Raw genomic sequence first — 56129 nt, 5'->3', positions numbered from 1 at the left:
CGGGTGGCCGCGCCGCCCCACGGGCGTTGGACTGTCAGTGGCGCCTGTGATGCTGGGGCCATGGACGAACTGATGAGGCGCCGTGTCTACGGCGCCGACCATGAGGACCCCGATCCGGGGCCACAGCCGGGACACGTCTACGTCGAGCTGGTGGGCGGCCCGCTGGACGGACTGCTCCTGGACGTGACCGGCTGGCCCGGGGAGCGCTTGGCCGTAGGGGCCGCGCTCGGCACCGAGCTCGGGAAGTTCGGTGCTGGAGGTCGCGCCGTGTACGGTCCGGTGGCGGACGATCCCAGCCGCTGGGCCTGGGAGGCGGACAGCCCCTGAGCGAGGCATCCGCGGGGGAGGGGAGACCGGCACGTGTCCCCTGACCAGTACGTGCTGGACGGGCGGAGTGACCGGCCGTCACCCCGAGCGCGGCGAACGGCGCGTGCCGCTGCCGCGAGAAGGGCTGACCGCCGTCCGGCTCGACGACTCGCGTGTTCCGCCGACGGGGCTCCTTCCGGTGGGCCTCAGGTCCGGCCGGCACCCGGCCCGGACCCTCTCGCGGCCCGACGAGAGAGGCATGGCGCCCGGGAACGGGGAAGGATCGGTACTTTCGCCGGTCTTCCGGCCCAGGTGGTGACGCCCGGGGAGACCCTCCCTAACGTGCTCGACCGACAGGATTCCGGATCCAGGAGGTGGCACAGGGATGAAGCACTTGATGCGCCGCGCGGTCGGCGCGGCAGCGGGACTGCTGGCCGTCGCGTTACTTGCCCCGCTCCCCGCGGCGCAAGCGGGCGCCAGGGCCGAGGGCGGGACCGGGCCGTACCCGGCCGGCTACGAAACCGTCGCCGGACTGCCGGACCATACGGTCTACCGGCCCGACACCCTGCCGGTGGACGAGAAGCTGCCCGTCGTGGCATGGGGTAACGGCGCGTGCCGTGCCGACGGCACCTGGTTCGAGAACATCCTCACCGAGTTCGCCTCGCACGGCTTTCTCGTCATCGCCAACGGCGTACCCGGAGGCTCCGGCCGGACCTCGGCCGACATGCTCATCGAAGCGGTCGACTGGGCCGTCGAGGAGAACAGCGACCCGGACAGCGAGTTGAGGGGCAGGATCGACACCTCCGAGATCGCCGTCATGGGCCAGTCGTGCGGCGGACTGGAGACCATGGAGGTGGCCGACGACCCGCGCATCGACACGACGGTGATGTGGAACAGCGGTCTGATGAGCAGGCTCGACAAACGGATCCGACTGCCCCGTCTGCACGCACCCGTCGCCTACTTCACAGGCGGCCCCGAGGACATCGCCTACGAGAACGCCGCGGACGACTGGAACCGGCTGCCCGCCGGCCTGCCCGCCTTCTCCGGCAACCTGGATGTCGGACACTACGGCACCTATGCGGAGCCGAACGGCGGCGAGTTCGGGAGGGTGGGCGTGAACTGGCTGAAGTGGCAGCTCAAGGGTGACACCGACGCGCGGAGCGAGTTCGTGGGTCCCGACTGCGGGATGTGCTCCACGGAATGGGACGTGCTGCAGAAGAACCTGTCCTGACCGAGGACCGCTTCGGCCGCGGCGGGGCCCCGCCCCCGCTGCGGCCGGTGCGTCGGGCGACGGAGCGCGCCTCCTCGCACCGCCCCTCCCGGCATCGCGCCGACGATGAGACGTGATCGACAGCACGGCCATGGGGCCGCCCGGCAGGCCCTGGGCAGGAGTCGCGCCACGCTGAGGGGGCGGGTGACGGTGGAATCGGCGGAACCGCGGGTGCGGCCACGGTGGTGACCACAACGACCGGCGCGGCGCCGCCGCGAGGCGATTGCGCGGCGTTCACCGGATCGCGCGGACCGCGGCCCGGATGGCGTCGGGCTAGTCGAGCAGGTCCGTGCTGTCCGCCCACTGGTCGACACCTCCCACCAGCGGCAGAGCCTGAAGGTCCGGGTCCGTCACGGTGAGCGCGAGCGCGTGCGCGAAGCGCTCGGCATGCAGGACCAGAAAGGGACGCGCGTGGTAGGGCCGGCGGCCGGGGTCCACCGGAGCGATGAGACCGGACGAGTTCTGCAGCGACGCGACGGCCTCGTACGCGGCGCACAGATGCGCCTCCCGCGCCGGATACTCCGTCGCGGCCAGCGCACCACGGAGCATGGGGCCGAGTGTCCCGGCCACCGGCAGCCCGCCGAACGAACTGCCGAGCCACTTGCCGTAGGGCGCGTACCTGCGTTCCAGCAGGTGGCACAGGTGCATCAGACTCCGCACCAGGCGGGCGGTCACCACCATCGAGCCGATGTCGTCACCGGCTTCCGCGCAGCGCCCCACGAACGCCTCCTCCTGCGCGATGCGCTGCCACTGGCAGGCCAGCAGATAGCGCCATACCTGCTCCGGATACCAGGCCAGCCTGCGTCTCACCTCGGTGAGGGTTCCAAGGCCGTCGTGGAAGACAGCTCCGCCCGTGGTCTCGGCGAGCCGCTGCTGCGGCAGCGCGAGCCAGTCGCGGGCGCCCGGCTCCGCGTCGGCCGAGGGCAGCCCGAGCCGCGAGGCCAGCCATCCGTCGACGTCGTGCAGGTCCACGCGGTGATCGACCGGGCCGTCGGTCACCCGCATGTGCCCGACGGGATCGAGAGGATCGCCGCTCCCCTGGAAATGGGTGGGCCAGCCCCGTACCGCCTTCGGGAGCCGTTCGGAGAGCAAGCGGCGGATCTCCACGCCGTGCTCGGCCTTGTCCGCGGCTGTCAGGAAGAGCTCCAGCCGCGGTCCCCAGTCGTGGTCGGCGGACCTCGGTGAGTCGAACCCCAGCACTTCGGATCCGCTGCCGACCCGGCCCGCCGCGTACGGCAGGTCCGGGAAGGCGTCTCGCAGGAGTGGCCCCACTTCCTCCTCGTACAGGATTCCGGAGAGTTCGAGTCCAGGGACGAACTTGGCGTCGGAGATCGTCATTCCGCAACTGTGCTGCCCCCCACCCGCCTGGTGCCAGCGGTTATTCCCCCGTGTCAGGCAGCCGGCCGCACCGTGCGCGACGGCCGTTCGTAGGGGCGCCGAACAAGGATGGCGTCACCCAGGTCTGAGCCAGGAATGCAGGGGCACATGTGTTCCATCAACCAAAGGAGCAACATCATGCTGGGAATTGCTGCCGCCGTAGTCTTCTTCATCGCTTTTCTGATCAACGCCGCCGACATCGCGACGAACGACGTCTTCGCCTCCACGAACGTCATGCTGATCGGCCTGGTCCTGCTGGCCCTGCACGTCGCGGGAATCGCGAACGGACGGCGCGTCGGCCGTCGGTGACCGTCGTCCGGTCGCGACCGGCGCGGCCGACCACCCGGAGACCGGGTGCGTCGGCCTTCCGTCCGGCGGGACCGGCCGGCGAGCACAGCTGCGGCGGCCCGACGCCGGCCGGGTCCGCGCGCAGCCGACGAGTTCGCCGATCGGTCCCGGGTCCGTCCGGTCACCCGTCTCCGGCTGTGCCCCGCAACGTGGGTGAACCGCGCCGTCCCGCGTGGAACCGCCGTTCCCCACCCAGGAAGCCGGACCGCGTACGCTGGACGGACTGTTCCCGGACAATGGGCGCATGCGCATCCGCCAGGTGAACATCGACGAGCTGCCGCTCCTCCGGGACATCGAGAGAGCCGCCGGTCTGTGCTTCCGTGACATCGGCATGCCCGAGATCGCCGATGACGAACCGCCCCCTGTCGAAGAACTGGCGCGCTATCAGAAGGCGGGACTGGCCTGGGCCGCCGTCGATGCGGCGGACGCCCCCGGGGCCTACCTCATCGCTGAACACGTCGACGGGAACCTTCACGTCGAGCAGGTGTCGGTACACCCCGACCACGCACGCCGCGGGACGGGGCGCGCGTTGCTTGGGCGCCTCGCGGATCACGCCGTGGCCGCGGGCGTGCCCGCTCTGACGCTCACGACATTCACCGACGTCCCCTGGAACGCGCCCTATTACCTGCGCTGCGGATTCCGCGTGCTCGACGACACGGAGCTCGGGCCGGGCCTGACCGAGATCCGCCGGCGGGAAGCCGCTCACGGGCTCGACCGGTGGCGACGGGTCCGCATGCGCAGAGACCTGCGCGGCCCCGTCTAGCTCCGTACTTCGCGGGTGGCAGCGAAAGGTGGATCCGGCGCCACCGCGCAGTTGTCCGGCCCCGCGGCTATCGGCGGCCATCTTGTCCACGCTCGCTGCGCCGCAGTGCGCGACGTTGCTTTCCTGGCAGGGTGGCGGCCAACTCGCCCACCAGGGAGACGTCGTGGCAATCGCCGTCTTGGCTGCCCCGGCACCACCACACCGGTGGGCCGGCCGCGTCCGTTTCGCCCTGATACCAATCGTCAGTGGTCCCTGCGGGACGAGGGTGCATTCCGACCTTGTGTTCCGAGCAGATCGGCCAGACCCGCCAGAGCAACTCCATGATGGTCGACTGCGCCGCATCTGCGACCACAGCCAGGACCGTCGTCGCATCGTCCGGCTCTGGCGGGTCGCCCTCCTCCAGGTCGCACGCATTCACCGAATTGCCGTGCCAACGGCCGTCGGGCATCGCCACGTAGACCTGACCCCTGTCGATTCCGCTCGGGGGCAAAGGCCGCCGAGGCGGGTCAACCATCAGTATCAGTGCTTCTTGATCCGGCAGGGTCGCCATCAGGTCGCGATTGACCACAGCGAGGGCGGCCTCCAGCTTCGGCCATTGACCGGGCTCGGCCGGCATGGGCTCGGGGAGATGCTGCCAGTCATGACCAGGACCGATGCTGAAATGCGAGGAGTAGTTCACCAGGGCATCGTCTCAGTCACCCCGACGCGCCTGTTGTTCTGCACAAAGATGGGGGTGACGGCCAGGGGGCCTTTGAAGTCGCCGTATCTGCGCTCGGCCACACCCTGGCCTGTGTGGCGGCGTAGCACTTCGCTGGGATCGGCCTGCTCAGGGGTGAGAGTGGTCAACAGCGCGTACCAGCCGTCGACGGCAGCCTCGGCCTGGAGCGCGTCCTGATCGAAGTGCCAGTACATCTAGGGCGTGTGTCGGAAGTGCTCCTCCGGGGCTCCCACGGAACATGGTCTCTGTCGTGTGATTCTGTTGTCATGACTGATCACCGCGAGGTTGCCATCGTCCGCTGGCCAGGCCAGACTCCTCCGACCGAGGACGGCCTGGCCGCCTTGCTGGCGGCCTACCATCTGCGGACTGAGGCTGAGAAGGGGGAACCGGTTGCCCATGTGGACGGGTTGCGGGATCGCTACCGAGCAGAGATCACCGACCCTCGGACCGCGTTTGCCGGTGACGTCGTGCTGGTGGCTCTCCTGCGGGATGCCGCTGTGGGCTGTTTGGTGCTGACCTCCCCGGCCAACGAGCCATCGGAGATCAAGAGGCTCTGGACCGACACTGAATTCCGTGGGCGGGGCATTGCGTCCGCCTTGCTCGGCGCTGCGCTCGCCCATGCCGCGGAGAACGGCGTGGACACCGTCCGGCTCTCAGTGTGGGAATGGCGGACCGGGGCCATTGCCCTGTACGAACGACTCGGCTTCACCGTCACCGACTCATGGGATGAGCGGGATCAATTGGTGTGCATGCAACGCGCTGTCTGAGTGGTCACAGCCATTCGTTGGTGGCCGCGAGGAGAACGGTTGCCTCGTAGCGGACCGCGAGCTTGTCGTATCTCGTAGCGACGGCACGGTGCCTCTTGAGGCGGTTGATCCCGCACTCGACCGCATGACGCTCGCGGTAGTCGACCGGGTCGAAGTGCGGCGGCCGGCCACCGCGGGAGCCGAGCTTTCGGCGGTTGCGCGCCTGGTCGGCCTTGTCCGGGATGGTGCAGCGGATCCCGCGGCGGCGTAGATTGGCCCGGTTCTTGCGGGAGGCGTACGCCTTGTCGGCGCGGACCCGATCGGGTCGGACGCGTGGCCGGCCTGGTCCGATGCGGGGCACGCGGACCTTCTCCAGCACCGGCTCGAACTGCGGCGAATCGCCGCGCTGGCCGGCCGTGATCACGATCGACAGGGGCTTTTGGCCCTGCTCGACGGCCAGGTGCAGCTTGGTCGTGAAACCGCCGGGCGAGCGTCCCAGCCCGTGATCACCGGGCTCGGCGAAGACGCCGCCCGGCGGTTCCTTCTGCAGGTCGCCCTGCTTACGGGCTCCGGCCGCATGCTGATGAGTGCGACACACCGTGGAGTCGACGCTCAGGTCCCACCTGGTCGCACCCTTCGCGTCGGCCATGGACTGAAGCCGGGTGAGGATGCGGTGCCAGGCGCCGTCCCGCTGCCATCGGCGAAACAGGTCGTCGATCCGGCCCCACGGCCCGTACTCGACGGGCACGTCCCGCCACGGCACACCGGTCCGGACTCGGAAGCGTATGCCGTCGATCAGCTGTCGCCGGGACCAGACGGGCGGCCTCCCCGCCCGCGTGCCCTTCGGCAACAACGGCTCCAGCACCGCCCGCTGTTCATCCGTGAGATCACCCCGCCCCATGAACCATGACCATTCACGGCTCAAGATCTACTTTCGATACACGGCCTAGCCGGGCCCGCACCGCGTCACCCCGGGTCACTCGCCCGCGCGCGCCGGAACGTCCACGGCCTCGGTCCTCGACGAGCCGTGGTGGCCGGGTCCCCGTGGACACGGGACCATGGTCCAGGGGTTGCCGGCCCGGTCGCGCGTCTGCCGGTCGGCATCGCCGTGTCCGCGCCCGTCCGAGGTGGGCGGAGGCCGTCGGGGCCGGGACGCGACGCCGCGCGGCCGGGGAGCCCGGTGCGGGCCTGTTCGGCCTGTGCGGGAGACGGTCTCCGCCCAGCCGGGTCACCGGATCGAGTGAAAGAGGGACATGGCAGCGTACGAGATCAAGACCGCCGGGGTCCGTGAGATGACGACGTTCCTGGAGTGGGCCGGCGACGAACAGTGGAACCCGGGGAAACTGGACCACCTTCCCTTCCACGCCGCCGACCCGTACGGATTCCTCCTGGGCCGGCTGGACGGCGAACCCGTCACCTCCGTCTCCGCCGTACGGTACGGAGACGATTTCGGATTCATCGGCTTCTACATCGCACGCCCCCCGGTTCGCGGCCAGGGCTACGGGATCCAGGCGTGGCAGGCGGCCATGAAGCGACTGGACGGCCGGAACGTGGGCCTCGACGGTGTCGTGGAACAACAGGACAACTACCGCAGGTCGGGGTTCCGCACCGCCTGGAATCATGTGCGGTACGAGGGAGTGCCGGCAGGGGAGCGGCCTCCGCCGGACATCACCGTGGCCGACGCCGGATCTCTTCCCTTCGGTGAACTGGCGTCCTTCGACCGCCGCTTCTTCCCCGCACGGCGTGATGCCTTCCTCTCGCTGTGGGTGGGAGCGCCCGGCCACACGGCCCTCGTGGCGATTCGGGACGGTGCGCTGTGCGGTTTCGGGGTGGTGCGGCCGGCGCGTTCGGGAGCGCGCGTCGGCCCTCTCTATGCTGCGTCGGACGATGTCGCTCTCGCTCTGCTGAACGGCCTTTCGGCATCCCTGGACGGAGCCTCTGTAGCGCTCGACGTGCCCGACGTGAACGTACCCGCGGTCAGGCTGATGGAGCACCTGGGACTCGAGCCGACCTTCGAGTGCGCCCGGATGTACACCCAGGGCGTTCCCGAGACCGACAGGGCAGGTGTCTTCGCCGCGACCACCATCGAACTCGGATAGGGCGTCGGATACCGCCGTAGCCGACGGCACGAGCCGGGGGCCGGCCACGTGTGTGCCCAGCCCCCGGGAGCGCGCCGGCGGGACCTGAGGGTGCTGCTGCGGCTCTGCTCTACACCCGGTCCGCGAACACCCCGGCCAGCTCACGCCATTCGGCCCGCGGCAGACCGCCACCGCCCTCTTCGGCGGTGAGGACCTGGAGGGCGACGTGGTCGGCGCCGGCGTCGAGGTATTCCTGAGTCCGGGCAGCGATGTCCTCGGCGCCCCCCATGGCGAAGAGGGCGTCGAGCAGCCGTACGCTCCCGCCGCCGTGGAAGTCGCTCTCCGTGAAGCCCAGGCGCAGCAGATTGCCTGTGTAGTTGGGCAGTTGGAGGTACGTCGACAGCATGTTCCGTGCCGTGGTGCGGGCACGGTCCGGATCCGGGTCGAGCACCACCGACAGCTCCGGGGCGAGCAGGGCGTCGGGACCGAGTGCCGTGCGCGCCTCCGCGGTGTGCTCAGCGGTCACGAGATAGGGATGGGCGCCGAGCGCCCGGTCCGTCGCGAGCTTCAGCATCTTCGGGCCGAGGGCCGCCAGGACCCGGTGGCCGGACCCCACGGGCGGGGTCGCGGCGTCGAGCGCGTCGAGGTAGGCGACCATCGAGCTGTACGGCTTCGTGTACTGCGGAACCATCGGCCCGTGGCTGACGCCCAGCCCGAGGACGAACCGACCGCGCGCGCTCGCGTCGATCGCGGCGATCCGCGCCGCCACCGCCTCGGCGGAGTGGTCCCAGATGCTCAGGATGCCGGTGGCCACGGTGATCGTGCGGGTGGCCGCGACGACAGCGGCGGCGTCCTCCGGCGAAGGGCTGCCCCCGATCCAGAGGGCGCCGAACCGAAGCTCCTCCAGCTCGGCGAGCGCTTCGACCAGTTCCTCGCGGCCCGCGTCGTCCCTCCGCGATGCGTGCAGGGCACCGCTCCAGATGCCGACCCGTCCGAATGTCTCACGCGTCTCAGAAGTCATGGTGGCGTCAACAGCACCTCGTGACCGCTATTCCCGGACCACTGGGAGGTTCATCCCATCGGGGGCATTGTCCATGGGCGGCGGACCGGACACGGGGTTCGTTCCCGGCGGCCAACCCGGTGCGCGATGCCCAGGTGCGGCCGGCCAGCGGTGTCAGTGGTCCAGCACCGCGGCCACTTCGTGCGCCATGACGCGGTATCCGGCGTCGTTGGGGTGCAGTGCGTCCTCGTCCGCGTACGCGGGGTCGATGCGGTCCGGGTCGGTCGGGTCGGCGAGTGCCCGGTCGAAGTCGACGTACGCGTCGAACTCGCCTGCGTGGCGGATCCAGTCGTTGACCTCGTCGCTGACCCGTGCGGAGTGCGGTCCCCAGTGGTCGGAGCCCTTGAGCGGCAGCAGGGTCGCGCCGACGGCCTCGAGCCCCTTGCTGTGAGCGGCGCGGATCAGCGCACGGTATCCGGCTATGAGCCGGCGGGACGACACGGTCGGGGCCGGCTTGTACGTGGCAGGCGGGTTGGGCCCTTTGGCGGCTTCGCTGAACCCGATGTCGTTGACCCCCTGGAGGATGACGACCGTGGAGGCGCCCGGCTGGTCCAGCACGTCCCGCCCGAAGCGTGCGGTCGCTCGTTCACCGAACCAGGCCGAGTCGTTGAGTACGAGGTTGCCGCCGATGCCCTGGTTGACGACGGGCCGCTCGGTCAGCTCGGCCAGGACGTCGGAGTAGCGCCGGTCGGTGTTGGGTGTGGAGCCGAAGCCGTCGGTGATGGAGTCCCCGAAGACCACGATGCCGTCCTCGGCGCCCGAGTCCTTCGTGCGCCCGCCGGTTTCCGTGGCAGGGATCGCGGGCGGTGGCCCGCCTACTTCGACGCCGGAGAGGTAGTACCAGGACTGGGTTCTGCTCCTGTACGCGCCTCCTGTCGTATCGGCCCTGTGGTCGCCGTTCGCGCGGTAGGTGTCGGTCCAACCCTGCGAGTGGAAGGTTGCCGGGCCGGTGGTCCCCGCGAGGTAGAGCGTGACCGTGAGGGACTCCAGACGCTTCGGGCGCAGTGCGGTCGCGTCGCTGCGGAGCCCGCCGTGAGCCGGGACCTCGGCCGATGCCCTGCCGCCGAAGGTGAGTCGGCGTACCGACCCCGGCTCGACGGCCGCGCCCTGCGCGGTGCGGGCGACCGTCGCGCCGGTGATCTTCAACGGCGAGGTGCCGTACGCGTTGGAGAGCCGGATCCTGACCAGGCCGCCGCCCTTGGTGACGCGGACCACCTGACGTACGGACTGGTGGGAGAAGCCCTCCTGGGACCAGTTGGGCGTGAAGCCTGTGCTGGGCATCTGCGGTGAGGCGCCCCAGGCTGTGGTCCAGACGACGGGGGTTGCCTCGACGACGGGTGCTGCCTCGCCCGGGCGGGCCGGGATGCCCACGGTGAGGAGCCCGGCGACGAGCGGTGCGGCGATGCGGCGTACGGAGAAGATGCCCACGACTACCCCTAATGGATTTGGAGTTCCGTTAAGTTCGAGCACACCGTAACAGTGATGGAGGTAGTAATGGAACCATAGGCCCATTTGCGTGAGTCGGGGGAGTGTCTGTCTCCGGCCTGCCCGGAGGGCGGAATCTGGTGGGGCCACGGGTTGTGGACGGGGCGCCCCACCCTCGACGGTGTCGTCGGAGCGCAAGGCGAAGCGCCGTGGGCACCGAGGAGTGCGTGACCGCGCTCCTCGGTGCCGGCTTGGTCCGCTCCTTCAGTCGCCGAGGATCCGCTCCCACGGCAGCCCGTCCCGCCAGCTCCCGTCGAGGAAGATCGAGGAGTGGGCGACGCCGTACGGGCTGAGCCCGTTGCGGCGCAGCACCCGTTGCGAGGGCAGATTCACCAGATTGGTCGATGCCTCGACGCGGTGCAGTCCCCGTTCCTCCGTCATCAGCGCCCGGCGAGGGCCGCGGCGCTCGTGGATGACCCGGCCCGGGATGTCAGGTGGCGCGTCCGCTCAACTCCCGGCCGCGCGCCCGGATGCCGAGGTCAGGCGCCGGCCGGCCCCTCGGTGCTCTCCCGCAGGACCAGCCGGTGGGGCACCACGCGGTCCTGTGGCGACAGGACCGCGGCCGCGGGCTCGCCGCCGCCCGTGGACGCACCCGTCGCCTCGTCGATGCGGCGCTGGAGGAGCTGGACGGCGGTCCTCGCCACCGCGGCCTTGTCCGGTGCCACCGTGCTGAGTGTCGGAACGCTGAACCGGCCGCCCTCCACGTCGTCGAAGCCCATCACGGCGACGCTCCCGGGGACGAGGACGCCGTGCTCGTGGAGCGTACGCAACGCGCCGAGCGCCAGCTGGTCGTTGAAGCACAGGAGCGCGTCGGGCCGTACCCCGCGGCGCAGTGCGGCCGCGACCGCTTCGGCGCCGTCGGACATCCGGAAGGAGTCGACGGGCAGCAGCGCGGAAGGGTCGTACGGGATGCCCGCCTCCGACAGGGCCGCGCGATAGCCGCGGGTCCGGGCCTCGGCGGTACCCAGGCCTGTGGCGTCGCGTCCGCCGACCGCGAGGATCCGGCGACGGCCGAGGGCGATGAGGTGCTCGGTGGCCTCGCGGGCCGCCTTCTCGTTGTCGATGGCGACATGGTCGGCGCCCTCCTCCAGCAACTCCCCGATGAGGACGGTCGGTGGAGCGCCCGGATGCCCGCGCAGGTCGTCGGCGGTGAGGGCGAGCGGGCTGAGGATGATCCCGTCGACGAAGTCCGAGCCGAAGCCTGCCAGCGCGGCCAACTCGTGTTCACGGTCGGCGCCGGACTGGTGGATCAGCACCGTCAGGGAACACCGCCCGGCCTCGCGGATCACATGACGGGCGAGCTCGGCGAAGTAGGGGACGTCGAGCTCGGGCACGACGAGGGCGATGATGCCGGTGCGGCCCTTGCGCAGATGGCGGCCCGCCAGGTTGACCCGGTACCCGAGGTGCGCGATGGACTCCTGGACCACCCTCCGGGTGCGCTCGGAGACATGGGTGTAGTCGTTGATCACGTTGGACACCGTCTTCTCGGACACGCCCGCGTGCCGGGCGACGTCCTTGATCCTGGGCCGTGCCACCGCACCCCTCCTTCCCTCGTGCGCCGCCGAGTCTATGTCCGGCCTTACGGCGCGGACGCACCAGCCCGCCCGGCGCCCCTCGGCGGACGTACTTCCGCGCAGAGGTGCGTACCGAACCCTTTACAGCGAATGTACATCGATGTAAAAACATGCCACCGCACTGTTTCAGCCAGCGCGCCAACCATCTGCCGTGCGCGGTGGACCCGCTCGAACCCGGGGTCCACCGCCGGTCCGGCATGAGCGTCCGGCCGTCGAAAGGTCCGCGATGAGTTCTTCGTTCCCCGCCCGCCCGGCACGCCGTCTCCGGGCACCGGGTCCGGCACACGGTGTCAGCCGCCGCGGGATCCTGCGTTCCGGTCTGGCCGGTGCCGGTGCGCTGGCCGCCGCAGGTTCACTCGCCGGCTGCGCCTCGCCCGCCTCGGCCTCCGGCGCGTCCGAACTGAGCGTCTGGGACCTCTTCCAGGGCGGTGACGGCATGCTGATGGACGAGATGATCGAAGCCGTCTCCGCGGGCCCGGACGGCTTCGCCGTCGAGCGCACCATCCTCGACTGGGGACCGTCCTACTACACCAAGCTCGCGATGTCGGCCGCCGGCGGCCGGGCCTCGGACGTCGCCGTGCTGCACCTCTCCCGGCTGGCGGGCTACGCCCCAGGAGGCATGCTGGACCCCTTCGACCTCGGCCTTCTCGCCGAGTTCGGGGTGACGGAGAAGGACTTCACCCCCGCGGTGTGGTCGCGGACCCAGCACGCCGGGACCGTGTACGCGATCCCCCTCGACGTCCATCCCTTCATCGTCTTCTACGACCACGAGGCGGCGGACAAGGCCGGGCTCCTCGACCCGGCGGGCGAGCTGGCACCGATGGGATCGCCCCAGGCCCTGCTGGACGCGGGCAAGGCGCTCGCCGACGCCACCGGGGAGTCGGGCATCCTCTTCGGGCACGTCACCGACACGGCACAGAACTGGCGGCAGTTCGCGGCCTTCTACGCGCAGACCGGCGCGTCCTTCACCCTCCCGGACGGAGGGCCTCCCCGAATCGACGTCGACGCGGCGGTACGGGTCGTGGACTTCATGAAGCGGCTCTTCGACGGGAGGACCAACCCCAACAACCTCGACTACAACGGTGCGCTGGCCAACTTCGTCGGTGGCCGCGGCGGCATGGTCATGCTCGGCGAGTGGGAGCTGCCGACGCTGAAGAAGTCCGGCATCCCCCTGGGCGCCGCACCGTTCCCCCAGGTCTTCGAGCGGCCGGCCGTCTACACGGACTCCCACAGCTTCGTGCTCCCGCACCAGAAGAACCCTGACCCGGCCAGGCGGCGCGAGGCCCACCGCTACATCGCGCAGATCATCAAGCAGAGCCTCACCTGGGCGAGCGCGGGTCACATCCCCGCCTACCAGCCGGTGCTCGCCGAACCCGGGTACACCGCGCTGGACCCGCAGTCGTCCTACGCGGACGCGGGCGAGGTCGCCGTGCTCGACCCCCCGAACTGGTTCGTCGGCGCCGGTTCCAACTTCCAGAACCGGATGTGCCAGCCGCTCCAGGCGGCCCTCCTGGGCAACACCTCCGCCGAGAAGGCGGTGCGCCAGATGGTCCGTGAAGCGGACACGCTGCTCCGGCAGCCCAACCCGGTGGCCTGACCGAGAGCCGAAGGAGTCATCCCATGACCACCACCGCACCCACAGGCGCCGACGTGCCGGCCGGTGTGCCTTTCCCCGCGACCGGCGGCCCCCGCCCAACCGGTCGGGGAGTCCGCCGCCGGCCGGGCAGCGGACTGCTCTTCGTCCTGCCCTTCCTGGTCGTCTTCGCGCTCTTCCTCGTCTGGCCTGTCGTCCACGGCCTCTGGATGAGTTTCACCGACACCTCGCTCGCCATCCGCGACACCACGTTCGTCGGCTTCGACAACTACGCCGAGGCCTTCGGCGACCCTGACGTGTGGAGCAGTCTCGGCAACACCGCCGTGTTCACCGCCATCTCCTGCGTGCCCCTCGTGCTGGTGGCCCTCGCGATGGCGCTCCTGGTGCACAGCGGCCTGGCCGGCCAGTGGGTCTGGCGGCTGGCCTTCTTCGCGCCGTATCTGCTGCCCGTGACCGTCGTGACGCTGATCTGGACCTGGCTCTACCAGCCCGACCTGGGCCTGGGCAACCAGCTCCTCACCACGCTGGGCCTCGAACCCGTCGGCTGGCTCTCCGACGAGGCCGTCACCATGTGGGCCGTCGCGGCCCTCACCGTCTGGTGGACGGTCGGCTTCAACTTCCTGCTGTACCTCTCCGCCCTGCAGTCCCTGCCCGCGACCTACGACGAGGCCGCGGCACTCGACGGCGCCGGCGCGTGGCGCCGCCTGTGGTCGGTCACCCTGCCGCAACTGCGAAGGACGACCGCGCTGGTCGCCATGCTCCAGGTCCTCGCCTCACTCAAGGTGTTCGACCAGATCTACATCCTCACCAAAGGCGGGCCCAACGGCTCCACCCGCCCGATCCTCGAGTACGTCTACGACGTCGGGTTCACCGGTTACCGGCTGGGCTACGCCTCGGCCGTCTCCTACCTCTTCTTCGCGCTCGTGATCATCGTCTCCGTCGCGCAGCTCCGCTTCTTCCGCAGGGAGGACTGACCATGTCCGCCACCGCCACCGCACCCCGCAGACGCCCCCGGTCACCGCGCGAGGCAGCCGGCTCCCCGCTGCTCCTGGGACACGGCCGGACACCCCGCGTCCTGGCCGGGACCGCACTGGCCGTCCTGGCGGCGATCTGGCTGCTGCCCTTCGTCTGGGCCGTCGCCACATCCCTCCAGAGCGAGGAGGACGCGATCACACCCGGGCTGTCCCCGCTGAAGGGAGCGCTCACCCTCGGGTCGTACGAGCAGATCCTCGAACGCGGCAACGTGGTGCTGTGGGCGTTCAACAGCTTCCTCGTGGCAGGGCTCGTCACGCTGATCACCGTCGTCGTCTCCACCCTCGCCGCCTACGGCCTGGCGCGAGGGACCTTCCGCGGCCGGCGCGTCGTCCTCGCCGTCACCGTCGCCGCCATCATGGTCCCGCCGCAGCTGCTGGTGGTCCCGCTGTTCAAGCAGATGCTCCTCTTCGACCTCGTGGACACCTACGCCGCGGTGATCCTGCCCCAGGTGGTCGCACCGATGATGGTGTTCATCCTCAAGCGGTTCTTCGAGAGCATCCCGCGGGAACTGGAGGACGCCGCCCGGATCGACGGGGCGTCCGAACTGCGGGTGTTCGTGTCGATCGTGCTGCCCCTCTCCAGGCCCATCGTCGCGGCCGTGGCGATCTTCGTCTTCATCGGCGCGTGGAACAACTTCATGTGGCCCTTCATCGTCACCAACGACCCCGCACTCATGACGCTGCCGGTCGGACTGGCCACCGTCAAGGACGCCTTCGGCGTCCAGTACGCGCAGTCCATGGCCTCGGCCCTGCTGGCGGCGCTCCCGCTGATCGTGGTGTTCCTCCTCTTCCAGAGGCGCATCGTCAACTCGGTCGCGACCACGGGTCTCGGCGGTTCCTGACCCCGCCGGGACCCCGCACCATCCCGCACCACCCCCGTACCACCCGGGAGCGGCCTTCCGGCCGCCCCGCCGACCGACTGGAGCACGTGTGTCCACTCACTCCGTACCGCGTCCGGAGTACCCCCGGCCGCAGTTCGTCCGCCGCGACTGGATCAACCTGAACGGCCCGTGGCAGTTCGAGACCGACCGGGGGGACAGCGGGCTGGAACGCGGCCTCCTCGCGCGTGAGCTGGACCGGGAGATCCTCGTACCCTTCCCGCCCGAGTCCGAGCTCTCCGGCATCGGGGAGACGGACTTCCTGGAGGCCGTCTGGTACCGGCGGACCCTCTCCCTGCCGGCCTCCTGGGCCGGGCGCCGCGTGCTGCTGCACTTCGGTGCCGTCGACCACGACACGACCGTGTGGGCCGACGGCACCGAAGTCGCGCGCCACCGTGGCGGTTTCACCCCCTTCACCGCAGACCTCGGAGACATCGCGGGTTCCGGCGACGGCGTCGTCGTCACGGTCCGGGCCCGCGACCCCCGCTCCGGCCCGCAGGCACGGGGCAAGCAGGCCGTCCAGTACGCGAACCACGACTGCAACTACACCCGGGTGACGGGAATCTGGCAGACCGTCTGGGCGGAGCCGGTGTCCGAGGTCCACCTCAGGCGTCCCCGGATCACGCCCGATCTCGCCGGATCCGCCTTCCACCTCGAACTCCCGCTCTCCGGCAACCGGCCCGGCCACCTCGTGCGCGCCGTCCTCAGCGACGGCGACGGCGAGGTCAGCCGCGCCGAGGTCCGTGCCGACCTCGACCTCGCACCACGCCTGCACCTGCCCGTGGCCGCCACCAGGCGGCGGGAATGGAGCCCCGAGGACCCCCACCTGTACGACCTGCGGCTCGAACTCCTCGACGCTTCGGGCGAGGTGGTCGACAGCGTGGAGAGCTACGCCGGTCTGCGCTCCGTCGGCCTGCGCGGCAAGGCGGTCACCCTCAACGGGCGCCCCGTCTTCCAGCGCCTCGTTCTCGACCAGGGCTGGTACCCGGACGGGCTGATGACTGCCCCGACCGACGAGGCGCTCGTCCGCGACATCGAGCTCGCCATGGAGGCGGGCTTCAACGGAGCCCGGCTTCACCAGAAGGTCTTCGAGGAGCGCTTCCTCCACCACGCGGACCGCCTGGGCTATCTGGTCTGGGGCGAGTTCGGTGACTGGGGCTGCGAGACCGGCGGTTCCTCCGGCGACAACCAGCAGCCGGACGCCTCGTACGTGGGTCAGTGGCTGGAGGCCGTGGAACGCGACTACTCGCACCCCTCGATCATCGGCTGGTGCCCCCTCAACGAGACGTACCAGAAGCTGCACGACCGCATCACCCAGCTCGACTCCGTCACCCGGGCGATGTTCCTGGCCACCAAGGCCCTGGACACCTCCCGCCCGGTGATCGACGCGTCCGGCTACGCCCACCGGGTCGCCGAGACCGACATCTACGACGCCCACTCCTACGAGCAGGACCCCGCCGCCTTCCGACGGCTCATGGCGGGCCTGGCGAAGGACGACCCCTTCGTCAACACCTACGAGAGCGGCAAGGCCTACTCGCAGCCGTACCGTGGCCAGCCTTACTTCGTCAGCGAGTTCGGCGGGATCTGGTGGGACCCGGAGGCGGCCGCCGCACAGTCGGGCGAGGACCGCACCGCCTCCTGGGGCTACGGCGAACGCGTGCGGGACGAGGACGAGTTCCACGAGCGTTTCGCCGGGCTCACCGGTGTGCTGCTCGAGGACCCCGCCATGTTCGGCTACTGCTACACGCAGCTGACCGACGTCTTCCAGGAACAGAACGGCGTCTACCGCTTCGACCGGGGCTCCAAGCTGGACGTCTCCCGCATCCGCGCGGCCCAGCTGCGCCGGGCGGCGATCGAGGAGGACCAGGGCCCGGCGTAGCGGACCCGCCGGGAGGTCTCCCCGCACCGTGACGGGGAGACCTCCCGGCGCCCTCTTCCGGCCGGCTCAGCGCCGTTCGAGACGCCAGATCTGCGGCTGGAGACCGTTACACGTCCACTGCCGGACATCGCCCCCGGGTTCACGCGACCCGCTCGCCACGTCGAGGCACTGGCCGCTCGACCCGGAGACCAGCCGGTAGTACCCGCGGCCGACGTTCTGGAGCCGCCAGTCCTGCGCCGCCTGTCCGTTGCACGACCACTGGCGGACAGCGGCGCCGGGAACCGCCGAACCGTTCTCGACGTCCAGGCAGTGCCCGCTGTTACGTCCCGTGAGAGTGAAACGGCCCTCCCCGCGCGCCTTCAGGACCCAGTCCTGCGGGCCGAGTCCGTTGCACGTCCACTGCTGGACATCGCCCCCCACCGCACGGGAGTCGCCGGCCACGTCGAGGCAGTGCCCGCTGTTCGCGTTCACCAGACGGTGGACCGCCCCGTCCGTCACCCCCGCCGCGTCACCGCTTCCGGTGGTCCGCCCGGTCGCGAAGTAGGGCCTGCACACGGTGCCGTCCCAGTCCGTGGCGATCTGCAGCACCTGGGTGCCGTCCGCCGACGGCAACAGCGGGGAGCTGTAGTTCTGGCAGTAGTTCACGCCCGGATCGGTGATCTGCACCGGGGACTCGATCTCGTACCACGGGCCCGTCCCGTTCTCCGTGTTGGCGAGGACGGTCCTGCCGCTGCCCGCCGCCGTACTGCCGTCCCGGTTGAGCAGCCTCTGCCCGATCAGCAGGATCCTGCCGTTCGCGCCACCGCCCGGTGACGGGGACCAGGCGATCGTCGGCGCCGCGCGGAAGTACTTGCCGTCGACCGTCTGCGGCCTGAAGCCCAGGTGCGCGGGATCGCCCCAGTTCCACCCGTCCGCGGAGGTCCGGTAGTGGACCACGCACTGGTACTGGCCGCCGGGGTTGCAGATCTCGTAGCTCATGAAGTACGTGGCGTCCGGCAGCTTCCGGACGACCGGCATGCCCGGCCGGTCGGAGACCGGTCCGGCGGCCACGACGTCACGCCGATCCTGCCAGTGGACCCCGTCGTAGCTGCGTACGGCGGACAGTTTCTGGCTGTGCGCGGGATCCGTCTCGTCGGCGTAGTGGCAGACCAGCGCGCCGTCCGCGGCCACGGAGAACTCCGGCTCCCACAGGCCGCCCGTTCCCGTCGCGGTGGCGCAGGACGAGAGGGAGGACCAGGTGCGTCCGATGTCGTTGCTGCGCCAGACACGGAGGGCCATCCGCCGTCCGCTCTCGTCCTGTCCGGCCGAGGACGCCCAGAGCAGGGTGCCCGCGGGCAGGGTGCCGATCTGCCGGGGGAGTTCGAAGAGCGTCGTGCAGCACAGGCCCTGGCCTCCGGCCGACTCCGGGTCCCCGACCCTGCCCACCTCCCGGAACGTCGCTCCCGCGTCGGTGCTCTCGTGGATGGCTCCGATGCCGTTGTTGCCGTCGAAGGTGACGACGCTCGCGAGGACGCGGCCGTTGGCAGCCCCGTTGTGAGCGAGCCGGACGGCACGCGGGTACAGGCCGGTGCCGTCCCGCAGCGGTGTGCCGGACGCCGCGGCGGAGAGGCTTCCCGACGGCGCGGTCACGGCGGCCGCCCGGCCGGCCGAGGCAGGAGCCGTCGGTGCGGTCGGGGAGGCGGCGGACGCGGACCCGGGGAGCGTCAGCGCCAGGAGCCCGGCGGCCACCGCGACACCCCTGGCCCACCGGGCTGCCCGGGCCTCGGGAAGGGCGGTGGACGCGGTCGCCGGGTGCGGCGGGCGGTGAGTGCGGAGTCTGGGTGTGCGCGATCGGAACACGCGGAACTTCCTTCCTCGGGTGCAGCGTGGCGGACCGGCGGTGGGAGTGCCGCGCGGGTCGGAGCCTCACACCGGCGCGCCCCCTGGAGACGGGCGGCAGCGTGCCGTGGACCGTCCGCCGGGAGTTCCGGCCGGAGGCCTGGTGGCGGCGTGGCGGGACGGCGGCCCGCCCGCGGACCGGGTGGAGACCGGTGGGGAGCCGCAGCCGTCGACGCCGGACCGTGCAACAGGACGGGCGGGGCAGGCGCGAACGAGAGAGTTGACATGCTCAGGACTGGTCACGGTGATGTTACGACGCCCTTCCATCGATGTAAATGGTCGGCGTCGAAGCGGCGGCGGTCACCGGGAACGAGGCCGGGATCTCTCGCTGCCCTACGCTGCCGCAGGTGCTCGTGCCGTCCGGCTGCCTTCTCCCGGTGGTGCGCGTGTCGAACGGGCCCCGGGCCGAGCGGGCCGGCCTCCGGTCGCCTGAGCCTCAGCTCCCGCCGTTCCACGACCGCCACAGCGCCGCGTACGGTCCGCCCGCACGGACCAGCTCGTCGTGCGTGCCCAGCTCCACGACGCGCCCGGACTCCATCACGGCGACGCGGTCGGCGTCGTGTGCGGTGTGCAGCCGGTGGGCGATGGAGATGACCGTGCGGTCCGACCGGACGGCCACCATCGCCCGCTCCGCCTGCCGGGCCGTCCTCGGGTCGAGGAGTGACGTGGCCTCGTCCAGGATCAGTGTGTGAGGGTCTGCCAGATGCACCCTGGCCAGCGTGAGTTGCTGCGCCTGGGCGGCCTCCAGCTCGATCCCGCCCGAACCCAGACGGGTGTCAAGGGCCTCCGGCAGTTCCGCCACCCAGTCCGCCTCCACCAGCGCGAGCGCCGCGAGGATCGCCTCGTCGTCGGCCCCGGGCGAGGCCATAGTCATGTTGTCGCGCAGGGTTCCCATGAACACGTGGTGCTGCTGCGTGATGAGGACGACGCGATTGCCCAGTTCGCCGGCTGCGGCCAGGTCGGCGACGGGAACGCCGCCGACGAGGATGCGGCCTGTGTCGGGGGCGTCAACCCCCGCCATCAGCTTGCCGAGGGTGGACTTGCCCGCCCCGGACCGGCCCACGACCGCGAGCCGTTCGCCGGGACGTACCCGCAGCTCCACGTCCTTGAGGACCTCGCGGCCGGGCACGTAGGAGTATCCCGCGCCGCTGACCTCCATGAGGTCGTCCGCAGGGACCCGCACCGGGGCGTCGGAGGTGTGCGAGACCAGCCCTACGCCCTTGACGCGAGCGAACGAGGCGCCGCTGCGCTGGAGTTGTTCGACCCAGAGGAGCATCTGATTGAGCGGGTCGACCAGTTGCCACATGTAAAGGCCGCCCGCCACCACGGTGCCCAGGGGGATCGCTCCGTCGAGGTGGCGGAGACCGCCCACGAGGAGGATGAGTGCCATCGGCAGGGTGTGCGCGAACTCGGTGACCGGGAACAGCACGGTTCGCAGGGAGAGAGTGCGCTTCTGGGCGCGGTACGCCGAGTCGACGGCGCCGTCGAGCGTGTGGTTCCGGTGTGCGCGCAGTCCGTAGGCCTCGACGGTACGGGCACCGTGCGCAGTGGAGTCGAGGATCTCGGAGACCTCGCCGGAGGCTGCTCCCTCGGCGAGGTAGGCCGCACGGGAACGGGCCAGGTACCAGCGGCTCACCCCCCACACGAGCGGAAGCCCCACGACCGAGCAGAGTCCGAGGAGCGGGTCCAGAAGGAAGACCGCCGCGAAGACGAACACCACCTGGACGCCGGCGATGAAGATGTCCGGGGCCGCGTTGCGCAGGGTGGCCGCGACGGTGGAGACGTCCAGGGTGGATCGGGTGACCAGATCGCCCGTACCCACCTCGTCGGCTATCCGCCCCGGCAGCGCGAGACCGCGGTCGATCACCTCCTCGCGGAGCCGGGCCAGCGCGCGCTCGCCGAAGCGGTGGGAGAGACCACGTGCACAGCGCATCAGCACCAACTGGGCGACCGCGAAGCCCAGTACGGTGACGGCGAGCCCGTCGACCCGGGAGACGGACATCTCCCCGGCCTCGACTCCGGTGACGATGAGGCCCAGCAGCCACGGACCGGCGGCTCCGGCCAGCGCGGCGAGACCGGCCAGCAGGACTATCGTGCGGATGGCCCCCCGGTCCTCGTTCAGGAGCTGCCATGCCGCCCGGCGCGCCGTCCTGGCGTCGGCGACCGGCAGGCGCGGGGTCTCATGGGACCGGCTCATCGGGGCTGTCCTTCCACGTGACGGGCCGCGGCCGATTCGCCATGGACGTCGGTGCCGCCGCGGAGGACCAGCGCCGCGTACTCGGGCTGGCGGGCGAGGAGTTCGCCGTGCGTGCCGGTCGCGCGCACCTTCCCGTCCACCAGGTGTACGACCTCGTCGGCCCGGCCGAGCACGAGTGGCGACGAACTGACGACGAGGGTCGTCAGCCCCTGACGGTACTGCGTCACGCGGGCGGCGACGGTCGCCTCGGTGTGCGCGTCCAGCGCGGATGTCGGCTCCACCAGCAGGAGCACCGCCGGATCCGCGAGCAGGGCCCGAGACAGCCGGAGCCGTTGGCGTTGTCCGCCCGAGACGTTGCGGGCCTGGTTCTCCAGGCGGGTGTCGAGCCCGTCGGCCAACTCTTCGACGATGTCCTCCGCGGCGGCTGCGTGCAGAGCCCGCCGGATCTCCTCGTCGGAGCGGTCGGCGCTGCCGCGGACGACCGAGCGCAGTGATCCGGCGAACACATAGGCCTCGTTGTCCGCCAGCAGGATGTGCCGCCTGAGAGCGGTACGGTCCCAGTCGCGCAGCCCGGCCTCCCCCCAGGAGGCGTCGGAGTCGGTGTAGCCGGCCAGCCGTTCCACCACGGCGCGTGTCTCGGAGGGCCGGGCGCCGACCAGGGCCGTCACCTTCCCCGGGACCACCACCAGGCCCGACTCCGGGTCGTGCAACCGGCTGGGGGAGGGTGGTGGGTCGAGACGGGTCCGGTGCTCCTCGGAGGCCGGCGCGAGCGCGAGTATGCCGACCACCCGCTCTGCGGAGACGAGCCCGCGCGGCAGATCGTCGGCGCCTTCGATGAAGAACGACACGGGTGCCAGCAGGGCGGCGACGTATCCGTAGACCGCCACCAGTTCCCCCACGGTGATGGACCCGGCAGCAGCCATCCGCGCACTGATCCAGGTCACGACGGCGAGGAAGACCAGGGGAAGGCACGCGGTGAGCGCCTGGACCCAGCTGGTCATGCCGGCAACACGGTATCCGAGGGGTATCAGGGCCTGGGAACGACTCCGGAACCGTTCGGCGAACATGGTCTTGCCGCCGATCCCGTTGAGGACGCTCAGGCCGGCCACCATGTCGCCCGCGAGAGCGGTCAGGGCACCCTGGTCCTCCCGGTAGCGGCCTTCGGCCCCGTGCAGCTTCCCCAGCAGGGGGCCGACCGTCAACGCGAGGGCCGGGACGCCGAGAAGGACCACCAGAGCGAGAACAGCGGATATCCGGAACAGCAGGACGGCGGTCGTGACGTAGGCGACGGCCGCGCCCACACCGGGACCCGTGATGGTCAGTGTCTGGGCGATCCTGCTGATGTCACCGGCCTGGAGGTGGGCGAGCTCACCCGCGGACACCTGCCGGGGCAGCGCCGATCCCAGCCGGGTGACGTGGCGTGTGACGACCTGCACCGTGCGGTAGGCCGCGTCCACACGAACGAGCGTCATGGTCCGGTGCCGCAGGATCCCGAGGACCGCGATCCCGGCCCCTGCGACGACCACGGCGCAGGTCCAGAGGACCAACGCCCGTGTGTCCCGTGCCCTGAGCCCGTCGTCGACCGTCCTCGACAGCAGGTACGGGGGAAGCATGAGCGCGCACATCCATGTGCTTCCCCACAAGGCGCCGAGGAGCACCCGCCCGCGTTGACAGCGTGTCAGCCACCACAGGTACCGCAGGGGACTCCGGTGGTCCGGCAGCCCCGGGTCCTCATAGGGGACCCGGCGCGTACCGGCGGGCAGATCTGGTCCGTTGGTCATCGCGGTCGTCCTTGCGTGCGTTCGAGGGACAGGACTGGGGGAGTGACGGGTCCTGGAGGCGGCCGGTCGGTCCGCGGGGCGGCTCGCCCGGCTTCCGGGAGTGGCTACGGGCCGGAACCGGCTCACGGAACGGGGCCACGGCCCGGGCGAACGCCGCCTGGTGCCCTGGTCCCCTGGCGCACGAGGTGTCCGGCACCTGCCTCCGGCACCGTTCTCGACTTCGTTCCCTCACGGCCGGCTCGGCAGGAAGACGGGAGCACGTCAGTGGATCTCGGTGCTCTCGCCGTCGATCACGATCACCTGGCCGTCACGGAGCGGCTGGTGAGCCGTCCCGGCGTTCCGGAAGAGCTCGGCGACCCTGGTCAGAACCTCCGTCTCAGGGTGACCGGGGGAGTCGATGTGGGGCAGGACGACGTAGTCGAGGAGCGCGAGGCCGTCCTGACGTGCGGCAGCGCCGTAGGCCGTCATGACTGCTCCGGGATCATCGCACTGTTCAAGTCCGCGCAGGTCAGGCGCCAGGACGCACGCTCCGGCGCTGTATCCGGCATAGACGATCGCGTCCCGCCGCACCAAGTCGATCAGCGCGTGGTCCGCGCCGCTGCGGGCCAGGGCATGGCGGAGGACGAATACGTTGCCTCCGCGGACCCAGACCAGGGGGAACCTGCGCAACGCGTCCGCCACGCGGCCGGGCTGTTCGTCGAAGAAGGCCCGGAGATCCAGTTCGACCGGTCGCAGGCCGAGTGCGGCGAGTGCGTCCGCCTCCCGCCCGAGCGCCGTCTTCCGCTCGTCGTCCGGCAGGGCGTCGAGTGCGTTGACGACCACAGCCACCTCGCCCGTGGTGTCGGGGCCGTCCAGGAGTGACAGCAGCCGGTCGGGGTGATCGCCGATGCGGAATGACGAGAGATACATGCGCATCCGGGAACTCTAGGACCTGCACGACGCGTATGGTGCCGGGCCGTCCGAGGAACGGTTCCGGGATCCGTTCGACGAGGCGATGGACCGGATGGAGCGAGGCGCAGAGGCGTAGGGGCGTGGACAATCCCACCGATCAGGACCCGGAGACGGCGCGCGGGCAGTGGGGTTGCGTGGCCGCCCCCGTCGGCGGCCCGGGCCACGGGCGCGCTCGGGTCAGTTCTTTCCGGGCCGCATGGAGAGCGTGCGACGTCGGCGTGAACTGCGGGGCCGGCCGCTTCGCGCGTCCGCGGGGCGTTGCCAGCGACGGCCGCACTCCGGTGGGGAGCGCTCATCGAGTGCTCGGGGCGCTGGAGCCTCGCACGTTCCGAACGGCTGCACCCGCTGATCTCCGGATCATGTGAGCACCGATCAGGTCGGCACGGTCCGATCCGGCACTGTCCGATCCGGCCGGGAGGTGCGGCACTGGTCCAGCGTTCGTCCTGGACACGGTGCTGATCGGGGGTTCGGCACGTTCGGTGCTCACCAGCGGCAGGCGGTCGCCGACCGAGGGACGGACCGGCGCTGCGATTCGGACCAGGACTGTCCCGCGTCATCGCCACATCTGCCTGGTCCGGCCTGGCGGTTCGTAGGCCCTGCTGCGGCGAGGGAGTCAGGAGCGCATCGCCGCCCGGTCCGACTCGCTGCGCAGGACGCAGAATTCGTTGCCTTCGGGGTCGGCGAGGACGGCCCATCCCGAGCCGTCGGGATCCCGGCGGTCGGCGACCCAGGTGGCACCCAGGCCCAGTAGCCGTTCGACCTCCTCCTCGCGCGAGGTCTCGGGGCGCAGACACAGGTGGAGCCTGTTCTTGGCGATCTTCGGCTCGGGCACTTGGCTGAAGTACAGCATCGGACCTTCAGGCAGCATCACCTGGGTCTCCTCGGTGCCCGGTCCGTCCTCCGGATGCAACGGACAGCCGGTCACCTCGCTCCAGAACCGGGCCAGCTCATAGGCGTCCGTACAATCGATCGACACGTTCTGCAACACCGAGACCATGACGGCGAGCCTGCCCGATCGTCTGCCCGTTCGCCAGCCGTCCGCGCACATTCCGCTTCGGGCCGGGCAGGCGTGAGACGCCATCGCTCTTCTTGGAGTCGTCGGAACGTGATCGGCCGAGGGTCTGCGCTCGCGCCCCTCCCGCGAGGTGAAAATCCTGGAGGCGGCCGTGCGGTGAGGGTGTGGGGGACTCCGAGGGAATCACGAAGGCCGGTTTCCGGCGGCGGTGAGCACCACTGGCCACTGACGCGGTCCGACCGGGAGCAGCGTGCGCCGACCGTTGAGGACCGGTCGCGTGACACCGGCCACCTGATGCCGGCAGAGGCGGATCCGCGTGTACGGGGCCGCGACCACGAATCGTCCGAGTCGGCTCGGACGAGTGTGGCCGTTCGCGGGGATCCGGCGACGCGGCAGACCTGTCGGCCTGACGCCCCGCGCAGCACGTCACCTGGAGGGGCGACGGCTTTCCGCGGTCACGAGGCCAGCATGCCGGCGCGGAGCTTGCCGAGCGTCCGTGTGAGGAGGCGGGACACGTGCATCTGGGATACGCCGAGTTCGGCGCCGATCTGCGCCTGTGTCATCTCCTGGCCGAAGCGCATCTCGATGATGCGGCGCTCGCGGTCGTCGAGTTCACCCATCAACGGAGCCAGGGCGTGCAGGTTCTCCACCGTCTCCATCGCGGAGTCGGGCTCGCCCAGGATGTCGGCGAAGGTACGGGAAGCCGTGCCCGTGGTCTCGCCGGTGCTGGTCGGCAGGTCCAGGGAACCGGCGGTGTAGCCGTTCGAGGCGATGATGCCCTCGATGACCTCGTCCTCGGTGAGGTCCATGTGCTCCGCCAGCTCCTTCGCCGTCGGGTCACGGTCCAGGACCGTGGCGAGCTCGTCCTTCGCCTTGGCCAGATCGACGCGCAGTTCCTGCAGGCGCCGGGGGACGTGGACGGCCCACGTGGTGTCACGGAAGAAGCGCTTGATCTCGCCGACGATGTAGGGGACGGCGAACGTGGCGAACTCGACCTCCCGGGAGAGTTCGAACCGGTCGATGGCCTTGATGAGGCCGATGGTGCCGACCTGGGTGATGTCCTCCATGTCGCCACTGCCACGGTTGCGGAAGCGCCGCGCGGCGAATCTGACCAGGGAGATGTTCATCTCGATGAGAGTGTTGCGCGCGTACTGGTACTCGTGCGTGCCCTCTTCCAGGACCTGCAACCGCTCGAAGAAGAGTGTCGACAGGGCGCGGGCGTCCTTCGGGGACACCTTGCCCGTGTCCTCGATCCAGGGCAGCTCGCCGACACGCTCGGGCGTAGTCCCCGTATCCGACGTCCTGTCAGCCGATATGGTCCCGGCAGTCTGTTCAGCGGTCATTTCGCTCCCACCCTCGTTCGTGCTGAGGCCAATTCATGACGAGCCCCTGCCCTGCCTCGGGTGCCCCATGCGTGATGACCCCGAATTTTCTTGCTGTGTGGAAACAGTTGTCTCCGGACATCGTAGGATGAGCAGCGCCGGCCGCCGACGCGACCTCTTGGGCGCGCCGCGCTGGACCGGGCACAGGCCCCGTACGCTGGAGGCCGACGGCCGGGGCCCTCAGGCGGTCCGGGTCCCGGCTCAGCACGATGAGAAACAGGATCACGTGGACAGATTCGCTGCCGTCGAGCGGGAGCTGCGCAAGGCCGCACCTCATCTGCTCCTCGACGTCGCCACGGCGGCTCTGCGGGAGCAGTACGACGTGGAGAGCGTGGAGTTGCGCCTCGCCGACTACGGCATGACCACACTCCAGGTGGTGTCCGAGGCGCCCCTCGCCGAGCCGGTTCCCGTCCATGCCAGCCCTCAAGGGCGGGCGTTCGGCGCCCAGGAGCCCTACGTGGAGCCCCGGACCGGTCCGGGCCCGGTGACCGCACACCTGCCGGTGACCGTCCGGGGCGACCGGCTCGGTGTCCTCAGCGTCACGGGGCCGGAGGCCGGCTGGTCCACGGAAGGCCTGGCGGAGATGCAGCAGATCTGCGAAGCCCTGGGCCACGAGATCCTGGTCGCCGAACGGGACACCGACCTCTATCTCCTGGCCCGCCGCGCCACACGGCTGACGCTCGCCGCGGAGATGCAGTGGCAGCTGCTGCCCGGCCGCTCCGTGTCCCGCCCCGAATTCTCCTTGGGCGCCCACCTCGAACCGGCGTACGCGATCTTCGGCGACAACTTCGACTGGTCGGTGTCCGCCCATCACCTCACGCTCACCGTCACCAACGGCATGGGCAAGGGGATGGAGGCCGCCCTGTTGACCAATCTCGTCGTCAACGCCCTGCGTAACGCCCGGCGCGCCGGCCTCGACCTTCCAGGCCAGGCCAGCCTCGCCGACCAGGCGGTCTACGCCCAGCACCGTGGCGCACTGCACGCAGCGGTCCTGCTGCTCCGATTCGACCTGGCCACGGGCGAGGTGGAGGCCGTGGACGCGGGATCCCCCCGCATGTGGCGCCTCCGGGGGCGGGGTGTCGAGTCCTTCGACTTCGACGCGCAGCTTCCGCTGGGCATGTTCGAGGAGACGGAGTACGTCGCGGAGCGCCTGCGCGTGGAACCGGGCGACCGGCTGCTCATCGGCAGTGACGGTGTCTACGACAGCGCGTCGGCGGGCGGGGAGCGCTACGGGGAGCGGTCCCTGGCGCGGTCGCTCTCCGCGCACCGCTTGCTGCCGTGCGAGCAGGTGCCGCTGGCTGTGCTGCGAGATCTGCGGGACTACCGGTCCTCCGCGCCGCTGGACGACGACGCTCTGGTGGTCTGCCTGGACTGGTTCGGCCGGCAGCCCTCCACCGGCCGCGTGACGGCGTGACCCCTTCCGGCTGCCGGCCGGGCGGTCGACCGGACGCTATCCGGTCGACCGCAAGGGTCTCGCCCCGCCGCTGTCCTGCCCCGAGGCGGAGTTGCGGAAGGCCCTGAGTCCTTCGAGGAGCGACCGCCGTGCCTTCGCCGGCATGGCGTCGATCGTGGACATCAGCACCTTTTCCCTGCGCATGCGCAGGTCCACGAGGTACGCCTTGCCGTGGCTGGTCAGCCGTAGCTCGAGCTCCCTGCGGCTCACCGGGCTGGGCGCGCGCTCCACCAGGCCCGTGGCCTGCAGGCGGTCGCACAGTCTGCTGACCGAGGGGGAGGCCGACCCCAGGGCCTCGGCGAGCATCCGCAGATTGATGCCCTCCTCCCGGTCCAGCGTGTACAGCACGCGGAGCTGAGAAGGAGAGACGGGGCCGGTCGGGACGGCCTCACGGCCGTGTTCCCAGAGGACTTCGAGGAGTTCGACGAACTCGGATCCCTCGCGGGCCGCATCCCGGGACCGATGGTCGGGTTCGGGGCTCAGGCCCATGTTGATGACACTCCGATCCGGCATCGTCTCACTCGTCCGTCTGGCCACCGGACCGAGCAAGCGAGCCGGGCATCCGATGCGCTCGTATGGAAAGCCAGGACAAAGGTTCCGGGACACGCCCGTGGCCCCGAATATCGTACCCCCGTCCGCAACGGCGTCCGGGTTCACGGCTGCACCCCGGTATGTTTCCCCATGGCAATAGTTGTCATGAGGTACGGTTTCGCAGTCGACATCCGATGCGTGATCTTCCAGCGGTCGCCTTCGCTTCCGCCGCGACGGCGACCGCCCACCGGCCTGGAGTACTGACACCCATGACGCACAGCTCGACCCTCATCCTCACCGTCCGGCATCCGGCGGACTCGATCGCCGTCCTCAACGTCGCCGGTGAGATCGACGTGGACAGTGCCCCTGTCCTGCGGTCCAGGGCCCTGGAACTGATCCGCCAGGGAAGACCTCACCTCGTCCTCGATCTGGCGCCCGTGGAGTTCTGCGACTCCTCCGGCCTCAACGCCATGATCGGCATCCTGCGGTATGCGAAGGACCGGCACGGGTCGCTGTCCGTGGCCGCCGCACCACCCCACCTCACGAGGCTGCTGGACATCACGGGGATCGGCGACCTGATACCCACCGCGCCCAGCACGGCAGAGGCCCTGACTCGCATCGCGTCGCCGCCCGGAGCGCGGGAGACAGGCTCCGAAGCCCCCGAGGCGTAGCCCGGCCGCAGTACCGCCGCCGCACCTGAGGCGCCGGATTCCCGCGCCGGTGGACACACGGCTTCACGGCGGCCACCGGTCCACGGGGCGGGGCCGCCTACGAAGCCGTGCCCTCCCCGTCACCGAAGGGCCAGGCCTCGATATCGCGGTAACGGATCGGTCCGCTGCTGCGGGCGACGTCGCTTCCGACCAGATGCAGACGTTCGGCAGGCCATCGGACACCGGTGAATCCGGCGAACCCGGCGACGATCTCCGCGGCCGAGGACCGGTCGCCCCGCCGGGCGCGGGCCAGCGTCAGGTGGGGACGCAGGGGCCGGTCGACGAAGGTGACCCCGCACGCCCGGACCGCGCCACGGACGTCGGCCGCGAGGGCGTGCAACCCGTCGAGGTCCCCCTCGATCCCGCTCCACAGCACCCGGTCGTCGAAGATCCCGCCGCCGTGCAGCCCCAGGCGGAGGGGCTCGTGGGCCCGCGCGAGACCGGCGAGCGGCGGGCGCAGCAGCGGAACCGTCGAGGTCGGCAGTTCACCGAGGAACGCCAGGGTGATGTGCCAGTCCTCGATGCGGTTCCACCGCATGCGGGGGTGCGTGTCGTACGCGGGGCGCAGCGCCCGGGCGAGTTCCTCCTTCGCGTGGTCGGGCGGGGCGAGGGCGATGAACACGCGAACGGTCGTGGGCCGGATCTGTTCGTTCACACCGGACTTCGTACCATCCGGGTCACCGGGGCGACCGAGCGGGCCCCGCCCCGTCGGGAGCCTGCGCCCCTCACCTCCGGGAGGAGAGCCAGGCCCCGGCGCCGCGACAGGGGGAACGAGCGCGCGGAGAGCGGCGGCGTGGCACCCGTCGCGACTCGGCTCGGGCGGCCGAGGCCGACGTGCGTGAGCGGTCACCTCGCAGGGCATGCGGTCGGCAGGGCTCGCCGCGGCGGGCGGGCGTTCCCGGTGATCAGGAGTGTTCCGGGGGGCTTCTGTGAGAGACCGTTCCGCGGAGATTCACGATCCCCTCACCCGCGGTCCTCGTGCGAGCCCGATCCGGGGGATTGGCTTCCCGGCGTCCAGCTCGATGCAACAGACGAGGCACACATGTCCCTGAGGTACGCAGTCGCCGGCCTGGCCCTTCTCCCCGCGCTCGCCGTTCCCGCGACCGCGCAGGCGGCCACGGCTCCCCACGGCCACGGCCACGGGCACGTCCACCGGTCCGCATTCGACCTCCAGGCCCACCGCGGAGGTCTCGGACTGACCACGGAGGAGTCCCTCGAGGGCTTCGGCAAGGCGATACGCCTGGGGGTCAGCACCCTCGAGCTGGACACCCAGATCACGAAGGACCGGAAAGTGGTCGTCAACCACGACCGGCAGGTCAGTGCTCAGAAGTGCAAGGACACCGGCCCGCTGACGCCCGGCGACCCGATGTACCCGTACGTCGGCAAGTACATCAAGGACCTGACGCTCGCGCAGATCAAAACAATGGACTGCGGCTATCAGCAGCTTCCCGGCTACCCGGAGCAGGAGCAGATCAAGGGCTTCCGCATGGTCGAACTCCGGGACGTCCTCAACCTCGTGCGGGATTACGGAGCCAAGCGGGTCAAGCTGAACATCGAGACGAAGGTGGAGGCGGGAGCACCCGAGCAGACCGCGCCGAGGCAGCTGTTCGTCCGTCGCGTCTTCGAGGAGATCCACCGTTCCGGGATCGAGAAGCAGGTTTCCGTCCAGTCATTCGACTGGGGGGCGCTGAAGGCGATGCACAAGCTCGCACCGACGTACCCTCTGGTGGCGCTCACCAACTACGACTTCCTCCAGGTGGGGAAGGATGGGGCCTCTCCCTGGCTCGGAGGGATCGACGTGGACGACTACGACGGGGACTTCGTCAGGGCCGCCGCTGCCGTTCCCGGCGTGACCGCCCTGTCCCCGAACTACGGATTCCCGCAGAACGGCACGGTCGCGGACCCCGGCTTCCGGTTCTACCCGGACAGGAAGATGATCCACGACGCACACCGCCGTGGGCTGAAGGTCATCCCCTGGACCTGCGACGACCCCGCCACCATCGAGGCGCTCATGGACCTCGGGGTCGACGGGATCATCACCGACTACCCCGACCGGGTGCGGGACATCATGGCCGCCCGCGGCCTGCCTCTGCCCACCTCGTACCCGGCGCCGCGTCACTGAACTGCCTGCGAGCCCCCTGTGTCCTCACGCCGTTTCCCCAGTCCACTCGTCGAGAACGGTGCGGGGGAGCGGGAGCGCGTGTTCAGCCCTGGGAGTTGTCGGCCATGTCGACGGCTGCGAGCCTTTCGCGACGTGTCCGCTCCAACCCCCAGGCACCCAGGGGCCCGAGCGCCTGATTGAGCGTATGTCCGTGCTCGGTCAGCGAGTACTCCACGCGCGGCGGCACCTCGGCGTACACCTTCCGGTGCACGAGACCGTCGGCTTCCATCTCGCGCAGGTGCTGAGTGAGCATCTTCTCGCTCACCCCCGGAAGACCGCGTCGGAGCTCAGCGAAGCGGCGCACGCCGTGGGCATCGAGTTCCCACAGGATCAGCCCCTTCCACTTGCCGCTCACCACATCGAGCGCGGCGTCGATTCCACAGATGTACGGCCCGCGTCTCGGCGCCTCGGCCATCCGATCCCCTTACTAAAAGGTAAGTACCGCAGAAAATAGTGGGTACTTCCGAGATTAGCGGCCCGCTCCGACCATGGAGGGGTGAACGAACAACCGAACCTCACCATCAGGCAGAACAGTCCCGTCACCGTGATCGGCCTCGGCCCGATGGGTCAGGCGATGACACGCACCCTCCTCGCGGCCGGCCACCCGGTCACCGTCTGGAACCGCACCGCCGCCCGGGCCGACGGCGTCGTCACCGACGGAGCGACGCTCGCGGCGACGCCCCGCGAGGCGGTGGAGGCGAGTGACCTCGTGATCCTCAGCCTCACCGACTACCAGGCCATGTACGACGTCCTCGGCAGCGCAACCGCATCGCTCGCCGGGCGCACGGTGGTCAACCTGAGCTCCGACACTCCCGAACGCACACGCGAGGCGGCGGCCTGGGCGGAGAGCCACCACGCCGGCTTCCTCACCGGAGGTGTCATGACCCCCGCGCCGATGGTCGGCACGGAGGCCGCATACGTCTACTACAGCGGACGCCACAAGACGTCGGAGAGCCACCTGGCGGCGCTGGCGCTGCTCGGAACACCCAGGCACCTGGGGGAGGACCCGGGCCTGGCCCAGATGATGTACCAAGCCCAGCTCACGTTGTTCCTCACCACCCTGTCGGCGCTGATGCAGGCAACGGCGATGCTGGGCACCGCGGGCATCCCGGCCGGCGAAGCACTGCCGGAGCTGCTCTCCGCCGCCGACTCCGTCGGCGACATCATGAGGGCCGGCGAGGAGACCCCCGGCGTCGCCCTCGACGCCGGCGAGCATCCCGGCGACCTGAGCACCATCACCATGATGGGCGCGACAGCCGACCACATCGTCGAGACCAGCACGTCCCTCGGCCTCGATCTCGCACTTCCGCTGGCCGTGCAGTCCCACTACCGGCGCGCGATCAAGGACGGACACGGCAGCGACAACTGGACCCGGATCATCGACAGCATCCGCGGACCCCGCTGACCGGCCGCGGAACGCCGGGCGTTCGAGCACCGCTGTCGCTGTCCGCCACACCGGGACAGCGACAGCCCCGCGCCCCCGACGTCCGTCGAGCGCGCCCCGCGCCCCCGACGTCCGTCGAGCCACACGTCGAGGGCGCAGAGGCACGGACCGGCCGCCCGGCCGACGCGGTGTCATCACCGCTGACACGATGTCCCGATGACCTCACCCGTACTTCCCGAACCATGGATGCGCGGGGTCGCCGCCAACCCGGCTGCGCCTCCGGCGGTACTGCTCCGCCTGCTGGCCCCACGGGCACGCACCGCCTGGACCACGCTCTGCGAGCGCCGGGCTCTTCCTCCGGACATCGTCGAAGCGGTGGTCACACACCCCGATCGCACGGTCCGGCGCGGATTCGCCCGAAACCGCCATATGGCTCCTGAGCAACGCGGCCGGCTGGTGAACGACCCCGACTCCGGCGTGCGCGCGGCCCTGGCCTCCGGCCCTCGCCCCCGCACGGGCCGAGTCGTGGCGCTGCCCGACGACGTTCTGGAAACCCTTCTGACCGCGCGGGACGCCCACACGCACGGCCAGTCGTCCACCGCCGACGACATCCGGCAGGAACTTGTCGTCTCCGGTCAGATCCCTCCCGCGTTCCGCCGCAGGATGCTCGGACACCCGAACTCCGAACTGCGCGCGCAGGCGACGCAGCTGTGGCTGGAGCTCACCACGGAGCAGCGCGCTGCGCTCCTGGCCGACCCGGATCCCACGGTGCGCGAGGCGGCCCACAGGTGCAGCCGCACTCTGGACCCCGAGGCGATGGAGGCGGAGCTTCCGGAGCACGCCTGCCACCACCGCTGCCTCCTGCTCGTCAACTACGCGGTCTCCCGCACCGTGGCCGAACGGTGCCTGGCGGACCGGCGTGATCTCGACGCCCTGGCCCGCAACCCCCACATACCCCGGGACATCGTCACCCGCCTGGCGCGCGACCCCGATCCCGAGGTGCGCCGGCACATCGCGGCCAGAGCCGACCTGGATCCGGAGCTGCTGGCCGGCCTGGCCGGGGACCAGGACGGTGCCGTGGCGGCCCGGGCCCTTCAGCAGCCGCTCCCGCGCACCTGGTCGCAGCGCCGGGCCATCGACCGGGTGACCGGCCGTACGGCCGGAGGCGTCGGACCGGTGGAGGAGATGTTCACCGAGCCCGAGACACGCTGGTACGAGGAGTGCGCCCTCTCCCCTCATCCCCTGCTGCGCCGCGTCGCGGCGACCTCTCCCCGGCTGCCCGAGGAGCTGGTGCACCGCCTGGCCGGCGACTCCGACGCCGACGTGCGACACATCCTGGCCTGCAACCACCCGCTCGCGCCGCCCGCCGCCATCCTGGACGCGTTCATCGCCACGCCGGGCCAACGTCCTCACCTGCGGACCCTTTCCCGGCTGCCCCGCACCGGGCTGCACCACCTCCTCGGCCACGAGGACCCCGACGTCCGCGCCCTGGCCGCCGCTGACATCAGCCTTCCCCGGCCGCCCGTCCACCTCCTGTCCGACCCCGAGCCGGGCGTGCGCCGCGCTGCGGCTGCCAGTCCGCTCCTGCCCCAGGTCCTGGTCTCGTCACTCCTCGACGCCCCGGAGCACGCCGAAGGAGCTGCCTCCAACCCGAATCTGTCGGCCGATCAGCTTCACGGCCTGCTCGACCGCAGCGGACTGGGCTGACCCGCGGACCGGCGCACGACCGGCCCGCCGGCTGCGTGGAGACCGTTGCTACCGAACGGTCGTCGCGGGAGGGTTGAGCTTTCGGAAGTAGGTCCAGCTGGTCTCGTTCGGCTCGCTCCACCTCTCCGGAGCGCGGGCGAACTCCGGGTGCCGGCCGGCGATGTAGGCACGGGTGCGATCCGGCACCTCGGCGAACGAGCCGAGTTTGCGGCCCCTGCAGTGGAAGGCCAGTCCGCCGGGCCGCTGCCCTTGGGCCATCCACGGGAGCCAGGGGGACATGCGGGACCACGACATGGTGGCGGGGACACCGGCAGCCGGCCCGGCCAGGTCGGCGCGGTCGGCGAAGAACTGGAAGAGTTCCAGGGCCCTGTACGTGTCGCCGGCCGACTGGACGGGGTACTGAGCCACGGGCAGTGGCGAGGGGTAGGAGAGAGGGATCTCCAGGCTGAAGCAGACCTGACCCCCGAGTTCGGTCGTCGGGATCGGGAAGGGACGCCACTTCTGGTTCGCCGGGTCGTTCCAGACGTGCACCACCGGCAGGTCCTGCCAGCTCTCCAGGATGTCGCGGGTGGTGGGGTCCAGGTAGAAGGCGGCCTCACGGGTGAGGAGTTGGTAGGAGTCCGGACCGGCTTCGGCGTCCTGCACCAGACGGGCGACGTTGACCCCTTCGAAGCCGAAGACCCGCTGGTAGGGCTCGTCGGGGGCCCAGGAGAACACGTCTCCTGACCACCAGAACGTGACGTCGTCGCCGTCGAGCGAGGCGCGGGTGCGCGCGAAGGAACGGAGCAGCTCTGCGGATGTCGTCATACGGAGTACTCTGCGTGGTCGCCGGGGCGGCCGGACGGGAAACACCCCGGCCCGGCCCGAACTGCCCCGTCGTTCCGCATCCAAGGCCCCCGCGCGCACCGGCCTGCCGCACCAGCCGCCTCGGGCCGCGCCCGCAACACGCATACGGAGCCGGTCAGGTGGGGAGGCTCAGCCACGCGACAGGGAGGCGGCGTCCACGTGCTCGAGCGGACCACCCGTGCGCCTGCGCATATCGTGGTGGGGGTGGCCCGGGCTCCCCGGCGCCGCACTTCACGCCGCACGCCTGTGCCATGTCGGCCGCTCGATGTCCGATGACCCATGCCGTACCCGCCCCACCTGGAGTCGTACATGACCACAGCCCAGGACTTGTCGATCATTGCCGCCGCTCCGGACACCGACCCCGGCGTGGAGCCGGGCGATCTTTCGCTCGCGCTGGCGGGAGCGGAACTGATCGACCTCATCGACGCCGGGGCCGTCACCCTCGAAGGCGACCGGCTCGTGCCCGGCGCCGCGCCGCGAACCGAGGACTCCTCGCTGCTCGACGCCGCATCGGCCCTGACCATGCGCCCCCCTCACGAAACCGTGGAGGACTGGTTGTGGCGCCGGGGCCCCGAGCTGGCCGAGCGCTATCGAACCGCCCTCGAGACAGCGGGACTCGCAGCCCCGGCACGGTCTCACCGGCACCCCTTCCGCAGGGATCGCCCGGCGGAGACCGACACCGCCGCGCTTCACCGGGCGAACGACCGCTGGACGGCCGGTGAACCCGTCCTCGCGGCCCTCGCGGCTGCGGCTGGGATCGGGGAGGTTTCGGACGACACGCTCGCCGGTCTGGCGGACGACCAGGGCGCCGTGCTCACCGGCGTCCACCACGCCATCACGCAGCTCGCCGCCGAACGGCAACGCAGATCGATCGAGGGGGCGGCCTTCGACAACATCTGGCGCGGCTACTGACCCGTGCGGGGCGATGACCGGCGGGTCCGACGCCGGCGGGAGGACCGGGCCGCGTTCGCGGTCTCTGTGTTGCCGGGCCGAGCAGGCAGTGGTGGGATGGAATGGTCTCGCGTCGGCCCGCGGGGGAGGGACGCGGCGGACGGGGGGGGCGTCCCCGCGCCACTCCGGTCGGCGCCCGACGGCTGAGCCGGGTCCCGAGGCGGGCCCCACACGGCCACGCCGGCGGGGCTTTCCGCCACACCGGCGCCCCCCTCTCCAGATGCCGGAGACACCCATGGGCACCTATCGAGCCGCGCAGGTCGCTACCGCGAACGGACCCTTCGAGATCGTCGAGCGCCACGTGCCAGAACCAGGACCTGATCACGTACGTCTGTCGGTCGACGCCTGCGGGATCTGTCACAGCGACGACTCCTTCGTCAGCGGCGGCCTGCCCGGAGTGCGGTTTCCGCTGGTCCCGGGACATGAGGTCGCCGGACGCATCGAGGAACTGGGTGAGGGTGCCGAGACCGCTGGCTGGAAGGCGGGGGACCGCGTGACGGTGGGCTGGTTCGGGGGCAGTTGCCGGCACTGCACCGCATGCAGGCAGGGCGACTTCATCGTCTGCGAGAACCTCAAGGTCCCGGGCTGGGCGTACGACGGAGGTTTCGCCGAAACGATGCTCGCGCCTGTCGACGCGCTGGCACGGATCCCCGAGGCCTTTTCGGCTGCGGAGGCGGGCCCCATGGCCTGCGCGGGAGTCACGACCTACAACGGGCTGCGTCGCAGTTCCGCCACACCGGGTGACCGTGTGGCTGTCGTCGGCCTCGGCGGTCTGGGGCACCTCGGCGTGCAGTTCGCGGTGGCCATGGGCTTCGAGACCGTGGCCGTCGCGCGAGGGCCCGAGAAGGCCGGACCAGCCGAAGCGTTCGGGGCGCATCACTACATCGACAGCACGGGACCGGCCCCCGTCGCGGACGCGCTGCGGGCCCTCGGCGGTGTCACGGTGGTCCTGGCCACCGCCGGGGATGCGCAGGCCGTCGCGGCCACGGTCGACGGGCTGACTCACCGGGGCGAACTCGTGGTCATCGGAGTCTCGCCCGAAGCCCTGGGCATCAGCCCGCTCCAGCTGATCCTGCCGGGCAGGAGCGTACGCGGTCATCCGTCCGGAACGGCACAGGACGTGCAGGACACATTGGATTTCAGCGTCCTTCACGACATCCGCCCCACGGTGGAGACCGTGCCTCTGACCGGGGCCGACGAGGCCTACCGGAAGATGCTCTCCGGGGCAGCCCGCTTCCGTATGGTCCTGACCACCAACGGCTGACGACCTGCTCACGGCGTGCACGGGCGCCGACCAGCCTTCAGAGGTGTGTGACAGGCACCGGGCCTGCGCGGCCGCGCCGGACGTGGGCACATCGTGAGGCGCAGCCGGGTATGCGTCGTCGGGTGAGTATGGGGTACGCGAGGTCGGACACGCACCCGCCCTCGCACCGAGACGGGCGCACAAACGACGGGAGTGATGACGGCATGACTGACCGAAGGCCCTCAGGAATCGCCTACAGCGGGGCGGAGGCCAGCCCGCCGCCCATACCCGCCGACATGCCCGACCAGCAGGTCCAGGAGAGCGAGGACGCCCTCGACGTGATCCTCCCGCCGGGCGCCGAACGCTCCGAAGCGGAACCGGACGCCGAGCCCGACGCGAAGGAGCCGGACCCGGATGAAGCGGGTTCAGGCCGCAACGCCGCCCGCAACGCCGGTGTCCATCCGGAGCAGCCCACCCCGGACGAGTCGACGGGGTGACCCGTGGCCAGGGGCGGGACGGGAAGCGCGACGCCCCGCAACGGGCGATCGACCGCGCACCGGCACCGGCGCGGCGCTCCGCAGGCGCTTGGCCCCGCCATGTCTCCAGCAGTGCGTGAAGACTGGTCCGGTGCGAAGAGCGCGAGCCCGCCGTCCGCCCTCTCCAGCTCAGTGAGGTGTGTGGCCGGTGCGCTCGCCGCTCCGGCACCCGGCACCGCCGATGTAGTACGCGTTGAGGTAGTTCGGCCCGGCGCCAGGCAGCTGAGTGGGGCCGGGACTGACGCAGAGATGGAAGTCGTTCGAACTGCCGCCCCCTCTGACGTCCACATGGATCCGCACGGTCGTCTCTCCACAGTGGTTGTAGGCGGCGAACTGAGATTCTCGGACGCTGTACCGGAAGAAGCCGCACTGCGCGGCGGCGCTCGCGCGAGTCTGCTGCACCGCCGGACCAGGGGCGGATCCGGCGAAGGACGGACTCGCGGAAGTCACCATCGTCGTGGCGACGAGGGTGCCTGCCGCCGCCGCGAAAGCGACTCGACAGGCCTGGGTCAGGGAGAGCTTCACGGGCGTTCCTCACGACGAGCCAAGGCTGTGGACGACCAGCAGATGGCCTTGCCCGGCCCTGTGAAGAGGAAACCGCGCGCCACCCACCGGCATGACCAACCCTAACTCCATGCGTATGAACTGTTGCAGAAAGTCACCAGATCGAGTGATCGAGTGACGTGACGCCCTCGCCGGGCGCGTCCGCAACCGGTGTGGTCCGGCAGGAGGGTCGCCCTGAGGGGGAGTACGCATCGCAGCCCCACGATTCCTCAGCGGCCGACAGCCCTCCCCGGCTCCCGCCCCACCGGCCGGGCGTCTGGGACCCCGTAGGGACACCCGTCCGCGCCGACGTCCCTTCCCCAGGGGGCGTAAGTCTGATCGCGTGGGCATCGCGCGCTTCCCACTGCGCCACTTCATGTAGGAAACTCGGACTTCCGACCTCAAGGAGGACCGTGAGCGCTCAGCCCGAAAGTCCGCGGCAGCGCCGCGTTCCTGCCATTCCGCACACCATCAACGCCATCGCCGAGGCCCTGGGAAGCGCGGACAGCGCGCGGTTCAAGGCAGAGGTGCTCGCTGCGGAGGAGTCGGCGGTGCCGGGGGTGATGCGCCGTTGGTGGAAGACCGCCATGCTCGGCCTCGTCCCTGAAGCCGCCCGTAGCCGGGAGAACGCCGAGAGAGGTCGCTCCCTGCTGTCCGTGGATGAGCTCGACGCGCGGATCGATGCTGCGTGAGCTGGAGCGTCCGCACCGAAGAGGCCGTCGCGCAGACGGTTCTGGACATGCCTGTGGACCTTCGGAGGAAGACCGCGAACTTTCTGAGGGCGCTGGCGATCGAAGCCGGAGGCGCCCTTGAACTCGGACGGCGTCCACCGGGCGATCCGATGGACGGCACAGGAGTCCGGCATTCCCTCGAAGTGCCCGGCGAGCCGATCATCATCGAGTACATGATCATGAGAGAGGCCAAGGAGATTCGGATTCCGGTCCTGGTCTGGTTCCACTGACCCGTTCCACGGATCCGGGGCCGCCCGTCGCGTGCGTCGGTGACGTGAGCACTTCGCCCTGGTCGAGGCCGCGCGGTCCGTTCGGTGTCAGCAGGCCGGCCGAGCGTGCCCGGTCAACAGTCCCAGCGCTCACGCCTCAGGTGCGGGCCAGGTGGCCACAAGTGCCTGATGGTCGGGAAAGCGGGCACCGGGGACCATCTCCCGGGTGGTCACACCGTTGAGCCAGCACACCTGCTCAGGCCCGCCGTCGCCGGTGTCGAACAGGCAGCACACACCGCCCACGGCGGCGGTGAGGTCGGTGAACGTCTTCCTGATGTTGGGCGACCGCGCGAACAAGCGGCTCATCGCCGACGTCGCAGGCCAGCAATTCACCAGGGCGTAACCAGGGTGCAGGAACGACTCGAAGCGGATCGTTGCATAGACGTACCCGATCCTGACGCGCCCGTCCGCCTCGGCTTCAGGCCCGTACGTCTCCGCGTACTCGCGCAGTGGGTCGTCGAGGTCGAACATGAGGGACGTGTCGAGCTCGAGCACGCTGTTCGAGGAGCAGTCGACCGGATCGCTCCTGAAGCCGGACGTGAACGGGAGGACGAGCCGTTCACCGCCGGGCATGGTGAGCTCGAGCGGCGGCGTACGAGGGGGCGGCGCCAGCCCGGCCAGAGCGGTCAGCGCCCTGGCGACGTATCGGGGGCGCAGGTAGATGTCGTAGCTGTAGATCAGTCCCACTTCTTCCTCCCGCGCCGACTCGCACGTACCCTTTCACGCCCCACTCAGGTGACGCCCTCCGGTTTTCGGAGAGCCCCGCCGGTCCGGCGCCCCGCAGCTCGGGGATTCCCGTCGCAGGCACCGGCAGCGGGACGAAGGGGTGTGGCCCCCACCGACGGGTGGGGGCCACACCCCGGCTCGGGGCCGCCGACCGCCTCGGAGGGCGGGGCGAGACGGATTCAGCCGCCCTGCTCGGCCCGTGCCATCTCCTGCACGCGGCCCCGGACGAGGAACCATCCGCCGACCAGAGCGGCCGCGATCAGCGGCAGGCACATCACGGTCGTCCGGCCCACTCCGCCGCCCCACCACATCAGGAAGGCCACGCCGACGAGGAACAGCAGCGTGACGATCTGGGTGTACGGGGCCCACGGCAGACGGTAGGCGGGGCGTGTTACCCGGCCGCTCTGTGAGCGGTGCCAGAAGACCAGGGAGCAGAGCATGATCATGCCCCAGGTTCCGAGGATCCCGATCGACGCGAAGTTCAGCACGATCTCGAACGCCTGGCCGGGGACCAGGTAGTTCAGTCCGACACCGAGTACCCCGAATCCCGCGGTCAGCAGAATACCGCCGTAGGGCACCTGCCCCTTGTTCATCAGGCCGGTGAAGCGGGGTGCGGAACCTGACAGGGCCATGGAGCGCAGGATGCGTCCGGTGGAGTAGAGGCCGGAGTTCAGGCTGGACAGCGCGGCCGTCAGTACGACCAGGTTCATCACGCCTGCCGCGCCGGGAACGCCGAGCTTGTCCATGACGGTGACGAACGGGCTCTGGTCCCCGGAGTAGGAGGTGTACGGCAGCAGCAGCGCGAGCAGCACCACCGAGCCGACGTAGAACAGGCCCACACGCCACATGATGGAGTTGATCGCCCGAGGCATGATCTTCTCGGGGTTCTCCGTCTCGCCGGCCGCTACGCCGCACAGCTCGACGGACGCGTAGGCGAACACGACGCCCTGGATCACGAGCAGCATCGGCAGTGTGCCGACGGGAAATACGCCCGTGTCCGAGACGGTGGAAAGACCCGGGGTGTGGCCGTCCACCGGGTGCTGGGTGGCCACGAGGAAGATGCCGATCAGCATGAACGCGACCAGAGCCGCCACCTTGATGATCGCGAACCAGAACTCCATCTCGCCGAAGTACTTCACCGAGATGAGATTCGCCGTGAGCACCACGGCGAGGGCGGTCAAGGCGAGGATCCACTGCGGAACGTCGCTGAACATGCCCCAGAAGTGGGCGTAGGTCGCCGCCGCCGTGATGTCCGCGATCGCGGTGGTCGACCAGTTGAGGAAGTACAGCCAGCCCGCCGCGAATGCGCCCTTCTCGCCCATGAACTCACGGGCGTAGGAGACGAAGGCGCCGGACGACGGGCGGTAGAGGATCAGCTCACCCAGCGCCCGCACGACGAAGAACGCGAAGACACCGCAGACGGCATAGGCGATGGCGAGCGAGGGTCCGGCGTCGGCGAGACGCCCGCCCGCACCCAGGAAGAGGCCGGTGCCGATCGCGCCGCCGATGGCGATCATGTTGATGTGGCGGGACTTGAGGTCCTTGCTGTAGCCGGCATCGCCGGCGTCCACGTGGGGGGAACTCGCCGCCGGCGCGTCGGTCGCCGGCTGACCGGCTGCTGTGATGCTGCCGTCACTCATGGAGGGGGGTCGCCTTTGTGAGGGGAAAATGGTCGGTCCCGACCGGGCCCGTGGGGGAGGGGCCCAGCCATGGCTCGAAGGCGCATGATCAGGAACCCTGCGATTCTGGCAGTGCGCCATGCCTGACGAAAACAAATCTGAGGTATTCCAGAGGTTTCGGCGCAGTAAAGTAGGTGCCCCTCGGTTGGGGATGAGCCGAGTGAGCAGAGGCCGGACAGTGGCAGCCCTTGGCGGCAGCAGGGCACCTCGGCGGGGCGGCGCCGGTCTCGCCTCCGCCGTCACCGGTCTCGCCTCCGCCGTCACCTGTCACCGATCTGCCACAGGCAGCCGGCAGGCCGCAACCTCCGCGGGGCGTCGCGTATCCAACCACTGCACCCGTACCCGACCCGCCCCAGGGAGCAGATCGTGACCACCAGACGTTCCGCCGTCCTCTCCGCCGCATCGTTCCTCCTGCTGAGCGGCGCCGGCATCACTGCCGCCCCCGGCGCCTTCGCCGGTACACCCGGCGGAACCTATGCCGCCGACCGCAACTGCGACTTCGACGGTGACGGCTACGACGACGTACTCACCGGAGCGCCGGGCGGCACCGACGGTGGGAAGAGGGGAGCGGGCTACGCCACCGTGCAGTACGGCTCCGCGAGCGGCACCGGCACCGCGACGAGCGTTCCCCGGGTCCCGACGGCGGTGTTCGGCCAGTCGACCCCAGGCGTTCCGGGCTCCGCCGAACCCGGTGACGGCTTCGGCACGGCCGTGGCCACGGGCGACCTCGACGCCGACGGATTCGACGACGCGGTCATCTCCTCGCCGGGGGAGGACGAGGGCCCGGTGAGCGACGCCGGCCGGGCCGTCGTCCTCTACGGGTCGAAGGACGGCCTGACCTCGGCCCGCAGTGTCACTCTGCGGGCCGCCGCAGCCGAGGCGAACGCCCGGTTCGGCCTCGCCGCGGGTGCCGCCCGCCTCAGTGGGGCAACTCCCGGCGACCAGCTCGCCGTGGCGGACCGTTCCGGTGTCGCCCTGTACACGTACAGCGCGGGCTCCCTGCGGCGGACGGACCGGTTCGACACCCGCGGTGGCCCCGGGCGCGCGTCGCTGCGGCCTGCCTCGCTGACGACAGGGAACTACGACGGTGACGGCTACGCCGATCTGGTCGTGTCCGGCCGCAGCCTGGAGGAGGACGGCAGGGGCTGGTCAGCCGTGTACATGGGCGGCGCCGACGGACCCGCATACGCCCGTGATCTCGCCGGGGGCACCGCCAACGCCTCGGGCGACATCAACGGCGACGGATACGACGACCTGGTCTTCGGCCGCCCTGACAGGCCGCAGGACGTGAACGAACCGCTGACAGGCGGCATCGTCGGTGTCTTCCTGGGCACGGCCGAGGGGATGGCGGACGTGGACGACCTGGGCACACCGGCACAGGTATGGAGCCAGGACACCGCCGGCGTCCCGGGCACGGCCGAGCTCGGTGACGGATTCGGCGCGGACGTCTCGCTCGGCGACGTCGACGGGGACGGACGCGCCGACCTCGCCGTGGGCGTGCCGGGCGAGGACATCGGCGCGGTGGCGGACGCCGGCGGAGTGCGGGTGCTGCCCGGATCGCACACGGGGCTGACCGCAACCGGTGCGAAGTCCTTCGACCAGGACTCGCCGGGCGTGCCGGGGTCCGCCGAGAAGGGGGACCGCTGGGGCGGACAGGTCCGCCTCGCCGACACGGACGCTGACGGCCGCTCCGAGCTCCTGGCCGCCGCACCGGGCGAGAACACGTCCGACGGGGTGGTCTGGTGGCTCGCCGCGTCGACGGCCGGGACAGTCAGCACGGGCTCGTGGTCCTACGGCGGAGGGTCGCTCGGCGCCTCGGGCACCGACGCGCTCTTCGGTGCGTCGATCGATGAGTGAACCGGAGCGGCCGGCCCATTGACGACGGTGTTCGCGTCGTGCGCTCCGTCGCCCGGTGGCAGGGGAACGAGCAGTGACAGTTGAGCGTGCATTCGCTCCTGGGCACGGAGGAGCGAGTGCCCCGGGGCCCTCGACCGGTCAGGGGCTCCCGCTGCCCGGATCCTCACGGGCCGCCCGCCGCGCGGTGGCCGCCCGTGGGCCCGCGCGATCGGGGCGGCCCAGGACGGCCGATCCGGGTGGTGGACCCCGGCGCCGAGTGCCGGGGTGCACCTGCGGCACCCGGACCCGACGGACCCGCGGCCATCCGGCCGCGGGTCCGTCGGGCGTCGCGGTGCGCCGCGCCCGGCTACCGGGCGGACGGCAGGACTCAGCGGCAGCGCGCGGTGAAGCCGTTCGCCGTGAGGCCCTGGCAGAAGGACGCTCTGGCCGCCGTGTAACGGGAGAGCCGTCCGTCGACGAACCAGGTGGTGTCCGGAGCGAAGTCGAAACTCCCGTCGTCGATCCCGTCCCAGCCGTATCGGAAGTCCAGGTTGATGTAGACGACGGAGCGGATCACGCCCCTGAGGTCGTGCTCACCCGGGAGGTTGGGAATCGGGCCCCGGTAGTTCATGAGCGAGAACAGACGCTTCACCCACAGGTCGCCACGCTGCTGTTCGAGGCCGTCGGTGGTGCCTCCGTCGGCGGTGAAGTTCATCATGCCCGCTTCCGAGAGCACGACGGGCTTGCCGTGGTCCTTGGCGAACTTCACGAGCTTGAGCACGTTGGCATCGTGGTCGAAGTTGCGCCAGACCGCCGCCGGATTGCCGTGCTGGTCGGTCCCGATGTAGGCGTTACGGCACTGGCTCGCCCCGACGTCGTAGTTCTGCGGCGGTGTGCCGTTGTAGAGATAGCCCCGGTCGTGGATCGGAAGGCACAGTTCGTGCGCGAAGACGGAGACCCCCATCCAGTCGACCGCCGCGTCACCCGGGTACATGGCCTCGAACTCGCCCCGCACGGGGTGGAAGACGTAGTCGAGGTTGTGCGCGGTGGAGCGGCCGTCGAGGTAGGACGCGAGACGGTTGAACGCGCCCTTGTACGAGGAGCAGCTCGCGTCGGTGCAGTGGTAGAAGCTGCTGACCTCGTAGTCGAGGCGCAGCTTGAACCGGGCCGAGGGATGGCTGTTGGTGAACGCCAGGAGCCGGTCCAGGGAGGCGGTGTGGCCGCCCGCGGCGATCTCGGCGGTGACCGCCCGTGAACGGGCGGCCTTCGCGTTCTCGTCCCCGCCGTTGAAGCCGGGCGGATTGTCCTTCCAGCTGATGCCGATCTGGACGGTCTTCCCCTGGTCCGCCAGCAGGGTAGCGAAGTCGCGGTGGGCGCTGTTGACCCAGTCACCGCTGCGGAGTTCGTAGTAGACGGACCCGCCGTCGGCGTTCTGCCCGAAGCTGTTGAAGTCGTCCCACGCTCCGCGGGTCGACTGGCCGAGCAGCAGCTCCGGGGCCGAGGCCGCGGCGGCCTTCGAGGAAGGCGCCGCAGGCGCCGAGGGGGAGGCCGGCGTGCCGGTGGCGGCCCCGGCGCTCGCGGCGCCCGGCCAGATCAGCAGTCCGGCGAGGGCAGCGGTGGCGGCGGACCGCAGTGCGGTCCTGAGTGGTCGTCCGATCAGCATGTGTGTACCGCTCTCTTCGTGGTGTGGGGGTGTGCCGGGGAGCGGGTGCCGAACGTGGGGAGGCGTGCGGCACCCGGGCGGGCCGACGGCTCAGGGGGCCGTCCAGCGGTAGGTGGGTGTGGTCACCTGGCTGGTCTGGCTGGTGGGCTGGTAGTTGAAGGAGTACGCGAGCGACTTGCCCGACGGGACGGTGACCGGCAGTTCCCAGCGGTTGTCGGCCGAGTCGAACTTCAGGAAGTAGTTCTGCGGGGACCCTTGGTCGATGCGGTACTGCACGGTGACGAAGGTCGCCTTGAACCCCTTCGGTGCGAACCAGACGGTCCCACCGGCCGTCACCCCCTGCGTGTAGGTGCCGTTCCCAGGGTCACTGGGGGTGGGCGTGGGGGTCGGAGTGGGAGTGGGCGTCGGAGTGGAAGTGGGAGTCGGCGTGGGGGTCGGTGCAGGGCCCGAGGCGCCGTTGGTCCAGATCGGCTTCTTGATCTCGTTCAGGAAGGCGGTCAGCACGGTGGGGTCCGCCTGGACCCGGGAGTCGCCCCAGTTACCGTTCGCGCAGCCGGGTCCCCCCGCCTGGGCGCCTGCGGCACACTGCCACTGCGTCTGGGAGTCCCAGTTGGTGTTGATGTACGCGGCCGAGCGGATGACGTCCTTGTTGCGGTTGATCCAGTCGAAGTAACCGGCGTGCCAGCCGTCCCAGATCGCCTGGCCGCTGGAGGGCGCCGGGCTGTTGCGGAAGATGCAGCTCGACGTCTTGGCCCCGGTTCGGGAGCCCTGGGGTGCCGCTTCGGAGACCATGGCCGGTTTGCCGTGGCTGCGGGCGAAGTCCAGGACCCGGTTCTGCAGGCCCACCGGGTCGATGTCGTGCGAGCCGCAGCCCCACTGGGTCTGGACCGAACGAGAGTTGTAGAAGGAGGACAGGCCCACCCAGTCGACGTACTCATCGCCCGGATACCAGGCATCGAGGTGGCCGGGGTCGGTGACGATGTAGTTCCACTCGGGGTGGTCGGTGTTGGCGTTCACCGGCCAGGCGGCGCTCTGCCAGACGGTGGCGACACGGCTTGCCCCGAGAGCGTTGATCCGGCCCTTGATGTAGCGGAACGCCTCCTTGTAGAACTCGGAGCTGTAGCAGTTCCACGGGCCGTCGAACTCGTACCCGATGCGGAGCAGGATGTCGCGGTCGTAACTCTTGAACCGCGTGATCATCTCGTCGACCTTGGCGCGGTACTGCGTGATCAGATTGGGGCTGCCCGCGGTCACGTCCGCGTCGTCGCGGCCGATGACGGCACGCAGGGGCTGGTTGTCGCAGCCCGAGGTGGCGTCCGAGAGGTACAGCCCGACGGCGACGGCCGCGCCGGGGTACTCCCGCATCGTCCGGGCGAAGTCGACCGTACCGGCTCCCCAGTTCGCGGGGCTGTTCATGCCGGCCAGCGGTTCGGGCGTGCCGCCCAGGACCAGGTTGGTGTACAGCGTCACGCCGCCCGGTGCCGGGGCACCGAGAGAGGCCTTGTCCAGCACGTCGGTGCGGTAGTCGGAGAGCGTGTCGCTGTCCTGGCCCATGACGAGCATGACCTTGCCGTCGGCGGGGACACCACGGCCGGTGACGGATGCGGACGCCGTGCCCGCCTCGGCCGAAGCGGTCAGCCCCGCGAGCGCTATCAGGGCGGTGGCCGCGGCGACGGCGGCTCCCACTGTTCTTCGGACATGGCGATGTCCCGTATACCTCATGGGTGTCTCCGGTCTGTACGAGGTGGGGGCCCACCGGCGGTCGCCGCAGGGCGTTCGCATGGTGGAGGTGTACACAGGGCCCGGTCAACACTGCGCGAAAGTTTCGTAGGTCCCCCCAGCTCAGCGAGTTGTTGTTGCGAAACTTGTAACGCACGCCAAGACGCCTCTCGTTGGTTCGCGCAGGTCACAGAAGTTTTGTCCCCGTCTGCCGTGGTGATCAACGACTTCCCGGTAATCTGCTCGCAATCTCACGATAGTTTTCGCGAAACTCTTGACATGGGTTTCGGGTGGACCCCACCGTGGTCGCACTCATCCAGCTCGCCTGTCCGGAGGACCACCATGGGCCGTACGCGTGCCCGCAGAACCGTCTTCGCGCTCGCCGCCGCCACCGCTCTCGTCTCCCTCCCCGCCTGCGGCGCGGGCTCCGACGAAGCCGACGGGAAGATCACCCTCACGGTCGCGACCTTCAGCGACTTCGGCTACAAGCCGCTCATCAAGGAGTACGAGCGCACCCACCCCGACGTCGTCGTCAAGGAGCGCATCTCCCAGTTCGACCAGCACCACAACCAGCTGTCGACCCAGATCTCCTCCGGCAGCGGAGCGGCCGACGTGGTCGCCATCGAGGAGGGCTACCTCCCCAAGTTCCGCTCGGTGAAGGACAAGTTCACCAACCTCGCCGACCACGGTGCGATGGATCGCAAGGACGAGTACCTGGGCTGGAAGTGGGAGCAGGGGACCCTCGGAAGCCCGGACTTCGTGATGGGGTACGGCACCGACGTGGGCAGCCTCGCCATCTGCTACCGCAAGGACCTGTTCGCCCAGGCCGGCCTGCCGACCGACCGGGCCGAGGTCGCGAAGCTGTGGCCCACCTGGGACGACTACTTCGCCACCGGCAAGCGATTCCAGTCGAAGGTGAAGGACAAGGCCTGGTTCGACAGTTCGGGCAACATCTTCACCGCGATGATGAACCAGACGGAATTCGGCTTCTTCGACGCGCAGGACGCCTACATCGGGGACAGCAACCCGAAGGTCCGGGACTTCTTCACCGCCACGGCGAAGGCCACCGCCGACAAGCAGTCGGCCAACCTCCAGCCCTTCAGCCAGCAGTGGAACGCGGGCATCAAGCTCGGCCGCATGGCGACCATGACCTGTCCCGCATGGATGACCGGCCAGATCAAGACCGCCGCCGGTGAGGCGAACGCCGGCAAGTGGGACATCGCGGCGGTGCCGGGCGGCGGCGGCAACTGGGGAGGATCCTTCCTCACCGTGCCCAAGCAGAGCAAGCACGTGAAGGAGGCCGCCGAACTGGCCGACTTCCTGACCTCGGCCGAGTCCCAGAAGAAGATCTTCACCGGCCCGGTGGGCGCGCTCCCCTCGCTCGTCCCCGTGCTCGACGACGCCGAGGTCAAGGGCGCCTCACAGGAGTACTTCAACGGAGCTCCGACCGGTGAACTCTTCGCCGCCTCGGCCCGGAGCCTGAAGCCCAACTACCGGGGGACGAAGGACCAGCAGGCCCGGATCCCGTTCGGCAACGCGCTGCAGCTCGTCGAGCAGGGCAAGGCGAGCCCGGAACAGGCCTGGGACAAGGCCCTGGAGGAAGCGGCGAAGAACCTGCGCTGACCCACGGCCCACCGCACTCCCCGCGGGGCCCGGCCGGACCCTTCCGCCGGCCGGGCCCCGACCCCACCCTCTCGACCTATCGGAGAACCGGCATGGCGCTCCAGGCCACCCGCACGAACTCAGGCACCACCGCGACACCGGCCCGCACGCCCCGGCTGCGCGTGGAGCGGCACCTGCTGCCCTACCTCTTCATCGCTCCCTTCTTCGTCGTCTTCGGAGTCTTCGGGCTCTACCCGCTCCTCCAGACCTTCTGGGTGTCCCTCCACGACTGGGACCGCCTCGCCGGACCGGGGGAGTGGGTCGGGTTCGACAACTTCAGCCGGCTGCTGTCCGACTCCGACTTCTACACCGCCACGTACAACACGCTCAGCATCTTCGTGCTCTCCACCGTGCCGCAGCTGGTCGCCGCCCTGGGCCTGGCCTGGCTGCTCGACCGCCACCTGCGCGCGACGAGCGTGTGGCGGGCACTCGTGCTGGTGCCGCAGTACGTGTCCGTCGTGGCCGTGGCCCTGGTCTTCTCCCAGCTCTTCGGGCGGGACTTCGGCATCGTCAACTGGGCACTGGAGGGCCTGGGCCTGATCAACGACCCCGTCGACTGGACCGCGGACACCTGGAGTTCGCATCTCGCGATCAGCTTCATGGTCATGTGGCGCTGGACCGGCTACAACGCCCTGATCTTCCTGGCCGCCATGCAGGCGGTCCCCAGGGACCTCTACGAATCGGCCCAGATCGACGGTGCCGGACGCTTCCTGACGTTCCGCAAGGTGACGCTGCCCTCCATTCGGCCCACCCTCGTCTTCACCGTCGTGATCTCCACCATCGGCGGCCTCCAGCTCTTCGCCGAGCCCTTCCTCTTCGACCAGCAGGGCAACGCGGAAGGCGGCGCCGAGCACCAGTTCCAGACGCTGACGCTGATGCTCTACAAGTACGGGTTCATCAACAACGACGCCGGCTACGCCTCGGCAGTCTCGTGGGTGCTCTTCCTCGTCATCGCGGTCCTCGCCGCGGTCAACTTCCTGCTCGCACGCCGCTCCGACCGCGGCTGACCGGGCAACCAGGAGAATCTCATGGCCGTCACCACACCCTCCCGGCCCCCCGCCGCGCACCCGGGCGCGCGGCCGTCCCGCCGCGGGGGCCGCACCGTCCCGAGCCGCGGCCCGGGACGCCTGGACAAGGCGGGACCACTCGCCTACGCCATCCTCGCGGCGATCACCGCCGGGTCCGTCTTCCCCCTCTACTGGAGCTTCGTCGTCGCCTCCCACGACGACAACTCCGTACTCGCCGGCACGACCCCGCCCCTCGTCCCAGGCGGCCACCTGATCGAGAACATCCAGCGTGTCTTCGAACTGTCAGCCTTCTGGCAGGCACTCGGAAACTCCCTGATCGTCGCCGGCACGACCGCGGTGAGCAACGTACTGCTCGCCTCCCTAGCCGGCTTCGCCTTCGCCAAGCTCCGCTTCCCGGGACGCAACGCACTGCTCGTCTGCGTGGTCGTCACCGTCATGGTGCCGACCCAGCTCGGCATCATCCCGCTCTACATGCTCGTCACCGACATGGGCCTGTACGGCAAGCTCTCCGCCCTGATCGTTCCCGCCCTGGTCTCCGCGGTCGGCGTGTTCTGGATGCGCCAGGCCGTGGAGGAGAACATCCCCGACGAACTCATCGAGGCCGCCCGCATGGACGGTGCGGGACTGCTGCGCACCTACTGGCACGTCGTGGTGCCAGGAGTGCGCACCACGGCCACCGTCCTCGGCATGTTCACCTTCATGTTCGCCTGGAACGACTACTTCTGGCCGCTGATCGCACTGCCCCCCGAGAACGGCACCGTGCAGATCGCCCTCAACCAACTGGCCGCCGGCTACTACACCGATTACACGCTCATGCTCGCCGGCGTCGTTGTCTCCGTGCTGCCCGTACTCGTCGTCTTCACCGTCCTCGCGCGCCGGATCGTCTCCGGTGTCATGGCCGGCGCCGTCAAGGGCTGAGCGAGCCTTCTACTCCCTGGAGAAACCGATGACCGCCGTGCCCACCGCCCCCGACCAGGACCGTCCCCACCGCCGGACGCACGCGGAGCAGCGCCCCGCGACCATCGTCAACCCGGTGCTGCCGGGGTTCCACCCCGACCCCTCGATCCTGCGCGTCGGAGACGACTACTACATCGCGACCTCCACCTTCGAATGGCTCCCCGGCGTCGCCGTCCACCACTCACGTGACCTCGTGAACTGGCGGGCGCTCGGGGGCATCCTCCGCGAGGAGCGGACGCTCGACCTGACGGGCCGACCCGACTCCGGCGGGGTCTGGGCACCGTGCCTCTCGTACACCGACGGCCTCTTCCACCTCGTCTACAGCGATGTCACCAATCTCTCCGGAGCGTTCAAGGACGTACGCAACTTCGTCATCACCGCTCCCGCGATCGACGGACCGTGGTCGGACCCGGCACCCTTCCCGAGCCACGGCTTCGACCCGTCCCTCTTCCACGACGACGGCCCGGAAGGCGACGGACGCAGCTGGGCCCTGTGGATGGAGTGGGACCACCGCACCGGCCACCACCCCTTCGCAGGGATCCTGCTCCAGGAGTGGGACCGCGAGGAGCGGCAGGTCACCGGCCCGCTGCACCGAGTCTTCGACGGCACCCCCCTCGCACACACCGAGGGGCCGCACCTCTACCGCACCGGCGGCTGGTACTACCTGATGACGGCGGAGGGCGGCACATCCTGGTCCCACGCAGTCACCGTCGCCCGTTCACGGACGCTCACGGGGCCCTACGAGGCTGACCCGTCGGGCCCTCTCCTCACTTCCGCCGGACACGAGGCATGGCCGCTCCAGAAGGCCGGTCACGGCAGTCTCGTCGAGACGCCCGACAGGGAGTGGTACCTCGCCCACCTCATGGCCCGCCCGCTCACGCCCATGGGCTCCTGCGTACTCGGACGAGAGACCGCGCTCCAGCGCATCGAGTGGAACGACGACGGATGGCCCCGGCTGGCCGGAGCCGGGGGTTCCGCGCCGACGAGCGCCCGGCCCTCCCCGCAGGCCGCCGGACACCTGCCGAGAACCGCGGTGCCCGGCCCCGCACTGCCACCCGCCCCGGTCGCGGCGGTCCCGGCCCTCGACCACTTCGACGGACCCGGGCTGACCACGCCCTGGGCGACACTCCGCCGCCACCCCGACCCCTCCTGGCTCGACCTCACCGGACGTCCGGGACACCTGCGGCTGCGAGGCGGCCAGTCACTGGGCTCCACCCACGGCCAGAGCCTCGTGGCGCGCAGACAGCAGGCGACGTCCTTCGACTTCTCCGCCCGGCTGGAGGCCGAACCCCGCTCACCGCTCCAGATGGCGGGCATCGTCCACTACTACAACTCCACGCTCTGGCACTACCTCCACCTGACCTGGGACGAACACCTGGGCCGTGTCCTGCGCGTCGGACTGTGCGACCACGGCAGATACCTGGAACCCGACCCGGCCGTCGCCGTCCCCGACGGCCCGCTGGACCTCCTGCTCACGGTCCGCACGGCACGGGCGCACTTCGCGTGGCGCGCCGCCGACGGTTCCCCGTGGCGGACCGTCGGACCGGACCTCGACGTCACACGCCTCTCCGACGAGAGCGCGACCCAGGGGGACCCTGCCACGGGGCACTTCACGTCCTGGGGGTTCACGGGAGCGTTCGCCGGCCTGTGCGTCCAGGACCTCACCGGCGCCGCACTGGAAGCCGACTTCGCCTGGGCGGAATACCGGGAGACAAGTTCCGGCCGTCACGAGGAGCGGTGAGAGCGGCAGAGGGACCATGGCAGACTCGACGGTCAAGGCGCAGGAACGGCGCCGTGCGGACTTCTCAGTGGAACGGACACCTCGGATGACCTCGGAAACCCGCGACAGCCCGGGCAGGGTCACCCTGAACATGATCGCCTCCGAAGCCGGGGTCTCCGTCTCCACCGTCTCCAAAGTGCTCAACGGCCGCTCCGACGTGTCCGCGGACACCAAGGAACGGGTCGAGGCGGTCATGGACCACCTCGGCTACCAGCGGCGCCCGGCGCGCAGACGCGGGGCCGTCATCGATCTCGTCCTCAACGAGCTCGACAGCCTCTGGTCGGTGGAGATCATCCGCGGCGTGGACGAGGTGCTCCACGAAGCGGGGGCCAGCATGGTCCTCTCGGCCGTCCACGGCCGCAGCTCCGACACCCGTGAGTGGATCGACCAGCTCGCGGCCCGCCGCAGCAACGGGGCGATCCTGGTCGTCTCCGACCTCACGCAGCAGCAGCGGAAGAGGCTCACCGCGCTGGACGTCCCCTTCGTCCTCCTCGATCCCGTCGGCAGCGTCGACGCCCTCGTGCCCACGGTCGGAGCGACCAACTGGGCCGGTGCCGTGAGCGCCACCGAGCACCTCATCGCACTTGGGCACACCCGCATCGCCCACCTGGCGGGCCCACGGCAGGTGCTGTGCAGCAGGGCGCGCGCAGACGGCTTCCGCGCCACGATGGAGCAGGCCGGACTGCCCATGCCGGCCGGCTGGGTGGCGCACGGGGAGTTCAACCACGCCTCCGGCCGCGCCGAGACGACCCGGCTGCTGGACGGGCTCGAGGACTCCGGCGAGCAACCGCCCACCGCTGTCTTCGCGGCCAGCGACCTCCAGGCGCTCGGCGCCTTCGAGGTGCTGCGCGACCGCGGCTTCGCCATCCCGTCCGACATCAGCATCGTCGGTTTCGACGACCTGCCGGTCGCCCGCTGGACGCATCCCCCGCTCACGACCGTCCGTCAGCCGCTCTTCGAGATGGCCTCGGTGGCCGCGAACGCGCTGCTCCGGGTGATCGACGGCGAGCCGGCGGACCAGTTCAGGCTGGAACTCGCGACCCAGCTGGTGGTACGCGGCAGCACGGCTCCCCCGCCCCCCGGCGTGCCCCGGGCCGTCCGAGCCCAGGTTTGAGCGCGCCCGTGGGGCCGGCCGCCGCCGGCCCCACGGTTCACCAGGGAGGGATCACTGCCCGTAGACCTGGAACTCGTAAAGCGAGACGCCGTGGAGATGGGCACCCGCACGATGTTGATGCCACGCTCGGCCATCGACTTCGTGATCTCGGTGTTGCCCGACCACAGGCCGTGGAAGACGCGTTCGGTGGCGTTGAAGCCGAACCAGTTGGTGCCGGCAGCCGGACCTTGTCACCGTTCTGGTCGACGATCTGATTGCCCCGGGTGCGCAGCCAGTCCTTGGCCGGGACGGCCGCGGCCGTCCCGGCCGGCGGGGGAGGCGGCTGCGGGAGCCTGTGCCGCCGCCGGGACGACCCGGGCGGCGGCGGGAGTGGCGACGACGGCCGGTGCGGCTGCCAGGAGGCGGGCCACCACGGCCGTGAGCATCGCCCGGGGCGGACGTCTCCTGAGGAAATTCACGGGCACCTTCCGATGTCCAGGAGGACGGCCATTACTGGGAGCGCTCCCATTCGGGTGAACGTCGCATCTCCTCGCCCGGGACGGAAGTCCTTTGCGCCGGGCATCGCATTCCCGGAGGAAATGCCGAGAGGTGTGACGTGCTGTTTCGAGACCATGAAGGCCATTATTTCCAGCCAACTGGCGGCCGATCAGTGGGAGTGAACGCCAAGAAGGTGCCGTGATGCCGCCGTCGTCGAATGCATGTGTGGCTGGAACTCGACCACCGCGGCGCGAAATCGGATGCCGCTTCTACCGGTAGATCTGTCGAGAATCCGAGGATTCCCGAACGCGGCTTCCTCAGCCGGTCGCCGGTGTGCAGAATTCAGGGCGCATGGGAGCGCTCCCCTCCAGATTCGGGGCGCTTCCCCCTCGCCTCGTTTCCGGGGCCAGCGCAGAGAGGCGCACGCATGCCGACGCAGCCGCGAAACCCGAGCCGCGCTCCGACCGTCCTCCGTACCTGGGCCGCCCTGCTGTCTCTGCTCGCCGCCACGTTCGGCGCGTACCTCGCGGTGGCGCCCACCGCGGCGGCGGCGACGACCCTGTGCGAGCCGTACGCCTCGGCCGGCATTCAGCAGGGGCGCTACGTCGTACAGAACAACCGCTGGGGCGCGTCGACGCGCCAGTGCGTCGAGGTCCGCGACCGCGGGTTCGCCGTCACCGCGGCCGACCACCACAACCCCACGAACAACGTCCCCGCCGGATATCCGTCGGTCTACGCGGGCTGCCACTACGGCAACTGCACCACCGGCAGCGGACTTCCGCTCCGGGTCGGCGATGCGGCAGCGGCCCGCAGCTCGGTCGCGATGACCCGGCCCGCCGCGGGGGAATGGAACGCCTCCTACGACCTGTGGTTCGACCCGACCCCCCGGACGGATGGCCAGAACACCGGTGCCGAACTCATGATCTGGCTCGACCACCGCGGCCGTCCGCAGCCCATCGGCTCGAAGGTCGCCACCGCCCGGATCGAGGGGGCCGACTGGGACGTCTGGGTCGGCAACATCGGCTGGAACGTCATCTCCTACGTCCGTACCGCGGGAACCGGCTCACTCGACTTCGCGGTACGGTCCTTCACCGACGACGCCGTGGCCCGGGGCCAGATCCAGAGCTCCTGGTACCTGACCAGCGTGCAGGCAGGATTCGAGCCCTGGGTCGGCGGGGAGGGGCTCGCCGTCGACGACTTCTCCTTCACGGCGAACGGCGCCGCGGGCGGCGCGGAGGCCGTCGTCGGGCGGCAGAGCAAGCGCTGCCTCGACGTCATGAACGGCAGCAGCGCCAACGGCACCCCGGTGATCCTCTGGGACTGCTGGGGCGGGGCGCCCCAGCAGTGGACCCTCGCGTCCGACGGAACGGTACGGGCCCTCGGCAAGTGCCTGGAGGTCGCGGGCGGAGCGGGTGCCCGTGCCAACGGCTCCGGCGTCGGACTGTGGGACTGCTGGGGCGGGGCCAATCAGAAGTGGACCCTGGGCAGCGACGGGACACTCCGCAACCCCAACTCCGGGCGCTGCCTCGAAGCCGCCGGCCAGGGGACCGGCAACGGCACCCGGATCCAGATCTGGGACTGCTGGGGCGGCGAGAACATGAAGTGGGACGTCCGGTGAGCGCCCGCGGCGGACTGCGGCTGACCGCGCTGCTCGCCTCGGTGGCGCTCGCGGTGTCCCTCTCAGGCCCGGCGGCCGGCCGGAGCCCCGGCCCCGCACGGGCGGCGGCGGAGGAGCCGGAGGTCATCACCGTGGACACCGGGCAGCAGTCCGGGCCCCTGAAGAAGGCCGGCCTCGGCACCCTCTTCGGTGTCACGACCACCCCGGACACCCCCGCCACGCTCGCCGACGGATCGCAGGTGCTGCTCTCCCAGCACCAGAGCCTGGACGGCGACATCTCCTACCCGAGCTCCACCGAGGCCGTGGCCGGCAGACTGCGCGGGACGGGGGTGAAGATGGTCGCCCGGTACAACGACCTCATGGGTGGCTGGCCCTACGTCTGGAAGGGCGTCGAGGACTGGATGGGCAAGGTCGACAGTGCGACCCGCTCCGTCCAGAAGTACAAGGACGTGCTCCACTCCGTCGCGCCGCTCAACGAACCGGACAACAAG

50 protein-coding genes and 1 pseudogene (1 of these 51 cut by a window edge) are annotated in these 56129 nt (G+C 70.3%); 28 read left to right on the top strand and 23 right to left on the bottom strand.

Annotation, left to right across the window (positions count from 1 at the left end; translation table 11 throughout):
* Positions 1–60 precede the first annotated feature (60 nt).
* Together ACIRJR_RS14540 and ACIRJR_RS14535 are read left to right on the top strand one after the other, a co-directional pair.
* Complete coding sequence (locus ACIRJR_RS14540; RefSeq protein WP_403779149.1) at positions 61–327, top strand: hypothetical protein; 267 nt, start codon at positions 61–63, stop codon at positions 325–327.
* A 364-nt stretch (positions 328–691) separates the two neighbouring features.
* A complete protein-coding gene (locus ACIRJR_RS14535; RefSeq protein ID WP_403779146.1) occupies positions 692–1537 on the top strand; it encodes a hypothetical protein in 846 nt (281 codons plus the stop codon).
* A 312-nt stretch (positions 1538–1849) separates the two neighbouring features.
* Here ACIRJR_RS14535 and ACIRJR_RS14530 read toward each other — a convergent pair whose 3' ends face one another.
* The gene (locus tag ACIRJR_RS14530; RefSeq protein WP_403779143.1) at positions 1850–2914 is read right to left on the bottom strand and encodes a DUF4037 domain-containing protein; all 1065 of its coding nucleotides are present in this window, start codon (positions 2912–2914) and stop codon (positions 1850–1852) included.
* A 177-nt stretch (positions 2915–3091) separates the two neighbouring features.
* Between ACIRJR_RS14530 and ACIRJR_RS14525 the strand changes: the two genes are divergently transcribed.
* Both ACIRJR_RS14525 and ACIRJR_RS14520 read left to right on the top strand, forming a co-directional pair.
* The gene (locus tag ACIRJR_RS14525) at positions 3092–3262 is read left to right on the top strand and encodes a hypothetical protein (RefSeq protein ID WP_403779140.1); all 171 of its coding nucleotides are present in this window, start codon (positions 3092–3094) and stop codon (positions 3260–3262) included.
* Between the two features lie 283 nt (positions 3263–3545).
* Positions 3546–4064: a GNAT family N-acetyltransferase gene (locus ACIRJR_RS14520; protein WP_403779137.1), complete on the top strand. Its 519-nt coding sequence runs from the start codon at positions 3546–3548 to the stop codon at positions 4062–4064.
* A gap of 67 nt (positions 4065–4131) precedes the next feature.
* Here the strand turns inward: ACIRJR_RS14520 and ACIRJR_RS14515 are convergent, their stop codons facing one another.
* Complete coding sequence (locus ACIRJR_RS14515) at positions 4132–4743, bottom strand: hypothetical protein (RefSeq protein ID WP_403779134.1); 612 nt, start codon at positions 4741–4743, stop codon at positions 4132–4134.
* Positions 4740–4976, bottom strand: coding sequence for a hypothetical protein (locus ACIRJR_RS14510; RefSeq protein WP_403779131.1), 237 nt, complete (start codon positions 4974–4976; stop codon positions 4740–4742). Before ACIRJR_RS14510 ends, ACIRJR_RS14515 begins: the two co-directional genes overlap by 4 nt.
* A gap of 72 nt (positions 4977–5048) precedes the next feature.
* On the opposite strand from ACIRJR_RS14510, the gene ACIRJR_RS14505 reads away from it, so the two are divergent.
* The gene (locus ACIRJR_RS14505) at positions 5049–5549 is read left to right on the top strand and encodes a GNAT family N-acetyltransferase (RefSeq protein ID WP_403779128.1); all 501 of its coding nucleotides are present in this window, start codon (positions 5049–5051) and stop codon (positions 5547–5549) included.
* Between the two features lie 4 nt (positions 5550–5553).
* Here the strand turns inward: ACIRJR_RS14505 and ACIRJR_RS14500 are convergent, their stop codons facing one another.
* Complete coding sequence (locus ACIRJR_RS14500; RefSeq protein ID WP_403779125.1) at positions 5554–6429, bottom strand: IS5 family transposase; 876 nt, start codon at positions 6427–6429, stop codon at positions 5554–5556.
* A 352-nt stretch (positions 6430–6781) separates the two neighbouring features.
* Between ACIRJR_RS14500 and ACIRJR_RS14495 the strand changes: the two genes are divergently transcribed.
* The gene (locus tag ACIRJR_RS14495; protein ID WP_403779122.1) at positions 6782–7627 is read left to right on the top strand and encodes a GNAT family N-acetyltransferase; all 846 of its coding nucleotides are present in this window, start codon (positions 6782–6784) and stop codon (positions 7625–7627) included.
* Between the two features lie 109 nt (positions 7628–7736).
* On the opposite strand, the gene ACIRJR_RS14490 is transcribed toward ACIRJR_RS14495, so the two are convergent.
* From ACIRJR_RS14490 to ACIRJR_RS14475, 4 genes and pseudogenes are all read right to left on the bottom strand, one after another.
* Positions 7737–8627 (bottom strand): LLM class F420-dependent oxidoreductase, encoded by an 891-nt coding sequence (locus ACIRJR_RS14490; protein ID WP_403779119.1) that lies wholly within the window; start codon positions 8625–8627, stop codon positions 7737–7739.
* A gap of 153 nt (positions 8628–8780) precedes the next feature.
* Positions 8781–10094: an SGNH/GDSL hydrolase family protein gene (locus tag ACIRJR_RS14485; protein WP_403779116.1), complete on the bottom strand. Its 1314-nt coding sequence runs from the start codon at positions 10092–10094 to the stop codon at positions 8781–8783.
* Between the two features lie 261 nt (positions 10095–10355).
* Positions 10356–10535: pseudogene (locus ACIRJR_RS14480) on the bottom strand (GNAT family N-acetyltransferase); the annotation flags it as partial.
* Positions 10536–10630: 95 nt separating this feature from the next.
* On the bottom strand, positions 10631–11686 hold the full coding sequence (locus ACIRJR_RS14475) for a LacI family DNA-binding transcriptional regulator (RefSeq protein ID WP_403779112.1): 1056 nt from the start codon (positions 11684–11686) through the stop codon (positions 10631–10633).
* Positions 11687–11951: 265 nt separating this feature from the next.
* On the opposite strand from ACIRJR_RS14475, the gene ACIRJR_RS14470 reads away from it, so the two are divergent.
* The 4 genes from ACIRJR_RS14470 to ACIRJR_RS14455 all read left to right on the top strand — a co-directional run bounded on the left by ACIRJR_RS14470 (position 11952) and on the right by ACIRJR_RS14455 (position 17110).
* Entirely contained in the window at positions 11952–13322 is a 1371-nt protein-coding gene (locus ACIRJR_RS14470; RefSeq protein ID WP_403779109.1) for an extracellular solute-binding protein, read from the top strand.
* Positions 13323–13345: 23 nt separating this feature from the next.
* Positions 13346–14293 (top strand): carbohydrate ABC transporter permease, encoded by a 948-nt coding sequence (locus ACIRJR_RS14465; RefSeq protein ID WP_403779106.1) that lies wholly within the window; start codon positions 13346–13348, stop codon positions 14291–14293.
* Between the two features lie 2 nt (positions 14294–14295).
* Positions 14296–15195 carry a carbohydrate ABC transporter permease gene (locus ACIRJR_RS14460; protein WP_403779103.1) on the top strand — a complete coding sequence of 300 codons (900 nt, stop codon included), beginning with the start codon at positions 14296–14298 and terminating at the stop codon, positions 15193–15195.
* Positions 15196–15283: 88 nt separating this feature from the next.
* Positions 15284–17110, top strand: a complete 1827-nt coding sequence (locus ACIRJR_RS14455) for a glycoside hydrolase family 2 protein (protein WP_403779100.1) — start codon at positions 15284–15286, stop codon at positions 17108–17110.
* Positions 17111–17176: 66 nt separating this feature from the next.
* Here ACIRJR_RS14455 and ACIRJR_RS14450 read toward each other — a convergent pair whose 3' ends face one another.
* The 6 genes from ACIRJR_RS14450 to ACIRJR_RS14425 all read right to left on the bottom strand — a co-directional run bounded on the left by ACIRJR_RS14450 (position 17177) and on the right by ACIRJR_RS14425 (position 26275).
* A complete protein-coding gene (locus ACIRJR_RS14450) occupies positions 17177–18949 on the bottom strand; it encodes an RICIN domain-containing protein (protein ID WP_403779097.1) in 1773 nt (590 codons plus the stop codon).
* A gap of 475 nt (positions 18950–19424) precedes the next feature.
* A complete protein-coding gene (locus tag ACIRJR_RS14445; RefSeq protein WP_403779094.1) occupies positions 19425–21185 on the bottom strand; it encodes an ABC transporter ATP-binding protein in 1761 nt (586 codons plus the stop codon).
* Entirely contained in the window at positions 21182–22966 is a 1785-nt protein-coding gene (locus ACIRJR_RS14440) for an ABC transporter ATP-binding protein (RefSeq protein WP_403779091.1), read from the bottom strand. The genes ACIRJR_RS14445 and ACIRJR_RS14440 overlap by 4 nt, the downstream gene beginning before the upstream one ends.
* Positions 22967–23227: 261 nt before the next feature.
* Entirely contained in the window at positions 23228–23881 is a 654-nt protein-coding gene (locus tag ACIRJR_RS14435) for a Type 1 glutamine amidotransferase-like domain-containing protein (protein ID WP_403779088.1), read from the bottom strand.
* 649 nt (positions 23882–24530) lie between these two features.
* Complete coding sequence (locus ACIRJR_RS14430) at positions 24531–24914, bottom strand: VOC family protein (protein WP_403779085.1); 384 nt, start codon at positions 24912–24914, stop codon at positions 24531–24533.
* A gap of 473 nt (positions 24915–25387) precedes the next feature.
* Positions 25388–26275 (bottom strand): SigB/SigF/SigG family RNA polymerase sigma factor, encoded by an 888-nt coding sequence (locus tag ACIRJR_RS14425; protein WP_403779082.1) that lies wholly within the window; start codon positions 26273–26275, stop codon positions 25388–25390.
* 265 nt (positions 26276–26540) lie between these two features.
* On the opposite strand from ACIRJR_RS14425, the gene ACIRJR_RS14420 reads away from it, so the two are divergent.
* Positions 26541–27728, top strand: coding sequence for a PP2C family protein-serine/threonine phosphatase (locus tag ACIRJR_RS14420; RefSeq protein ID WP_403779079.1), 1188 nt, complete (start codon positions 26541–26543; stop codon positions 27726–27728).
* A gap of 36 nt (positions 27729–27764) precedes the next feature.
* Here the strand turns inward: ACIRJR_RS14420 and ACIRJR_RS14415 are convergent, their stop codons facing one another.
* Complete coding sequence (locus tag ACIRJR_RS14415) at positions 27765–28256, bottom strand: MarR family winged helix-turn-helix transcriptional regulator (RefSeq protein ID WP_403780313.1); 492 nt, start codon at positions 28254–28256, stop codon at positions 27765–27767.
* Between the two features lie 311 nt (positions 28257–28567).
* Here ACIRJR_RS14415 and ACIRJR_RS14410 point away from each other — a divergent pair, with 311 nt between their 5' ends.
* On the top strand, positions 28568–28969 hold the full coding sequence (locus tag ACIRJR_RS14410) for an STAS domain-containing protein (RefSeq protein ID WP_403779076.1): 402 nt from the start codon (positions 28568–28570) through the stop codon (positions 28967–28969).
* Between the two features lie 97 nt (positions 28970–29066).
* Here the strand turns inward: ACIRJR_RS14410 and thpR are convergent, their stop codons facing one another.
* Positions 29067–29663 carry an RNA 2',3'-cyclic phosphodiesterase gene (gene thpR / locus ACIRJR_RS14405; RefSeq protein ID WP_403779073.1) on the bottom strand — a complete coding sequence of 199 codons (597 nt, stop codon included), beginning with the start codon at positions 29661–29663 and terminating at the stop codon, positions 29067–29069.
* Positions 29664–30050: 387 nt separating this feature from the next.
* Here thpR and ACIRJR_RS14400 point away from each other — a divergent pair, with 387 nt between their 5' ends.
* Entirely contained in the window at positions 30051–31130 is a 1080-nt protein-coding gene (locus ACIRJR_RS14400) for a glycerophosphodiester phosphodiesterase family protein (RefSeq protein ID WP_403779070.1), read from the top strand.
* 82 nt (positions 31131–31212) lie between these two features.
* Here the strand turns inward: ACIRJR_RS14400 and ACIRJR_RS14395 are convergent, their stop codons facing one another.
* A complete protein-coding gene (locus tag ACIRJR_RS14395; protein WP_403779067.1) occupies positions 31213–31584 on the bottom strand; it encodes a winged helix-turn-helix transcriptional regulator in 372 nt (123 codons plus the stop codon).
* Positions 31585–31665: 81 nt separating this feature from the next.
* On the opposite strand from ACIRJR_RS14395, the gene ACIRJR_RS14390 reads away from it, so the two are divergent.
* Together ACIRJR_RS14390 and ACIRJR_RS14385 are read left to right on the top strand one after the other, a co-directional pair.
* Positions 31666–32574 carry an NAD(P)-dependent oxidoreductase gene (locus ACIRJR_RS14390; RefSeq protein WP_403779064.1) on the top strand — a complete coding sequence of 303 codons (909 nt, stop codon included), beginning with the start codon at positions 31666–31668 and terminating at the stop codon, positions 32572–32574.
* 195 nt (positions 32575–32769) lie between these two features.
* Positions 32770–34260 (top strand): hypothetical protein, encoded by a 1491-nt coding sequence (locus ACIRJR_RS14385; RefSeq protein ID WP_403779061.1) that lies wholly within the window; start codon positions 32770–32772, stop codon positions 34258–34260.
* A gap of 48 nt (positions 34261–34308) precedes the next feature.
* Here the strand turns inward: ACIRJR_RS14385 and ACIRJR_RS14380 are convergent, their stop codons facing one another.
* On the bottom strand, positions 34309–35067 hold the full coding sequence (locus tag ACIRJR_RS14380; RefSeq protein ID WP_403779058.1) for a DUF1838 family protein: 759 nt from the start codon (positions 35065–35067) through the stop codon (positions 34309–34311).
* A gap of 348 nt (positions 35068–35415) precedes the next feature.
* Between ACIRJR_RS14380 and ACIRJR_RS14375 the strand changes: the two genes are divergently transcribed.
* The 3 genes from ACIRJR_RS14375 to ACIRJR_RS14365 all read left to right on the top strand — a co-directional run bounded on the left by ACIRJR_RS14375 (position 35416) and on the right by ACIRJR_RS14365 (position 37797).
* Positions 35416–36018 (top strand): GPP34 family phosphoprotein, encoded by a 603-nt coding sequence (locus tag ACIRJR_RS14375; protein WP_403779055.1) that lies wholly within the window; start codon positions 35416–35418, stop codon positions 36016–36018.
* A gap of 274 nt (positions 36019–36292) precedes the next feature.
* Positions 36293–37321: an alcohol dehydrogenase catalytic domain-containing protein gene (locus ACIRJR_RS14370; protein ID WP_403779052.1), complete on the top strand. Its 1029-nt coding sequence runs from the start codon at positions 36293–36295 to the stop codon at positions 37319–37321.
* A 203-nt stretch (positions 37322–37524) separates the two neighbouring features.
* Positions 37525–37797 (top strand): hypothetical protein, encoded by a 273-nt coding sequence (locus ACIRJR_RS14365; RefSeq protein WP_403779049.1) that lies wholly within the window; start codon positions 37525–37527, stop codon positions 37795–37797.
* A gap of 168 nt (positions 37798–37965) precedes the next feature.
* Here the strand turns inward: ACIRJR_RS14365 and ACIRJR_RS14360 are convergent, their stop codons facing one another.
* Positions 37966–38361: a DUF6355 family natural product biosynthesis protein gene (locus ACIRJR_RS14360; RefSeq protein WP_403779046.1), complete on the bottom strand. Its 396-nt coding sequence runs from the start codon at positions 38359–38361 to the stop codon at positions 37966–37968.
* 431 nt (positions 38362–38792) lie between these two features.
* On the opposite strand from ACIRJR_RS14360, the gene ACIRJR_RS14355 reads away from it, so the two are divergent.
* The gene (locus ACIRJR_RS14355) at positions 38793–39071 is read left to right on the top strand and encodes a hypothetical protein (RefSeq protein WP_403779043.1); all 279 of its coding nucleotides are present in this window, start codon (positions 38793–38795) and stop codon (positions 39069–39071) included.
* Entirely contained in the window at positions 39068–39340 is a 273-nt protein-coding gene (locus ACIRJR_RS14350) for a hypothetical protein (RefSeq protein WP_403779039.1), read from the top strand. The genes ACIRJR_RS14355 and ACIRJR_RS14350 overlap by 4 nt, the downstream gene beginning before the upstream one ends.
* A gap of 129 nt (positions 39341–39469) precedes the next feature.
* Here ACIRJR_RS14350 and ACIRJR_RS14345 read toward each other — a convergent pair whose 3' ends face one another.
* Together ACIRJR_RS14345 and ACIRJR_RS14340 are read right to left on the bottom strand one after the other, a co-directional pair.
* Entirely contained in the window at positions 39470–40066 is a 597-nt protein-coding gene (locus ACIRJR_RS14345; RefSeq protein WP_403779036.1) for a hypothetical protein, read from the bottom strand.
* A gap of 218 nt (positions 40067–40284) precedes the next feature.
* On the bottom strand, positions 40285–41745 hold the full coding sequence (locus ACIRJR_RS14340; RefSeq protein WP_403779033.1) for an amino acid permease: 1461 nt from the start codon (positions 41743–41745) through the stop codon (positions 40285–40287).
* A gap of 405 nt (positions 41746–42150) precedes the next feature.
* On the opposite strand from ACIRJR_RS14340, the gene ACIRJR_RS14335 reads away from it, so the two are divergent.
* Positions 42151–43641, top strand: coding sequence for an FG-GAP repeat protein (locus tag ACIRJR_RS14335; protein ID WP_403779030.1), 1491 nt, complete (start codon positions 42151–42153; stop codon positions 43639–43641).
* A 367-nt stretch (positions 43642–44008) separates the two neighbouring features.
* Here the strand turns inward: ACIRJR_RS14335 and ACIRJR_RS14330 are convergent, their stop codons facing one another.
* Both ACIRJR_RS14330 and ACIRJR_RS14325 read right to left on the bottom strand, forming a co-directional pair.
* Positions 44009–45283, bottom strand: coding sequence for a hypothetical protein (locus ACIRJR_RS14330; RefSeq protein WP_403779027.1), 1275 nt, complete (start codon positions 45281–45283; stop codon positions 44009–44011).
* Between the two features lie 90 nt (positions 45284–45373).
* A complete protein-coding gene (locus ACIRJR_RS14325) occupies positions 45374–47005 on the bottom strand; it encodes an endo-1,3-beta-xylanase (protein WP_403779024.1) in 1632 nt (543 codons plus the stop codon).
* A gap of 339 nt (positions 47006–47344) precedes the next feature.
* Here ACIRJR_RS14325 and ACIRJR_RS14320 point away from each other — a divergent pair, with 339 nt between their 5' ends.
* From ACIRJR_RS14320 to ACIRJR_RS14290, 7 genes are all read left to right on the top strand, one after another.
* Entirely contained in the window at positions 47345–48625 is a 1281-nt protein-coding gene (locus ACIRJR_RS14320; protein ID WP_403779021.1) for an ABC transporter substrate-binding protein, read from the top strand.
* Positions 48626–48717: 92 nt separating this feature from the next.
* The gene (locus tag ACIRJR_RS14315; protein ID WP_403779017.1) at positions 48718–49671 is read left to right on the top strand and encodes a carbohydrate ABC transporter permease; all 954 of its coding nucleotides are present in this window, start codon (positions 48718–48720) and stop codon (positions 49669–49671) included.
* Between the two features lie 21 nt (positions 49672–49692).
* Positions 49693–50610, top strand: a complete 918-nt coding sequence (locus tag ACIRJR_RS14310) for a carbohydrate ABC transporter permease (RefSeq protein WP_403779014.1) — start codon at positions 49693–49695, stop codon at positions 50608–50610.
* Between the two features lie 28 nt (positions 50611–50638).
* A complete protein-coding gene (locus tag ACIRJR_RS14305; protein WP_403779011.1) occupies positions 50639–52390 on the top strand; it encodes a glycoside hydrolase family 43 protein in 1752 nt (583 codons plus the stop codon).
* A gap of 85 nt (positions 52391–52475) precedes the next feature.
* Positions 52476–53543, top strand: a complete 1068-nt coding sequence (locus tag ACIRJR_RS14300) for a LacI family DNA-binding transcriptional regulator (RefSeq protein WP_403779008.1) — start codon at positions 52476–52478, stop codon at positions 53541–53543.
* A 904-nt stretch (positions 53544–54447) separates the two neighbouring features.
* Complete coding sequence (locus ACIRJR_RS14295; protein WP_403779006.1) at positions 54448–55638, top strand: RICIN domain-containing protein; 1191 nt, start codon at positions 54448–54450, stop codon at positions 55636–55638.
* Positions 55635–56129: the 5' portion of a CBM35 domain-containing protein gene (locus ACIRJR_RS14290; protein WP_403779003.1), read on the top strand. The gene runs 1731 nt beyond the window's last position; only the first 495 of its 2226 coding nucleotides appear in the window; its start codon is at positions 55635–55637; its stop codon lies beyond the right edge, outside the window. Before ACIRJR_RS14295 ends, ACIRJR_RS14290 begins: the two co-directional genes overlap by 4 nt.

Origin of the sequence: Streptomyces sp. NPDC102402 (genome assembly GCF_044765765.1) — a bacterium.
Classification (GTDB): Bacteria; Actinomycetota; Actinomycetes; order Streptomycetales; family Streptomycetaceae; genus Streptomyces.
This window is presented reverse-complemented; position numbering and strand designations above follow the sequence as displayed.

Excerpts from the sequence above, each read along its gene's own strand:
- ACIRJR_RS14540 (WP_403779149.1), top strand. The coding sequence starts at position 61 with ATGGACGAACTGATGAGGCGCCGTGTCTACGGCGCCGACCATGAGGAC.
- ACIRJR_RS14535 (WP_403779146.1), top strand. The coding sequence starts at position 692 with ATGAAGCACTTGATGCGCCGCGCGGTCGGCGCGGCAGCGGGACTGCTG.
- ACIRJR_RS14530 (WP_403779143.1), bottom strand. The coding sequence starts at position 2,914 with ATGACGATCTCCGACGCCAAGTTCGTCCCTGGACTCGAACTCTCCGGA.
- ACIRJR_RS14525 (WP_403779140.1), top strand. The coding sequence starts at position 3,092 with ATGCTGGGAATTGCTGCCGCCGTAGTCTTCTTCATCGCTTTTCTGATC.
- ACIRJR_RS14520 (WP_403779137.1), top strand. The coding sequence starts at position 3,546 with ATGCGCATCCGCCAGGTGAACATCGACGAGCTGCCGCTCCTCCGGGAC.
- ACIRJR_RS14510 (WP_403779131.1), bottom strand. The coding sequence starts at position 4,976 with ATGTACTGGCACTTCGATCAGGACGCGCTCCAGGCCGAGGCTGCCGTC.
- ACIRJR_RS14505 (WP_403779128.1), top strand. The coding sequence starts at position 5,049 with ATGACTGATCACCGCGAGGTTGCCATCGTCCGCTGGCCAGGCCAGACT.
- ACIRJR_RS14500 (WP_403779125.1), bottom strand. The coding sequence starts at position 6,429 with ATGGGGCGGGGTGATCTCACGGATGAACAGCGGGCGGTGCTGGAGCCG.
- ACIRJR_RS14495 (WP_403779122.1), top strand. The coding sequence starts at position 6,782 with ATGGCAGCGTACGAGATCAAGACCGCCGGGGTCCGTGAGATGACGACG.
- ACIRJR_RS14490 (WP_403779119.1), bottom strand. The coding sequence starts at position 8,627 with ATGACTTCTGAGACGCGTGAGACATTCGGACGGGTCGGCATCTGGAGC.
- ACIRJR_RS14470 (WP_403779109.1), top strand. The coding sequence starts at position 11,952 with ATGAGTTCTTCGTTCCCCGCCCGCCCGGCACGCCGTCTCCGGGCACCG.
- ACIRJR_RS14465 (WP_403779106.1), top strand. The coding sequence starts at position 13,346 with ATGACCACCACCGCACCCACAGGCGCCGACGTGCCGGCCGGTGTGCCT.
- ACIRJR_RS14460 (WP_403779103.1), top strand. The coding sequence starts at position 14,296 with ATGTCCGCCACCGCCACCGCACCCCGCAGACGCCCCCGGTCACCGCGC.
- ACIRJR_RS14445 (WP_403779094.1), bottom strand. The coding sequence starts at position 21,185 with ATGAGCCGGTCCCATGAGACCCCGCGCCTGCCGGTCGCCGACGCCAGG.
- ACIRJR_RS14440 (WP_403779091.1), bottom strand. The coding sequence starts at position 22,966 with ATGACCAACGGACCAGATCTGCCCGCCGGTACGCGCCGGGTCCCCTAT.
- ACIRJR_RS14435 (WP_403779088.1), bottom strand. The coding sequence starts at position 23,881 with ATGCGCATGTATCTCTCGTCATTCCGCATCGGCGATCACCCCGACCGG.
- ACIRJR_RS14430 (WP_403779085.1), bottom strand. The coding sequence starts at position 24,914 with ATGGTCTCGGTGTTGCAGAACGTGTCGATCGATTGTACGGACGCCTAT.
- ACIRJR_RS14425 (WP_403779082.1), bottom strand. The coding sequence starts at position 26,275 with ATGACCGCTGAACAGACTGCCGGGACCATATCGGCTGACAGGACGTCG.
- ACIRJR_RS14415 (WP_403780313.1), bottom strand. The coding sequence starts at position 28,256 with ATGGGCCTGAGCCCCGAACCCGACCATCGGTCCCGGGATGCGGCCCGC.
- ACIRJR_RS14410 (WP_403779076.1), top strand. The coding sequence starts at position 28,568 with ATGACGCACAGCTCGACCCTCATCCTCACCGTCCGGCATCCGGCGGAC.
- ACIRJR_RS14400 (WP_403779070.1), top strand. The coding sequence starts at position 30,051 with ATGTCCCTGAGGTACGCAGTCGCCGGCCTGGCCCTTCTCCCCGCGCTC.
- ACIRJR_RS14395 (WP_403779067.1), bottom strand. The coding sequence starts at position 31,584 with ATGGCCGAGGCGCCGAGACGCGGGCCGTACATCTGTGGAATCGACGCC.
- ACIRJR_RS14385 (WP_403779061.1), top strand. The coding sequence starts at position 32,770 with ATGACCTCACCCGTACTTCCCGAACCATGGATGCGCGGGGTCGCCGCC.
- ACIRJR_RS14380 (WP_403779058.1), bottom strand. The coding sequence starts at position 35,067 with ATGACGACATCCGCAGAGCTGCTCCGTTCCTTCGCGCGCACCCGCGCC.
- ACIRJR_RS14375 (WP_403779055.1), top strand. The coding sequence starts at position 35,416 with ATGACCACAGCCCAGGACTTGTCGATCATTGCCGCCGCTCCGGACACC.
- ACIRJR_RS14370 (WP_403779052.1), top strand. The coding sequence starts at position 36,293 with ATGGGCACCTATCGAGCCGCGCAGGTCGCTACCGCGAACGGACCCTTC.
- ACIRJR_RS14365 (WP_403779049.1), top strand. The coding sequence starts at position 37,525 with ATGACTGACCGAAGGCCCTCAGGAATCGCCTACAGCGGGGCGGAGGCC.
- ACIRJR_RS14340 (WP_403779033.1), bottom strand. The coding sequence starts at position 41,745 with ATGAGTGACGGCAGCATCACAGCAGCCGGTCAGCCGGCGACCGACGCG.
- ACIRJR_RS14330 (WP_403779027.1), bottom strand. The coding sequence starts at position 45,283 with ATGCTGATCGGACGACCACTCAGGACCGCACTGCGGTCCGCCGCCACC.
- ACIRJR_RS14325 (WP_403779024.1), bottom strand. The coding sequence starts at position 47,005 with ATGAGGTATACGGGACATCGCCATGTCCGAAGAACAGTGGGAGCCGCC.
- ACIRJR_RS14320 (WP_403779021.1), top strand. The coding sequence starts at position 47,345 with ATGGGCCGTACGCGTGCCCGCAGAACCGTCTTCGCGCTCGCCGCCGCC.
- ACIRJR_RS14315 (WP_403779017.1), top strand. The coding sequence starts at position 48,718 with ATGGCGCTCCAGGCCACCCGCACGAACTCAGGCACCACCGCGACACCG.
- ACIRJR_RS14310 (WP_403779014.1), top strand. The coding sequence starts at position 49,693 with ATGGCCGTCACCACACCCTCCCGGCCCCCCGCCGCGCACCCGGGCGCG.
- ACIRJR_RS14305 (WP_403779011.1), top strand. The coding sequence starts at position 50,639 with ATGACCGCCGTGCCCACCGCCCCCGACCAGGACCGTCCCCACCGCCGG.
- ACIRJR_RS14300 (WP_403779008.1), top strand. The coding sequence starts at position 52,476 with ATGACCTCGGAAACCCGCGACAGCCCGGGCAGGGTCACCCTGAACATG.
- ACIRJR_RS14295 (WP_403779006.1), top strand. The coding sequence starts at position 54,448 with ATGCCGACGCAGCCGCGAAACCCGAGCCGCGCTCCGACCGTCCTCCGT.